50 protein-coding genes (1 of these 50 running past the window's edge) are annotated in these 57,671 nt (G+C 73.2%); 34 read left to right on the top strand and 16 right to left on the bottom strand.

Features of this window, described 5'->3' with window-relative positions; all coding sequences use genetic code 11:
• Positions 1–143: the 5' portion of a 5'-3' exonuclease gene (locus tag AB0H12_RS26020; RefSeq protein ID WP_499626106.1), read on the bottom strand. Its footprint begins 799 nt before the window's first position; the window shows 143 of its 942 coding nt (coding positions 1–143); it begins with the start codon at positions 141–143; the stop codon falls past the left edge of the window.
• A 442-nt stretch (positions 144–585) separates the two neighbouring features.
• Here AB0H12_RS26020 and AB0H12_RS26015 point away from each other — a divergent pair, with 442 nt between their 5' ends.
• Together AB0H12_RS26015 and AB0H12_RS26010 are read left to right on the top strand one after the other, a co-directional pair.
• A complete protein-coding gene (locus AB0H12_RS26015; protein WP_499626105.1) occupies positions 586–1,713 on the top strand; it encodes a M24 family metallopeptidase in 1,128 nt (375 codons plus the stop codon).
• On the top strand, positions 1,710–2,159 hold the full coding sequence (locus tag AB0H12_RS26010; RefSeq protein ID WP_197289421.1) for an Lrp/AsnC family transcriptional regulator: 450 nt from the start codon (positions 1,710–1,712) through the stop codon (positions 2,157–2,159). Before AB0H12_RS26015 ends, AB0H12_RS26010 begins: the two co-directional genes overlap by 4 nt.
• Here AB0H12_RS26010 and AB0H12_RS26005 read toward each other — a convergent pair whose 3' ends face one another.
• Both AB0H12_RS26005 and AB0H12_RS26000 read right to left on the bottom strand, forming a co-directional pair.
• Positions 2,160–3,044: a hypothetical protein gene (locus AB0H12_RS26005; protein ID WP_499626103.1), complete on the bottom strand. Its 885-nt coding sequence runs from the start codon at positions 3,042–3,044 to the stop codon at positions 2,160–2,162. It lies immediately after the preceding gene.
• Positions 3,045–3,088: 44 nt separating this feature from the next.
• Complete coding sequence (locus AB0H12_RS26000; RefSeq protein ID WP_499626101.1) at positions 3,089–3,841, bottom strand: aminotransferase class IV; 753 nt, start codon at positions 3,839–3,841, stop codon at positions 3,089–3,091.
• 69 nt (positions 3,842–3,910) lie between these two features.
• Here AB0H12_RS26000 and AB0H12_RS25995 point away from each other — a divergent pair, with 69 nt between their 5' ends.
• Together AB0H12_RS25995 and AB0H12_RS25990 are read left to right on the top strand one after the other, a co-directional pair.
• Entirely contained in the window at positions 3,911–4,984 is a 1,074-nt protein-coding gene (locus AB0H12_RS25995; RefSeq protein WP_499626099.1) for a GlxA family transcriptional regulator, read from the top strand.
• 16 nt (positions 4,985–5,000) lie between these two features.
• The gene (locus AB0H12_RS25990) at positions 5,001–5,627 is read left to right on the top strand and encodes a DJ-1/PfpI family protein (RefSeq protein WP_499626096.1); all 627 of its coding nucleotides are present in this window, start codon (positions 5,001–5,003) and stop codon (positions 5,625–5,627) included.
• Positions 5,628–5,703: 76 nt separating this feature from the next.
• Here the strand turns inward: AB0H12_RS25990 and AB0H12_RS25985 are convergent, their stop codons facing one another.
• A complete protein-coding gene (locus tag AB0H12_RS25985; protein WP_499626094.1) occupies positions 5,704–6,648 on the bottom strand; it encodes an RNA polymerase subunit sigma-70 in 945 nt (314 codons plus the stop codon).
• A gap of 99 nt (positions 6,649–6,747) precedes the next feature.
• Between AB0H12_RS25985 and AB0H12_RS25980 the strand changes: the two genes are divergently transcribed.
• The 4 genes from AB0H12_RS25980 (at position 6,748) to AB0H12_RS25965 (ending at position 14,168) form a co-directional block, all read left to right on the top strand.
• The gene (locus AB0H12_RS25980) at positions 6,748–7,944 is read left to right on the top strand and encodes an MFS transporter (protein ID WP_499626092.1); all 1,197 of its coding nucleotides are present in this window, start codon (positions 6,748–6,750) and stop codon (positions 7,942–7,944) included.
• Positions 7,911–9,101, top strand: coding sequence for an MFS transporter (locus AB0H12_RS25975; protein WP_499626090.1), 1,191 nt, complete (start codon positions 7,911–7,913; stop codon positions 9,099–9,101). The genes AB0H12_RS25980 and AB0H12_RS25975 overlap by 34 nt, the downstream gene beginning before the upstream one ends.
• Positions 9,102–9,546: 445 nt before the next feature.
• The gene (locus AB0H12_RS25970) at positions 9,547–10,794 is read left to right on the top strand and encodes a GGDEF domain-containing protein (RefSeq protein WP_499626088.1); all 1,248 of its coding nucleotides are present in this window, start codon (positions 9,547–9,549) and stop codon (positions 10,792–10,794) included.
• 110 nt (positions 10,795–10,904) lie between these two features.
• The gene (locus AB0H12_RS25965) at positions 10,905–14,168 is read left to right on the top strand and encodes a tetratricopeptide repeat protein (RefSeq protein ID WP_499626086.1); all 3,264 of its coding nucleotides are present in this window, start codon (positions 10,905–10,907) and stop codon (positions 14,166–14,168) included.
• Here AB0H12_RS25965 and AB0H12_RS25960 read toward each other — a convergent pair.
• The 3 genes from AB0H12_RS25960 to AB0H12_RS25950 all read right to left on the bottom strand — a co-directional run bounded on the left by AB0H12_RS25960 (position 14,146) and on the right by AB0H12_RS25950 (position 17,426).
• Complete coding sequence (locus tag AB0H12_RS25960; RefSeq protein WP_499626084.1) at positions 14,146–14,715, bottom strand: DUF4865 family protein; 570 nt, start codon at positions 14,713–14,715, stop codon at positions 14,146–14,148. The genes AB0H12_RS25965 and AB0H12_RS25960 overlap by 23 nt on opposite strands.
• Positions 14,716–14,726: 11 nt before the next feature.
• Positions 14,727–15,671, bottom strand: coding sequence for a P1 family peptidase (locus tag AB0H12_RS25955; protein WP_499626082.1), 945 nt, complete (start codon positions 15,669–15,671; stop codon positions 14,727–14,729).
• 324 nt (positions 15,672–15,995) lie between these two features.
• Positions 15,996–17,426: a pyridoxal phosphate-dependent decarboxylase family protein gene (locus AB0H12_RS25950; RefSeq protein ID WP_499626080.1), complete on the bottom strand. Its 1,431-nt coding sequence runs from the start codon at positions 17,424–17,426 to the stop codon at positions 15,996–15,998.
• Between the two features lie 175 nt (positions 17,427–17,601).
• Between AB0H12_RS25950 and AB0H12_RS25945 the strand changes: the two genes are divergently transcribed.
• Positions 17,602–18,882 (top strand): carboxylesterase family protein, encoded by a 1,281-nt coding sequence (locus tag AB0H12_RS25945; RefSeq protein ID WP_499626078.1) that lies wholly within the window; start codon positions 17,602–17,604, stop codon positions 18,880–18,882.
• Here AB0H12_RS25945 and AB0H12_RS25940 read toward each other — a convergent pair.
• The gene (locus AB0H12_RS25940) at positions 18,875–19,774 is read right to left on the bottom strand and encodes an LLM class flavin-dependent oxidoreductase (RefSeq protein WP_499626076.1); all 900 of its coding nucleotides are present in this window, start codon (positions 19,772–19,774) and stop codon (positions 18,875–18,877) included. The two genes, AB0H12_RS25945 and AB0H12_RS25940, sit on opposite strands and share 8 nt — an antisense overlap.
• 56 nt (positions 19,775–19,830) lie before the next feature.
• Between AB0H12_RS25940 and AB0H12_RS25935 the strand changes: the two genes are divergently transcribed.
• A complete protein-coding gene (locus AB0H12_RS25935; RefSeq protein ID WP_499626075.1) occupies positions 19,831–20,298 on the top strand; it encodes a MarR family winged helix-turn-helix transcriptional regulator in 468 nt (155 codons plus the stop codon).
• Here AB0H12_RS25935 and AB0H12_RS25930 read toward each other — a convergent pair.
• Together AB0H12_RS25930 and AB0H12_RS25925 are read right to left on the bottom strand one after the other, a co-directional pair.
• Positions 20,289–21,374, bottom strand: coding sequence for an NAD(P)/FAD-dependent oxidoreductase (locus AB0H12_RS25930; protein WP_499626074.1), 1,086 nt, complete (start codon positions 21,372–21,374; stop codon positions 20,289–20,291). The two genes, AB0H12_RS25935 and AB0H12_RS25930, sit on opposite strands and share 10 nt — an antisense overlap.
• Positions 21,375–21,472: 98 nt before the next feature.
• The gene (locus tag AB0H12_RS25925) at positions 21,473–23,161 is read right to left on the bottom strand and encodes a DEAD/DEAH box helicase (RefSeq protein ID WP_499626072.1); all 1,689 of its coding nucleotides are present in this window, start codon (positions 23,159–23,161) and stop codon (positions 21,473–21,475) included.
• A 509-nt stretch (positions 23,162–23,670) separates the two neighbouring features.
• Here AB0H12_RS25925 and AB0H12_RS25920 point away from each other — a divergent pair.
• The 12 genes from AB0H12_RS25920 to AB0H12_RS25865 all read left to right on the top strand — a co-directional run bounded on the left by AB0H12_RS25920 (position 23,671) and on the right by AB0H12_RS25865 (position 32,332).
• Positions 23,671–24,078: a histone-like nucleoid-structuring protein Lsr2 gene (locus AB0H12_RS25920; protein WP_499626069.1), complete on the top strand. Its 408-nt coding sequence runs from the start codon at positions 23,671–23,673 to the stop codon at positions 24,076–24,078.
• 280 nt (positions 24,079–24,358) lie between these two features.
• Positions 24,359–25,066 (top strand): AfsR/SARP family transcriptional regulator, encoded by a 708-nt coding sequence (locus AB0H12_RS25915; protein ID WP_499626068.1) that lies wholly within the window; start codon positions 24,359–24,361, stop codon positions 25,064–25,066.
• Positions 25,067–25,074: 8 nt separating this feature from the next.
• Positions 25,075–25,839, top strand: a complete 765-nt coding sequence (locus tag AB0H12_RS25910) for an AfsR/SARP family transcriptional regulator (RefSeq protein ID WP_499626066.1) — start codon at positions 25,075–25,077, stop codon at positions 25,837–25,839.
• 100 nt (positions 25,840–25,939) lie between these two features.
• Positions 25,940–26,203, top strand: a complete 264-nt coding sequence (locus tag AB0H12_RS25905; protein ID WP_499626065.1) for an acyl carrier protein — start codon at positions 25,940–25,942, stop codon at positions 26,201–26,203.
• Positions 26,204–26,248: 45 nt separating this feature from the next.
• On the top strand, positions 26,249–27,481 hold the full coding sequence (locus tag AB0H12_RS25900; RefSeq protein ID WP_499626063.1) for a beta-ketoacyl-[acyl-carrier-protein] synthase family protein: 1,233 nt from the start codon (positions 26,249–26,251) through the stop codon (positions 27,479–27,481).
• Positions 27,481–28,173 (top strand): alpha/beta fold hydrolase, encoded by a 693-nt coding sequence (locus tag AB0H12_RS25895; protein ID WP_499626061.1) that lies wholly within the window; start codon positions 27,481–27,483, stop codon positions 28,171–28,173. The genes AB0H12_RS25900 and AB0H12_RS25895 overlap by 1 nt, the downstream gene beginning before the upstream one ends.
• 1 nt (position 28,174) lies before the next feature.
• The gene (locus AB0H12_RS25890; protein ID WP_499626059.1) at positions 28,175–29,137 is read left to right on the top strand and encodes an acyl-CoA thioesterase family protein; all 963 of its coding nucleotides are present in this window, start codon (positions 28,175–28,177) and stop codon (positions 29,135–29,137) included.
• Positions 29,134–30,168: a beta-ketoacyl synthase N-terminal-like domain-containing protein gene (locus AB0H12_RS25885; protein ID WP_499626057.1), complete on the top strand. Its 1,035-nt coding sequence runs from the start codon at positions 29,134–29,136 to the stop codon at positions 30,166–30,168. The genes AB0H12_RS25890 and AB0H12_RS25885 overlap by 4 nt, the downstream gene beginning before the upstream one ends.
• Positions 30,165–30,452: a 3-hydroxyacyl-ACP dehydratase FabZ family protein gene (locus AB0H12_RS25880; protein WP_499626055.1), complete on the top strand. Its 288-nt coding sequence runs from the start codon at positions 30,165–30,167 to the stop codon at positions 30,450–30,452. Before AB0H12_RS25885 ends, AB0H12_RS25880 begins: the two co-directional genes overlap by 4 nt.
• On the top strand, positions 30,449–30,901 hold the full coding sequence (locus AB0H12_RS25875; RefSeq protein WP_499626053.1) for a 3-hydroxyacyl-ACP dehydratase FabZ family protein: 453 nt from the start codon (positions 30,449–30,451) through the stop codon (positions 30,899–30,901). The genes AB0H12_RS25880 and AB0H12_RS25875 overlap by 4 nt, the downstream gene beginning before the upstream one ends.
• Complete coding sequence (fabG, locus tag AB0H12_RS25870; RefSeq protein ID WP_499626050.1) at positions 30,898–31,632, top strand: 3-oxoacyl-ACP reductase FabG; 735 nt, start codon at positions 30,898–30,900, stop codon at positions 31,630–31,632. Before AB0H12_RS25875 ends, fabG begins: the two co-directional genes overlap by 4 nt.
• A gap of 1 nt (position 31,633) precedes the next feature.
• Positions 31,634–32,332, top strand: coding sequence for a 2-hydroxychromene-2-carboxylate isomerase (locus AB0H12_RS25865; RefSeq protein WP_499626048.1), 699 nt, complete (start codon positions 31,634–31,636; stop codon positions 32,330–32,332).
• A gap of 6 nt (positions 32,333–32,338) precedes the next feature.
• On the opposite strand, the gene AB0H12_RS25860 is transcribed toward AB0H12_RS25865, so the two are convergent.
• Positions 32,339–35,089 carry a hypothetical protein gene (locus tag AB0H12_RS25860; RefSeq protein ID WP_499626046.1) on the bottom strand — a complete coding sequence of 917 codons (2,751 nt, stop codon included), beginning with the start codon at positions 35,087–35,089 and terminating at the stop codon, positions 32,339–32,341.
• A 146-nt stretch (positions 35,090–35,235) separates the two neighbouring features.
• On the opposite strand from AB0H12_RS25860, the gene AB0H12_RS25855 reads away from it, so the two are divergent.
• A complete protein-coding gene (locus tag AB0H12_RS25855; RefSeq protein ID WP_499626044.1) occupies positions 35,236–36,222 on the top strand; it encodes a Gfo/Idh/MocA family protein in 987 nt (328 codons plus the stop codon).
• A gap of 4 nt (positions 36,223–36,226) precedes the next feature.
• On the opposite strand, the gene AB0H12_RS25850 is transcribed toward AB0H12_RS25855, so the two are convergent.
• Both AB0H12_RS25850 and AB0H12_RS25845 read right to left on the bottom strand, forming a co-directional pair.
• Positions 36,227–38,665, bottom strand: a complete 2,439-nt coding sequence (locus AB0H12_RS25850) for an FtsX-like permease family protein (RefSeq protein ID WP_499626042.1) — start codon at positions 38,663–38,665, stop codon at positions 36,227–36,229.
• The gene (locus tag AB0H12_RS25845) at positions 38,665–39,471 is read right to left on the bottom strand and encodes an ABC transporter ATP-binding protein (RefSeq protein WP_499626040.1); all 807 of its coding nucleotides are present in this window, start codon (positions 39,469–39,471) and stop codon (positions 38,665–38,667) included. The genes AB0H12_RS25850 and AB0H12_RS25845 overlap by 1 nt, the downstream gene beginning before the upstream one ends.
• 357 nt (positions 39,472–39,828) lie before the next feature.
• Here AB0H12_RS25845 and AB0H12_RS25840 point away from each other — a divergent pair, with 357 nt between their 5' ends.
• The 8 genes from AB0H12_RS25840 (at position 39,829) to AB0H12_RS25805 (ending at position 48,091) form a co-directional block, all read left to right on the top strand.
• On the top strand, positions 39,829–40,863 hold the full coding sequence (locus tag AB0H12_RS25840; protein ID WP_499626039.1) for a LysR family transcriptional regulator: 1,035 nt from the start codon (positions 39,829–39,831) through the stop codon (positions 40,861–40,863).
• Between the two features lie 275 nt (positions 40,864–41,138).
• On the top strand, positions 41,139–42,065 hold the full coding sequence (locus tag AB0H12_RS25835) for a 3-oxoacyl-[acyl-carrier-protein] synthase III C-terminal domain-containing protein (RefSeq protein ID WP_499626037.1): 927 nt from the start codon (positions 41,139–41,141) through the stop codon (positions 42,063–42,065).
• Position 42,066: 1 nt separating this feature from the next.
• Entirely contained in the window at positions 42,067–43,443 is a 1,377-nt protein-coding gene (locus AB0H12_RS25830) for a preATP grasp domain-containing protein (protein ID WP_499626036.1), read from the top strand.
• A complete protein-coding gene (locus AB0H12_RS25825; protein ID WP_499626033.1) occupies positions 43,440–44,741 on the top strand; it encodes a type III PLP-dependent enzyme in 1,302 nt (433 codons plus the stop codon). The genes AB0H12_RS25830 and AB0H12_RS25825 overlap by 4 nt, the downstream gene beginning before the upstream one ends.
• Positions 44,738–45,010 carry an acyl carrier protein gene (locus AB0H12_RS25820; RefSeq protein ID WP_499626032.1) on the top strand — a complete coding sequence of 91 codons (273 nt, stop codon included), beginning with the start codon at positions 44,738–44,740 and terminating at the stop codon, positions 45,008–45,010. Before AB0H12_RS25825 ends, AB0H12_RS25820 begins: the two co-directional genes overlap by 4 nt.
• Positions 45,011–45,012: 2 nt before the next feature.
• A complete protein-coding gene (locus tag AB0H12_RS25815) occupies positions 45,013–45,846 on the top strand; it encodes a hypothetical protein (protein WP_499626030.1) in 834 nt (277 codons plus the stop codon).
• A complete protein-coding gene (locus AB0H12_RS25810; protein WP_499626028.1) occupies positions 45,843–46,907 on the top strand; it encodes a hypothetical protein in 1,065 nt (354 codons plus the stop codon). The genes AB0H12_RS25815 and AB0H12_RS25810 overlap by 4 nt, the downstream gene beginning before the upstream one ends.
• Complete coding sequence (locus tag AB0H12_RS25805) at positions 46,904–48,091, top strand: acyl-CoA dehydrogenase family protein (RefSeq protein ID WP_499626026.1); 1,188 nt, start codon at positions 46,904–46,906, stop codon at positions 48,089–48,091. Before AB0H12_RS25810 ends, AB0H12_RS25805 begins: the two co-directional genes overlap by 4 nt.
• On the opposite strand, the gene AB0H12_RS25800 is transcribed toward AB0H12_RS25805, so the two are convergent.
• The 3 genes from AB0H12_RS25800 to AB0H12_RS25790 form a co-directional block, all read right to left on the bottom strand.
• Complete coding sequence (locus AB0H12_RS25800; RefSeq protein ID WP_499626024.1) at positions 48,033–48,605, bottom strand: P-loop NTPase family protein; 573 nt, start codon at positions 48,603–48,605, stop codon at positions 48,033–48,035. The genes AB0H12_RS25805 and AB0H12_RS25800 overlap by 59 nt on opposite strands.
• 49 nt (positions 48,606–48,654) lie before the next feature.
• On the bottom strand, positions 48,655–50,937 hold the full coding sequence (locus AB0H12_RS25795) for an RCC1 domain-containing protein (RefSeq protein ID WP_499626022.1): 2,283 nt from the start codon (positions 50,935–50,937) through the stop codon (positions 48,655–48,657).
• 184 nt (positions 50,938–51,121) lie between these two features.
• Positions 51,122–52,714, bottom strand: coding sequence for a tryptophan halogenase family protein (locus AB0H12_RS25790; RefSeq protein ID WP_499626020.1), 1,593 nt, complete (start codon positions 52,712–52,714; stop codon positions 51,122–51,124).
• Positions 52,715–52,975: 261 nt separating this feature from the next.
• On the opposite strand from AB0H12_RS25790, the gene sbnB reads away from it, so the two are divergent.
• The 3 genes from sbnB to AB0H12_RS25775 all read left to right on the top strand — a co-directional run.
• A complete protein-coding gene (gene sbnB, locus AB0H12_RS25785; protein ID WP_499626018.1) occupies positions 52,976–53,998 on the top strand; it encodes a 2,3-diaminopropionate biosynthesis protein SbnB in 1,023 nt (340 codons plus the stop codon).
• A gap of 36 nt (positions 53,999–54,034) precedes the next feature.
• Complete coding sequence (gene sbnA / locus AB0H12_RS25780; RefSeq protein WP_499626016.1) at positions 54,035–55,018, top strand: 2,3-diaminopropionate biosynthesis protein SbnA; 984 nt, start codon at positions 54,035–54,037, stop codon at positions 55,016–55,018.
• The coding region (locus AB0H12_RS25775) for an amino acid adenylation domain-containing protein (protein WP_499626014.1) at positions 55,015–57,671 on the top strand (2,657 nt) is incomplete at its 3' end. The genes sbnA and AB0H12_RS25775, both read left to right, overlap by 4 nt.

Below are 57,671 nucleotides of genomic sequence, written 5' to 3'. Positions count from 1 at the left end.
GTGATGACCTTCGCGATCGTGTCGACGAACCCGCGCACCGCGTTCACCGGTGTGCCGTCCGGTGCGGTCATCGACTCGGGCAGCGCGTAGAACGCCCGGAAGTACAGGCTGGCGGCGTCCATCAGGACCAGCGGGTTGCTCACCCGGGACAGCTTGCCAGAGACCACCGACATCGTGGACGGCTCGGGCCCGTCCCTGTGGATAACCCAGCTGCCAGGTGCATGACTCGGGCCTCGGGCCTCCTCTGCGTGGGCTGGGTGGGTGCGGGTGAGTGAGGGCGGGTGCGGGGTGCGGGTCGAGGGCTGGGTGCGGGGCGGGGGTTGTGTGGGCAGGCACGGTGCGGGGCGGGGGGTGAGGTTTGGGCATGGCATGGGGGTGGTTGCGGCGGGCCTCGTTGTTCCAACCGACGTTTCAGTGGGGTGGAAACGGCGTTATTGTTCATCGGATTGTCAATGATCACCCGGTCGTGGATTAGGGCGCCGGGAAATGGCAGGTAGGCGGGCGTGCTGCCCCGATCGAGGGATAGGGACCCTGGCGCGGTGGCTTGTGGCGTAGGACGGGCTCCGCACCACTAGGCTTCCCTGCATGTCGACCCATGTTGGGCCCGTCGACGTGGACGCCCTGCGCGCGCGCCTCGACCGGGCTGCCGCGGCCGCCGCCATCGCGGGCGTTGACGCGTTGCTCATCGCGCCCGGTTCGGATCTGCGCTACCTCATCGGCGCGGGCGGCACGTCGTTCGAGCGGTTGACCTGTCTGGTGGTGCCGGTCGGTGGTGTGCCGGTGTTGGTGGTGCCCAAGTTGGAGCACCCGGGCTATGCCGACGTCCCCACCGACGCGCTCGGCGTGGACGTGGCCACGTGGGTCGACGGCGAGGACCCGTACGCCTTGGTCAAGCGGGCGTTGAAGGGGAACCGGACGGCCGTCTCCGACATGATGCCGGCGCTGCACGCGTTGCGGTTGCGGGACGCCGTCAGCGCCGACCAGGTGCTGGCCGGGCCCGTGTTGCGCGAGTTGAGGATGCGCAAGGACGACACCGAGGTGGCCGCGTTGCGCAAGGCGGGCGCGGCGATCGACCGGGTCCACGCGCGAATGGCCGAGTGGCTGCGCCCCGGCCGCACGGAGGCCGAGGTGGGCGCGGACATCGCCGCCGCGATCGTCGCCGAGGGTCACGTGGCGGCCGAGTTCGTCATCGTCGCCTCCGGCCCGAACGGCGCGTCGCCGCACCACGACCTGTCCGACCGCGTGATCGAGGCGGGCGACGTGGTGGTGGTCGACATCGGCGGGCCCGTGGCGGAGGGCTACAACTCCGACTCCACCCGCAACTACGTGCTCGGCGAGCCCCGTGACGCCGACGTGTGGCAGACCTACGCGGTCCTGCAGGCCGCGCAGAAGGCCGCCGTCGACGCGGTGCGGCCCGGCGTCACGTGCGAAGCGGTGGACGCCGCGGCACGCGACATCATCTCCGACGCGGGTTTCGGCGAGTACTTCGTCCACCGCACGGGCCACGGCATCGGGCTGGACGTGCACGAGGACCCCTACATCGTCGGCGGCAACGACCTGCCGCTCGAGCCGGGCATGGCGTTCAGCGTCGAACCCGGCATCTACCTGCCCGGACGGTGGGGCGCGCGGATCGAGGACATCGTGATCGCCACCGCCGACGGCGTGGAGAGCGTCAACAACCGACCGCACGAGCTGGTGGTGCTGCCCACGTGACGAACCTGGAGCCGATCGACCGGGCGATCCTGCGCGAACTGGCGGCCGACGGCCGGTGCAGCTTCACCGACCTCGCCGAACGGGTCGGGCTGAGCGTGTCCGCCGTGCACCAGCGGGTGCGGCGGCTGGAGCAGCGCGGCGTGGTCCGCGGCTACGCGGCGCGGCTGGACGGCGACGAGGTCGGCCTGCCGCTGACCGCGTTCATCTCCCTGACCCCGATCGACCCGGCGGCTCCGGACGACTACCCGAAGCGGCTCGAGCACCTGCCGCAGATCGAGGCGTGCTACTCCGTCGCCGGCGACGCCTCCTACGTGCTGCGCGTGCGCGTGGCGTCGCCGCACGCGTTGGAGGAGCTGCTCAGGCAGATCCGCGAGGTGGCGAACGTGTCCACCCGCACCACGGTCGTGCTGTCCACGCCGTACGAGGACCGGCCGCCCGCGGTGTGATCAGAACAGCCGCGCCCACGTGTTCGTGAAGCGGCGGAGCACGTCGCGGTCACGCCGGTCGGGCGCCACCGGCAGGAGGCGCTCGACCTCGTCGTCGGTCGCGGGCCGCACGGACAGCACGAACTCGCGCACGGCCTCGACGTCGGCGCGCTTCGTCACCACGGCGACCGCCTCCACCTCACCGATCCGCCGCACGAACACGTGGTCCACCGGGTCCTGCCGGTACTCCGGCTCCGTCGTCCCCGCAGTGGCGGGTCGCACCACGAGCCGCGGGAACGCGTGCAGCTCGCCGCCGTCGCCGGACCGGCTGTAGTCCAGGGTGGCCAGGCCGTCGGAGACTGTCAGCCGGGGGAACTGGTACCCCTCCGGCGTGGCGATCAGCAGCACGCCGCCGGGCAGGTCGGCGTGCGCGATGCGGGACGCCGCGTCGTCGCCGGGCATCGTGGTGGGCAGCCAGACGCCGAAGGCCACGGCGGCGACGGTCACCACGCCTGCGACGAACCGGACCACGAGGCCGTGCGCCAGCATCGCCGCGACCAGCGCGAACGGCACGCCGAGCGCGGGCAGCGCGAGCCACGACGGCGGCTCGGCGGGTTCGCTCGACTCCAGCACCGCGTTGTAGAACACGGCGCCGACCAGCCCGAACACGGTCACCAGAGCCGCCCAGCCGAGCCGGGGCAGCGGCGTGGCCGTCAGCGGGCTGCCGCGGGAGGTGAACGTGCCGATCAGGTACGCCACCGCGAACGGGCCGGCCAGGCCGATCAGGACCAGCACGGCGCTCTGGACGAAGAACCCGAACAGCACCAGCCAGCCGACGAACGCCGCGGACAGCCCCATGACGAGCCACACCACGGCGATCTGCACGGGAACCCGGTAGTCGAGCACGCGCACACGCTCTCGTGACCCGGGCGTGGCGGGCATCGGTGGATCTACTCAAACGGGTCGGCGGTGATCGCGTCGTAAGCGGCCTGGACGCGGGCGAGCGCCTCGGCGTCCACGGTGAGCTCGACGTCGTCGATGCCCGACACGGCGACCACGCCGATCGAGTTGGTCAGGAACGCGCCCCGGTAGCGGCCCACGTCGGCCAGCCGCACCACCTCGCGCCGCGACGGCAGCTCCCGTTCCAGCAGCTGCATGGTGATGCCGTGCAGCCAGTCCGCCCGCGGCCACACCACACCGTCACCGTCGTCGAAGAACGCGATGTTGGCGATCGCGCCCTCCACCACGACGCCGTCGGCGGTGAGCAGCGCGTCGTCGTAGCCGGCCCGGACGGCGCGGCGCCCGTGGTGGAGCTGGCCGAAGCCGCCGAGGTGCTTCACGTGCGGCAACGGGCGCGTGTAGTCGACCGACATCAGGCGCTGGGGCGTCGGCGGGGGAGTGGCCGGCGGGCGCACCACGACCATGACCGACGGCGCGTCCACGCCGAACACGACGACCCGGACGGCCGCGTCGCGGACGTCGTCGGCCAGCGCGTGCGAGATCAGGGCGCGGACGCGGTCGCCGTCCAACGGGGTGCCGTAGAGCTCCCGGTTGGCCTGGTCGAGGCGGCGCAGGTGCAGGTCGAGGCCCTTCGCCCGGCGGTCGCGGACCTGCATGGCGGTGAAGTGCCCGTAGTTGGCCAGCAGGCCGGGCGCGAAGTGGTCGACGGTCGGCGGCTCGCCCTCGATCTCGATCCTCAGCACGGGGGTGAACGTAGCGTGGCGGGAATCGAGGGTCGGCGGTCGTTGCCGCCGTCCCGTGAGGTGGGGAGGGTGGGCGTTGTGGAACGCGAGGTCCTGGTGGTCGGGTACGACGGTGCGGCGCTGACCGACATCGCGGGCCCGGCGGACGTGTTCGCCGGCGCGAACCAGGCGCTGGCCGCCGACTGGGCGCTGGTCGCCGATCAGACGCCGGCCGTCGACCGGGCGCGCGGGAGCGACCGGGCGCGTGCCCGCGACCTGCGGCAAGGGGCCGGTCGAGCGCGTGGCGGCTACCGGGTGCGGCTGGCGGGGATCGGTGGCGGGTTCGAGGTGACCGGCGGGTTGCGGATGGAGGCCGAGGACCTGCGGGACGTGTCCGGCGGGGTGGACACGGTCCTCGTGGTCGGCGGCTTCACGTTCGCCGACGCCGCCCGTGACGACGAACTGCTGCACCACCTGCGGCGGGTCGCGGGTGGCGCGCGGCGGGTGGGCAGCGTGTGCACGGGCGCGTTCGTGCTGGGGGCGACCGGGCTGCTCGACGGCGCCCGGGCCACGACGCACTGGGCGTTCTGCGACCGGCTCGCGGCCGTCCACCCGTCGGTGGACGTGGTGCCGGACGCGATCTACGTGCAGGACGGGCGGCTGGTCACGTCCGCCGGCGTCACCGCGGGCATCGACCTCGCGCTGGCGCTGGTGGAACGCGACCACGACGCCGCGCTGGCCCGGCTGGTCGCCCGCTGGATGGTGGTGTTCCTGCAACGCCCCGGCGGCCAGTCGCAGTTCAGCGTCCGCTCACGGGTGCCGCCGGTGCGGGAACCGGGGCTGCGGTCCGTGCTCGACGCGATCGCCGACGACCCGGCGGCCGGCTGGACGGTCGACGGCATGGCCCGCCGCGCCGCGATGAGCCCGCGGCACTTCGCCCGCGTGTTCCCGCGCCGGGTCGGCGTGTCACCAGCCCGCTACGTCGAACGGGTCCGGGTCGAGGCGGCGGCCGGGCTGCTGGAGTCCGGCGACGAAGGGCTGGACGTCGTCGCCAAGCGCACGGGTTTCGGCTCGGCGGAGACGCTGCGCCGGGCTTTCCTGCGGGTGCTCGGCGTGACGCCGGGCGGCTACCGCGACAGGTTCCGCACCACCGGTGCGGCATGACGACAGGGGGAACGACGTGGACGTGGCTTTCGTGCTCTACCCGAAGATGACCGCGCTGGACCTGGTGGGACCGTACGAGGTGCTGGGCCACCAGCCGGAGGTGACCGCGCACTTCGTCGCCGCCTCGCTCGACCCGGTGATCACCGACGCCGGGCTGACGATCGTGCCGACGACGACGTTCGCCGAGCTGGACCGCGTCGACGTGATCGTGGTGCCCGGCGGCGGTGGCTGGGCGGAGGTGCTGGCGGAGGGCGTGGTCGCGGAGTGGCTGCGCGTGGCGCACCCGACCGCGACCTGGACCACGTCGGTGTGCAGCGGGTCGACGTTGCTGGCGCAGGCGGGCATCCTCGACGGCCGTCCGGCGACCACGCACTGGGCGTTGCGCGACGAACTGGCCGCCCGGGGCGCGGTGGTCAGCACCGACCGGGTCGTCATCGACGGGTCCGTCGTCACCGGGGCCGGTGTGTCCGCCGGCATCGACATGGCGCTCACCCTCGTCGGCCGGATCTGGGGCGACGAGCGGGCCCGGTTCACCCAGCTGTTCATCGAGTACGACCCCCAGCCGCCCTACCAGGCCGGTTCCCCCGAGACGGCGCCCGCCGAGCTCGTCGCCTTCGCCCGCGGCGTGTTCGCGGGGAGTTGACCGGGTCACCGCGGCGGGCGCGGCGGGCTGCTGCCTGCCGCGCCCGCGCCGGACCCGCCCGGCCGGACGTCGGGGCTCACAGCGTCGCGGGCAGGCCGAAGAGCGGGAACCGGTCCGACGGGAACGTGGTGATCTCCACGATCTCGTCCTCCTCGATCCGCAGCACGTCCAGCGCCACCGGCTTGAAGAGCTCCTCGCCGGGCTTGCGGGCGTAGTTGGCGAGCGCGGGCTGCCGGTTCGCCCACGTCTGCACCACCTTCCACTCGCCGAACGCCTCCGGGCCCACCATCACCGACGCGCAGATGTCCATCACGGCGTCGCGGCCGGAGTGCCGCTCGGGCTGCGGCGGCATCGTCCACGTGACGTCCTCGCGCAACGCCGAGGCCATCAACTCCATGTCGCAGCGCTCGGTGGCCTCGACGAGCCTGCGGACCACCGCCTTCTCCCTCGGGTTCGGCTCGCCCGACCAGTCGGCACGCCGTTGCGGCAGGTGCTTGCGCATCGTGACGCGGGCGCGTTGCAGCGCGCTGTTCACCGCGGGCACCGTGTCCTCCAGCAACGCCGCCGTCTCGCTCGCCGGCCAGCCCAGCACGTCCCGCAGCACCAGCGCCGCCCGCTGCCGGGCAGGCAGGTGCTGCACGGCGGCCAGGAACGCCAGCTCGATCGTCTCCCGCGCGACCACCTCCGCGTCCGGCTCGGCGTCCAGCAGGGCGTCCGGGAACGGCTGCAGCCACGGCACGTCGGCCGTCGGCACCCCGTCGGCGACGGCGAGCGCGGGACGGCGGTCGATCACGTCGAAGCACGCGTTCGTGGCGATCCGGTACAACCAGGCGCGGAACGACGACCGGCCCTCGAACGTGTCCCTGGCGCGCCACGCCTTGAGGAACGTCTCCTGCACGAGGTCCTCCGCCTCGTCGAACGAGCCGAGCAGCCGGTAGCAGTGCACCCGCAGCTCGTGCCGGCACCGCTCGGCCTCCCGCGTGAAGTCGACGGTCATCTGCGCAACCTCGCTCATGGTCATCCTCCGGGCTTGTACGGTGACGTGCCGGTCGCACGCCGCACAAGTTGTGACGGGGCCGGCCCGGGAAACTCATCGGTCGCGGCCGGATCGGGGGAGCGGGTGGTCGGGGGCACGGGGTTCCGCGCGGTGTTCGCGGTGCCGGAGTTCCGGGTGTTGTGGTCGGCCGCGGTGCTCTCGACCGTCGGGGACCAGCTGGCCAGGGTGGCGTTGTCGGTGCTGGTGTTCCAGCGCACCGGGTCCGCGGCGTGGACGGCGCTGACCTACGCGTTGACGATGTTGCCCGCGCTGGTGTCCGGGGTGCTGCTGACGGGGCTGGCGGACCGGTACCCGCGGCGGACCGTGATGGTGGTCGCCGACGCGGTGCGCGCCGTGCTGCTGGCCGTGATGGCGGTGCCGGGCGTGCCGCTGCCGGTGGTGGCGGTGTTGCTGGTGCTGGCGCAGCTGGCCGAGCCGCCGTTCGCCGCCGCGCAGGGCGCCCTGCTGCCGTGCGTGCTGGGCGGGAAGTACGAGGCCGGGCAGTCCGTGCACCTGATCACCCACCAGGCGGGGCTGCTGCTGGGGTTCGTCGGCGGCGGGCTGGTGGTGGCGTGGCTGGGCACGTCCGGCGCGCTGCTCGCCGACGGGGTGACGTTCGCGGTGTCGGCGTTGCTGCTGCGGTTCGGCCTGCGCCACCGGCCCGCCCCGGCGTCCGTGCCCGCGGCGCGCGTGCGGATCCGGGCCGGCGCCGCGCTGGTGTGGCGGGACCGGCGGCTGCGGCTGCTGGTCGGCCTGGGGTGGCTGGCGCTGTTCACCGTGGTGCCGGAAGGGCTGGCCGCGCCGTTCTCGGCGGAGGTCGGGGCGGGTGCGGCGGGGGTCGGCCTGCTGCTGGCCGCCGACCCGGCCGGGATGGTCCTCGGCACCGTGCTGCTGCGCTTCCTGCCCGCGTCGGTGCGGGTGCGGTTGCTCGGGCTGCTCGCGGTCGCCACCGCGTTGCCGCTGGTCGGGTACCTGCTCGCGCCGAACCTCGTCGGCGCGGTGGCGTTGCTCGCGGTGAGCGGTGTGTTCAGCGCCTACCAGGTGACGGCGGGCGCGACGTTCGTGCGCCTGGTGCCGGACGAGCAGCGCGGCCAGGCGTTGGGCTTCGCCCGCAGCGGCCTGGTCGCCGCGCAGGGCATCGGCGTGGCGGCGGGCGGCCTGCTGGCGTCCGCGACGGGCTCGGCGACCACCGCGATCGCCGTGGCGGGCATCGCGGGCACCGTCCTGGCCCTCACCGCCACCACCGCGTGGTCCCGCGTGGCGCCCGCGGCGGTCGCCTGACCGTGTTGTGGCGCAACCGGTCGTTCCTGCTGTTGTGGGCCGGGCAGTCCGTGTCCCTCGTCGGGTCGCAGGTGACGGTGGTCGCGGTGCCGTTGGTGGCGGCCCTGACGTTGGGCGCGGGGCCTTGGGCGATCGGGGTGGTGACCGCGTGCGGGAGGTTGCCGTACCTCGTGTTCGGGTTGCCGGCCGGGGTGTGGGTCGACCGGCTGCCGAGGCGGGTGGTGGCCGGGGTGTGCGCCGTCGGGCAGGCGGTGAGCCTGGCGGTCGTGCCGGTGGCGGCGGGGCTCGGGGTGTTGTCGGTGGCGTTGTTGGCCGTGGCGGCGGCGGTGGCGGGGACGTTCGCCGTGTTCGGTGACATCGCCGGGTTGGCGTTGGTGCCGATGGTGGTGCCCGCCGGGCAGTTGACGCGCGCCCAGGGTGTGGTGGAGGTGGGGCAGGCGACGGCGCAGGTGGCCGGGCCCGCGGTGGGCGGGTGGCTGGTCGGGGCGGTCACGGCGGCGGGCGCGGTGGTGGCCGACGCGGTCAGCTTCCTGGTCGCGGCGGTGACGTTGGTGTGGGTCCGGGTGGTCGAACGGCCGCAGGCCGGTGCGGGCATGTGGGCCGGGGTGCGGGCGGTGTTCGGCCACCAGGGGCTGCGGCGGGTCACGCTGTGCACCGCGACGCAGGTCTTCTGGTTCAACGCCTTCACCGTCGTGGTGCTGCTGCACCTGGTGTCGGCGTTGGGCCTGTCGGCGGCGCAGGCGGGGCTGACGCTGTCCGCGGGCGCCGTCGGCGGGCTGTTCGGCGCGCTCGTCGCGGCCCGGTTGGGCGGGTGGTGGGGTCGGCGGCGGACGATGGTCGCCGCGATCCTGGTCACCGGCGCGGGGCAGGCGTCGGTCGCGGCGGACCAGCTGGTGATCGGCGCGGTGGCGGTGATGTGGTTCGCGCTGCAGGTCTACAACGTGCACCAGGTGCCGGTGCGGTACGAGGCGACGCCCGCCGCCCTGCACGGGCGCGTCAACGCGACCATCCGCACGGCGGTCTGGGGCACCGCGCCCGCCGGCGCGCTGGTGGGCGGCCTGCTCGGCGACGCCGTCGGCCCGCGGGCGACGCTCGTGCTCAGCGGCCTCGGCGTCGCGACGGCGTGCCTGTGGCTGGTCCGGGCACGCGTCGGGTGAGCGCGCCGGCCGCGGGAGCCGGAGCGCTCGCCGCGGCCCGCGCGTGGCCTCGGTAGGTGTCGTTCACCTTCGGGGGAACCCGTCTTCACCAGATCTTGTCGCGCATGGCGGCGCACCTCCCCTCGACGTGGCGGGCAGCGGGAACAGCGGCACCAGGGGGATCACCAGATCTTGTCGCGCACGACCACACCTCGCCTCCGTCTCGACACGCCTACGACCGGCGGTGTCACCAGATCTTGTCGCGCACCGCGATCACCTCCAGTGGTCCTGGTCACCCCGGTAGCGGCTGACATCGACACAGGTCACCATTACTGTGACCCTCCGTCCGGACGCCATGACGGTCCGGGGCAGACAGTCGTGAGGAACCATGGGCAGAGCGGGTTCGACGTCGTCGGGCGATCGACGCTGGTCACTATGGTCCCTGCCCGGGCGGGCCCTGGTGTACGTGCTGTCGGTGGATCTGCTCGCCGTTCTCGCGCTCGCCGCCACGGTCGAGTGGCCGGTGCCCGCCGACTCGTGGACCGCGTTCGCCGTCCTGGCCGGCTGCGCCGCGCTGCACCTGCACTGCTCGCGCTGGATCGAGCGCATCCGCCGCGACCACAGCCACCTGCCGCACGTCGACCTGTGCAGCATCTGGATCCTGGCCGGCGCCCTCGTGCTGCCGCCCTCGCTCGCCGTCGCGCTCGTCGTGCTGATGTACGCGCACCGCTGGTGGGTCGTCGGTCGCTGGGACGCCTCACGCCCACCGCACCGCACCGTGTTCACCACGTCGATGATGGTGCTGGCCACGCTCGCCGCGAGCACCGTGGCGGGCGTCACCGGCCTGCGCGAGCACCTGCGCGCCGGGCAGCCCGACGGCGCGCTCGACCTCGTCGGCCTGGTCGGCGCGGGCGCGGCGCAGTGGCTGGTCAACACCGCCCTGGTGGCCGCGGTGATCCTGCTGACCGTCCGGCCCCGCTCGGTGAAGGACGCCCTCGGCACTGGCGCGGACAACCTGCTGGAAGCGGGGCAGCTCGCGCTGGGCGGCTTCGTCGCCCTCGCCGTGGCGTGGTGGCCCGGGTTCGCGCTGCCGATGGTCGTCGCGGCCGTCGCCCTGCACCGCACCGTGCTCATCCACCAGCTGGAGCTGGCCGCCCGCACCGACACCAAGACCGGCCTGCTCAACGCCGAGGCCTGGCACCTGCGGGCCACGCTGGAGCTGCAGCGCACCCGGCAGCAGCCGCCCGGCGCGCGGGTCGGCCTGTTCATGATCGACGTCGACCACTTCAAGGACATCAACGACACGCACGGCCACCAGACCGGCGACCTCGTGCTGCGGCGCATCGCGGCGGCGCTGGAGAGCGCGGTCCGGCGGGGTGACGCGGTGGGCCGCTTCGGCGGCGAGGAGTTCGCCGTGCTGCTGCCCGGCGTGGACCACGAGGAAGCGACGGCGATCGCCGAGCGGGTGCGCGCGGAGGTCCACCGGGTCCTCGTGGACGTCGGCGACGGCGGCGTGGTGGCGGGCCTCACGGTCAGCATCGGCATCGCGGTGTGGCCGGAGGTCGACGAGGACACCGTGTCGGGGCTGCTCGCGGCGGCGGATTCGGCGCTGTACGAGGCGAAGCGGCTCGGCCGCGACCAGGTGCAGGCGGCGGGCAGGCGTCGCCGCGCCCGGTGGACGCCGGCGGCACGGTCCGAACGCCCCGGGGTGTAACGACCGCGACTACCCGGCGGATCTGCTACAGGTCGGGCCTTCGGTGGCGTAGTTTCCTGCCCGCCACCTCCGACACGGTGGACCTCCTCGCTTGCAAGGGTCGTGAGCCAGTGGACCTCGGTGCCCCGCACGGCATCCGCTTCCGCTTCGAAGCGGGGCTGCTGCGTGCCGTCCTGCTCGACGCGCACCGCAAACCGCCCGTCGACGTCGGTGAGGAGCTGACCGCCGAGGCGGGCGCGCGCGACCTGCTGGTCGAACAGACCCGGGACGGGCACGTGGGCGCGGTGCTGCGGCAGCGGTTCGACCTGCCCGCGCCCGCGCGGTGGCGGCTCGCGGTGGACGCGCCCGCCACCGAGACCGCCGACGGGGTGTCGTTCGCCCTGCCGGACTCCGTGACGCTGCTGGTGTCCGGCTCGCAGCCGTGCGAGGTCGTCGACGGCGGCGTGTGCGTGCGGCTGCCCGCCGGCGAGTCCGACCTGGACGTCACGGTGATCAGCGAGCCGGTGTTCGAGGTCGGTGACACGGTCGTGGTGTGCCGCCCGGACCAGCTGCGCGAGGCCGCGGTCGTGGTGTCGTGCCTGCCCGCGGACCGCGTCACGCCCGTCGTCGCGCTGAGACCCGGGGACCCCTCGTCGCACCGGCACGACCGGCTGGTGGCCCACCTGCTCGACGCCACGGGCGTGCGCCGCGCGGTGTTCCTCGCCGAACCGGACGAGGAGCTGTTCGGCGAGCTGCCCGAACGCCTGCACCTGCCGTGCGAGGACCCCGTCGGGCTGACCGCCAAGGCCTGGGAGCTGCTGCGCGGCGGCGAGCCCGAACGCACGCTCGACGTGGCCCCGGACGCCGATTTCGTCGCCGCCCTGTTCACCGCCCTGCGCACGGGCTCGGCGCTGCGCGTGGACGAGGACGCGCCGCCCGTGCCGTTCGCCGAGCACAACCCGGACGACGCCGAGGAGGCCGTGCTGGTCGACCGCGCCGGCGAGGCCGACGTCCTGATGGCCGCCGTCTACGCGCACCACCGCAGCGCCCGGCTGGTGATCGCCCCCGAGCCGGACCTCGCCGTGGTGGGCGCGGTGGTGGCGGAAGAGCAGGAGCGGGTCACCGCGGCGGCGGGCGCGATCGGCGACGCGGTCAAGGGCATCGGGTTCGTCGAGGCGCTGTGGCGCTACCTGTCCAGCGGCGGGCACGACCCGTACGCGGCGGTCGAGGCCGCGGTCACCGCGCAGGTGCCCGCCGAGGCGGTCGCGGAGGTGGGCGACCGGGCGCTGACCGCGTTCACCGCCGGGCTGCCCTACTCGTTCGTGCACACCGAGGACGTGAACTGGGCGCGCAAGCCGATCGGGCACGTGGTGGCCGACCCGGCGCTGGTCGTGCTCACCGAGCTGCACCGCGCGGGCGTGGCGCGCGAGCCCGGCGCGTTCAGCGTGGTGGTCGACTCCGGGGCGTTTCGGGAACAGCCGGGCACGACCGCGCCGTCGGGCCACCACACGCACCCGATCGTGCTGTCCGAGCAGGACGCCTCGCCGGACGTGCTGCGGGACCTGGTCGTGGACCTGCCGGTCGAGCTGGTGTTCTTCAACTGCCACGACGCCGACGACGCGATCGCGCTGGGCGGGCACGTCCTGCCGGACGACGACATCCCCGTGACGCTGCGGCACCGGCCGATCGTGTTCAACAACTCGTGCCGGTCGTGGACGCGGCTGGGCCGGGAGTTCGTCCGCGCCGGCGCCCGCGGCTACATCGGGACCCTGTGGACCATCCCGCCGAACCTCGCCGCCGGGTTCGCCCGCACCGTCGTGCGGCGGCTCACCGCCGAGGAGACGCCCGCCGCGCGGGCCATCGTCAACACCGGCACGCCGGGCGGCATCGAGCGGTCCTACCTGTACGTCGGCACGGTCAACGGCCGGCTGGACGAGTGGCGCGACCGGTCCACCACCGACACCGAGGCCGCGGTGACGGGGTGCGAGCTGCTGGCCGCCGCCGCGCGCGACCGCGTGGGCCCGCTGTCACCCGTGCTGCGCCGGGAGCTCTCGGCGCTGCGCGAGATCGCCGACGCGGGCGACGCGACCGACACCCCGGCCTACGCCGACGTGCTGCTGGCCGAGCTGGGGCTGGAGGACGACGACGAGCGTGCCGCCGTCCTCGTCGACCGGGTCGACGCGCTGCTGACCGGGCTCGACCTGCCCGAGGACGAGCTCGAAGCCCTCTGGGCGACCAGGTTCGAGCTCACCGGCGCCCGGTTCGAGCGGCGCGGGGAATACGGGGCCGCGCTCGCGGACTTCGAACGGTGTGTGGGCTTGGGCGACGCGTGCCGCGACCGAGCGGACGTCCTGCTGCGAATGGCGAGGCTGCTGATGCGCGAAGGCAGAACCGACGAGGCCGGACAGGCGGCGCGGCTGGCGTACGAGGAGCACCGCGCGCGGGAGGACAGACCCGGCCAGCTGGAGTCGATCACCGTGCTCGACGGCCTCGGCGACGCCGATCCCGAGACGGCACTGCGGTACGCCGTGGAGGGCCACGACCTGGCCGTGGAGCTGGGCGACCGGGTCCGGCAGGCCGAGTTCACGCTCGCCGAGTGCGACCGCCGCCGTGACCGGGGCGACCTCGCCGAGGCGATCGAGGCCGGGTCGCGCGCCGTGGAGCTGTTCCGGGACCTCGGTGACGACCGGCAGGAGCTGGCCGCGTTGCGCCGGCTCGGCGCGTGCCACCGCGACCGGGGCGACCTGGAGACCGCGCAGCACTACGCCGCCGTCGGCCTGGCCCGGGCCGAGCAGGTGGGCGCGGCGGCCGAGGTCGCGTCGTTCCACGACGACCTGGGCGGCGTGCTGAGCGCGCGCGGCGAGCACGCCAAGGCGTTGGAGCACTACCGGCACGCGGTGGAGAAGCTCGTCGCGACCGGCGCGTGGGAGCGCGGCGCGGAACTGCTGCCGCACCTGGCCGTCGGCGCGGTCCGGGCGGGCGACCCGGAGGCGCTGTGGACCGCGGCCCTGAGCGGCGGCCTGATCTGCGAGGTCGCGCCGCGCGAGGTGTGGGCGTCGGTCGTGCCGCTGGTGGTCGACTCGATGAAGCGGGCGATCGAGACCGGTCCGCTGGAGCTGACCGAACGCGGCATGACCGACTTCGCCAGCGCGGTGACCGCGGGCCGGCGGGAGGACATGCCGTTCCAGGTCGGTCTGCTCGCGGACGTCGTGGTCGTGCTGCTGGCGTGGCTGATGGACCGCGCCGACCCCGACATCCTCGCCTTCGCCCGCGAGCTGGACCGCACCAGCGGCGGTGTGCTCGACCTCGTCGGCTACGTGGCCGTGCCCTACGGCGACCGCGCCCGCGACCCGGGTGCCGGCCGGTCGCGGCCTACCAGTGGCGGCCCGCGCTGAGGTCGTCCAGCTCGGGCCGCGACAGGTGCAGCACCCGGAAGCGCACCTCGCCGTCGGTCTCGGGGGCCGCGCGCCAGAGGCTGAAGTGCACCAGCTCCCAGTTCCGGGTGTCGATCGCCAACGCGGTGCTGTGCAGGTCGGGGTGGTCCTTGAGCTCGTCGAGCCGGGCGAGCGCCCGGTCGACGGCCTCGGCCGCGTCGGCGTCGGCGGGCAGCCGCCACGTGCGCTTGGTGGCCGCTGCCGGGGTCTCGGCGGCGCCGCGTTCGAAGGCGAGGCCCGCCCAGTGCTGCACGACCGGGCGGCCGAAGTCGGCGCTCAGGCCCCCGAAACCCGGTCCCCACAGGAAGCTGTTCATGCCCTCGGCGGTGCGCCACAGGTAGAACGGCGCGTACTGGTTGACCGGCGAGCCGTCGACCCCGCGTTCCCTCACGCAGTAGGCCTTGAGCCCCAGGCCGGGGAAGGCGTCCAGCGCCGAGCCCTTGGTGGCGACGCGGGTGCGGATGACGTCCATGTCGTAGTCGGCGGGCAGGGTGATCTCGTAGTGCATCGCGTGCATGGTCAGTTCCCCCGGTAGGCGGCTGCGGTGCGCGGGTACAGCTCGCGGTAGGCCGCGAGGTGGCCCCAGGACGTGGTGGCGGACTCGGCTCGGAGCAGGCCGTGGACCAGCGCGCGGGCGAACACCCGCCGTGCGGCGGCGAGCACCTCGTCGGGGTCGGCCGCGTCGTGGGTCCCGGTCGTGGCGGCGAAGACCGTGTCGCCGTCGGTGAGGCCGTGCGCCGGGCGGACGGCGGTGGCGAGCCCGTCCTGCGCGGCGTTCGCCAGGGCGAACAGCCGCGGCAGGCGGGCGTTCGTGGCGATCACGCCGATGACGGTGTTGAACGGCTGGGCGTGCCCGGTGATCCGGGCCGCGTCGAGGTCGTCGCCCTGGTAGGCGGGGAACTCGCCGGGCAGGCCGAGGTGCGCGGCGAACGGCAGGCCGGTGTCGGGGTCGACCGACGGGCCGACCGCGTTGAGGACGGCTACCGCGCCCACCACCACGCCGCCGGGCAGCGCGGCGCTCGCCGTGCCGAGGCCGCCTCTCATCGTGGCGTTGAGCGCGCCCGTGCCCGCGCCGACGTTGCCCTGGGCGAACTCCACGCCCGCGGCGCGCACGGCCTCCGCGCCGTCCTCCGGCCCCGGACGGGCGTGGAAGTCGCCGCCGCGGCCCAGGTCGAACAGCGCGGCGGCGGGCACGAACGACCCCAGCTCGCGCGCCGCGCCGTCGGCCGCCGCGAGCCCGTACGCGCTCCCGCCGGTCAACACGACGCCAGGCACCTCCCGGCCGCCGTGACGGGGGTCGAGCGCGGCGGTGTCCCGGGTCGCCGGCGCTCCCCCTCGGACGTCCGCAGTGGACAGCGTGCCGGGTGGGAACAGCACGGCCGTGGCGCCGGTCAACGCGCCGTCACCGATCCGCGTGGCGTGCCCGACCAGCACGCCGGCCACCTCGGTGATCGAGTTCCGCACGCCCCGGATGGTACGGCGCGGCTCGGCGTCGAGGCATCGGCGGTGACGTGGGGGCTCGCCTCGGACGTGCCTGCCGGCGGGACGCGTGAGGACCGGTAGCGAGCCCGATGCGCTGCCGCGCGCGTTCTCCGCAGGCAGGAGCCGCACGATCCGATGAGGGGAAGGGGTTCTCCAGGAGTCCGATCTGCGCCGGCGCCGGCGGATCGTGGTGGCGTTCGAGCCGACGGCCAGAGCTTGGCGTTCGGACGGCAGCGAGATCTACATCGGTCCCGAGTCGGGCCGGACTCGCGTCGGTCCGCGTGGCGCGGCCGGTGGACTGCGGCTTCAGCTCGCCCGGTGCAGGCGGGCGCCGATCTCGCGGACCACGGAGGCCAGCAGGTCGACGTCCTCGTCGGTGGTGCGCCAGTTCACGATCGCCGGCCGCAGCGCGACCCTGCCCCGGTACACGGTGGTGCCCGCGTACACCCGGCCGTCCTCGAGCAGTTCCTCGCCCAGCCTGCGGTTGAGGGCGTCGAGGTCCTCTTCGGCCACACCCGGCGGGCGGTAGCGGAAGCAGACGACGAACACGGTGATCGGGGCCAGCAGCTCGAGGTCCGGGGCTTCCTCGATGCGGCGGCCGAGGCGCAGCGCCAGGTCCTGGTGCCGTTCGACCATCGCCCGGTGGCCGTCGCGGCCGTAGGCGCGCAGGGTCGCCCAGATCGGGAACGCGCGGGCGCGGCGGGAGGATTCCGGGCCCAGGTTGTTGTAGTTGACGAACTCGTCGTCCGGCTCCGGCAGGTACGGCGCGTTCCAGCCGCCGAACGCGCGCCCCAACAACGACCGGTCCCGCACGAACGCGACACCGCTCTCGTACGGCACGTTGAGCCACTTGTGGCCGTCCGCCGCCACCGAGTCGGCCCGCTCCACGCCGCGCACCAGCCCCGCCGTGCGCGGCGACACGGCGGCGAACAGCCCGAACGCCCCGTCCACGTGCAGCCACGCCCCGTGCCGCTCGGCCAGGTCGGCCATCTCGTCCAACGGGTCGAAGTCGCCGCCGTTGACCTCGCCCGCGTTGCCGATCAGCACCGCCGGTGGTGACGACGCCAGCTCGCGGTCCAGCGCCGCCACGTCGAGCCGGCCCGCGTCGTCACGGGTCAGCTGCCGCACCACGTCCCGGCCCAACCCCAGCAGCTGCAGCGCCTTCCGGCTGCTCGGGTGCACGTACCCGCTGGAGAACACCGGCATCCGCGGCAGCCCGACCAGTCCGTCCGCGGCGACGTCCACCCCGTGCCGCCGCGCCCACCAGTGCCGCGCGCACGCCAACCCGGTCAGGTTCGCGAACGTCGCGCTGGGCGTGAGCACGCCGCCGTGCGACGGGGGCAGCCCGAACAGCTCCTTCAACCACCGCAGCACCACCGTCTCGGCGTGCGCGGCCAGCGGCGAGGCCACCCACAGCCCGCCGGCCTGGTCCAGCAGCGACGTCACCCAGTCCGCCGCCTGCGCCGCGGGCGTCGCGCCACCGACCACGAGGTGGAAGAACCGGGGCCCGGACGAGTGCGTGGCGGCCCGCGTGCCGATCCGCAGCAGGTCCGCGATCGCGGCGATGGTGCCGTCACCGGCTTCCGGCAACGGCCCGTCGAGGTCCTTGATCAGGTGGGCGTGCGTGGCGTCGCGCACCGGCAGGTGCGGCAGCGCGTCGAGGTAGGTCCCGGCGGCCCGCGCCACCATCCCCAACGCCTCGGCGGCGTCCTCTCGAGCGTTCAGCGGATCACCCATCCGTGAACGGTAGTGGAAAGGCAGCGCAGGGACCACAGACGTGATCCGGGTGCGGTTGCGGGCGACGCCGGCCCGGTCGCCGGGGTGGCCGAGGGCGCCGCTCTCGGTGCCGGGCCGGTGGCGTGGCAGGCCCTCGGATTGATCTACGGGAGCCGTCGGGGCAAGGTTTGCGCCGATGACACGACGTGGGCGGTTTCAAGGGCGGGCGGTCGACGCCGGAGTGGACGCGTTCCTCGGCATCCGGTACGCCGAGCCGCCGTTCGGGGCACGTCGGTTCGCCGCGCCCGTGCCCGCCGACTTCGCGGGCGACTGCCTGGAGTTCGGGCCGATCGCGCCGCAGTCCGCGCGGTTGCCCGGCGCGCCGGTGTGGCGGCCGGGTGACGAGGACGTGTTGACCCTGAACGTCTGGGCGCCGTCCACACCGGACGGGCCGTGGCCGGTGCTGTTCTACGTGCACGGCGGGGCCTACACGTTCGGCTCGTCGGCCCAGCCCGACTACGACGGCGCCGCGCTGGCCCGCGCCGGGCTGGTCGTGGTGACGTGCAACTACCGGCTCGGGTTCGAGGGGTTCGGGCACGTGGCCGGGCAGCCGGACAACCGGGGGCTGCTCGACCAGCGGGCCGCGTTGCGGTGGGTGCGCGACCACATCGCGGTGTTCGGCGGCGACCCGGGCGACATCACCGTCGGCGGGCAGTCCGCGGGCGCCGGGTCGGCGTTGTTCCTGGCGGCGTGGGAGCCGGTGCGGCGGGTCATCGCGCACAGCGTGCCGAACCGGGTCTACACACCGGGGTTCGCGCGACGGGTCGCGCAGTGGATCGACACCGGCACTCCGGAGTCGACGGTCGCGTCGGCCGACGCCCTGGCCGCCGCGCAGCGCACCGGGCCGTTGAGCTACGACCCGGTCCTGTTCGGACCCGTCGCCGACGCGCTGCCCGCGCTGCCCGAGGCGACCGACGCCCTGCTGTGCCACACGGACGTCGAGTACGCGCTGTTCGACGCGGTGGGCACGTTCCGGCCGCCGGCGGACCTGCGGGCGTTCGGCCGCGCCTGGGGCATCCCCGACCACGTGGTGGCCGCGTACGAGCACTACGAGGACGCGCACGTGCGGCTCGCCGGCGATTTCGTGTTCGCCGAACCCACCACCAGGCTGGCCGAGGCGCACAGCCGGGCGTTCCTCGCGCGGTTGACCCGGCCACCCGCCTGGCACACCGCGGACGTGCCGTTCTCGTTCGGCAACCTCGGCGGGGCCGATTTCCTCATCGGTGGCCGCGCGGGTGACGACGAGCGCGCGCTGTCCCGGCGGATGCTCCGGGCGTGGGTCGACTTCTGCACCACCGGCGACCCCGGCTGGACCGGCGTGCGGCACTGGGGCGACGACGTCGAGGCCCGGCGCGAACCGTGGCGGGGCGTGGACCTCGGCGCGCCCGTCGACCACCCGGTGCAGCCGGTCACCTGACGGCCTCGCGCACGGCGGGCGCGATCTCGTTGGCCCACGCCCCGAGCGCCACGTCGGTCAGCGGTTCGCGGACCGGGAAGTACACGAACCCGGCCGCGTCGTGCTCCACCACCGCGCCGGTCAGCTCCTCGACCCACTGCCCGACCGAGCCGCCGACCCACCGGCCGTCCGCGTCACGGGTCGTGGCGAGCGGCGTCGACGTGATCGCGCCCGGCAGGTTGTAGACCGTGGCGACGTCGCGCGGATCCCGGCCCGCGGCCCTCGCCGCCTCGTCGATCACCGGCCGGGACGTCCGGTACCGCTCGCTGAGCCAGTCCGCCGCGTGCCCCGGGAGCCAACCGTCGGCGAGCTTGCCGGTGACCGCCAACGACTTCGGCCCGACCGAGCCCGTCCACACCGGCGCGGCGGGCGCCGGCGCCGGTCGCAGCGCGGTGACCTGGTAGAACTCGCCGTCGAACGTCACCGGCTCGCCACCGCCGGACAACGCCCGGACCAGCGTGATCGCCTCCTCGAAGGCGCGGATGGCCGCGCCGGGCGTCAGCCGCCCGACACCCATCCTGGCGATGTCGTCCCACAGCCCTCCCGCGCCCATGCCGAGCACGATGCGGCCACCCGACAACGCGGACAGCGACGTCACCGCGCGGGCGAGCATCGGCGCCGGTCGGGTCGGCAGGTTGGTCACGCTCACCAACCCGGTGATGCCCGCGGTCCGGCCGAGCACCACGCCCATGAGGGCGTAGGCGTCCAGCCGGTCGCCGAAGTACGGGTGGTCGGACGCGGTGACCAGGTCCAGGCCCGCGCGGTCGGCCTCGACCGCGTGCCGGAGGCTCTCCGCGGCCCGGTCGACGGCGGTGCTGATCCCGAGTCCGAACAACGGCTCGCGTGTCGGCATCGAGGTGATGTCCTTCCCGGTAGTTGGTTCGCGGTACGAACGAGTATCGTGGCCCCATGGCCAAGGCCGATGGTGAGCAGATGGGCATCGTCACCGCGCTGGTGCGCGCCACCTTCCTGGTGGACGCGGTGTACGCCGACTCGGCCCGGGAGTACGGCCTGACCCAGCAGCAGGGGCAGCTGCTCTGCGTGCTGATGCCCCGGTCCTACGGCATGGGCGAGCTGGGCGAGGTGCTGGGCCTCGCGAAGTCGAGCCTGAGCGGTCTGGTCGACCGGACCGCGCGGCGCGGCCTGGTCCGCCGCGAGACCGACGCGCGGGACAACCGCGCGGTCCGGGTCGAGCTGACGCCCGAGGGCAGCCGGCTCGCCGACGAGTTCTACGCCGAGACGTGCCGCCGGATCGAGCGGCTGCCCTCGGGCCTGGCCGACGCCGAGCGCGAGACCCTCGCGGACCTGCTCTCCCACCTGGTGCGGGACAACGAGGTGCCGCCGGTGTTCATGGTGTTGAACGAGGATCAGGGCTGACGGTCCACACCGAACAGCTCCACGAACTTCCCGGTGAACAGGTCGGCCCCCTTGTACTGGGAGACCGCCTCCGGCGGCAGGAGCGTCGTGCCGTCCGGGGTCGGGAACTGGCCCACACCGCCCTCGGGGCCCAGCGGCAGCAGGATCGACGGCACGGGGGACGGGCGGTAGGTGGCCGCGGGCTGCTCGCCGCGCACCTGGGCGGCGATGTTCTTCGCCACCACCTCGGCGTGCTGCATCGCGTACCCGGCCATCTTCGCCTCGGCCAGGTCGGTGATGTCGCCCACCGCGTAGACCCGCTCGTGGCCCTCGACGTTCAGGCTCTCGGTCACCCTGACCCGGCCCTGCGGCGTGAGCGCGTCGTCCAGGAAACCGCCGTTGACCCGCACGCCGTGGCAGCGGAACCAGATGTCGGCGGTGATCTCGCCGTCGGTCGTGCCGACGGTGAACGTCCCGGCCCGCGCCGGTTCCGTCGGCGGCGCCGCGGTCAGCGCCGTGCCCAGTCGCAGCTCCACGCCGATCGCGTCGAGCTGCCGGTGCAGCTCCTCGCGCAGCTCGGGCTCGAACCCGGGCACCAGCCGCTCGGCCGGGTCGAGGACGGTCACCCGCTTGTCCGGCCACACCGCCTTGATCTCGCCGGACAGCTCCAGGCCGACCGGACCCGCGCCGACGATCAGCACGCGCGGCGCGTCGGCGAGCTCCTTGTGGGTGGCCCGCAGCCGGTCCAACGCCTCGGTGGACGAATCGGTGTCCGTCTTCGCCGGGTACGGGTAGCCGGAACCGGTGGCCAGCACGACGTAGTCGGCGGCGATCCGCTCGCCGGACGCCAACGTGACGCCGACCGGGTCGACCGACGCGGCCCGGTCGCGGACGACCCGGCCCCGCGCGAGCAGGCGGTCGTACGGGAAGAAGATGTTGTGCGCCCAGTCCGGCTCCACCAGCGCCCGCAGCGAACCGGCGGCGTGGACGAACGCGTCCTTCGGCTCCACCAGGACCACGTCGGCGTCCTCGTCCAACGCCTTGGCGACCGCGGCGCCCCCGTACCCGCCGCCGACGACCACGACGACACGACCCATCTCGGCACACTCCCCAGCGATCAGTAGTTCGTCCTACGAACCATACTAGTTCGTAGGACGAACTGACAAATCACTGCCGGATCGTCCTGGGCGGTGGGTCAGCGCGGGTCGTCGCGCTCCCGCCGCACGGTGACCTTGCGGCCCTTGATGGTCGCCCCCCGCAACGAGGCGATGACCTGCTGCGCGGCCGAGTCCGGCACCTCCACCAGCGAGAACCGGTCGGCGATCTCGATCGCGCCGATGTCGCGGCCGTTGAGGCGCGCCTCACCCGCGATCGCGCCCACCAGGTCCTGCGGCCGGATGCCCGAGCTGCGGCCCGCGCCGACGAACAGCCTGGTCATGCCCGCGGACGGGCGGCGTGGCCGGCGCGGCTCACGGCGTTCGCCACCGCCCTCGCGCCCCCGGCGGTCACCGGACGGCCCGGACCTCGGCACGTACTCCGGGATCTCCTCCTCGTCCGCCGCCGCGCCGGTGGCCTCGTGCGCGAGCTTGACCGCCGCCAGCGCCACCTCCATGACGTCGAACTGGTCGGTCAGCGTCTCCACCACGACCCGGAAGCTGTCCAGGTCGTCCTCCAGCAGGCTCTCGTGCAGCGCGGCGCGGGTCAGCTCCAGCCTGCGCGCCCGCAGGTCCGCGATCGTCGGGACCTTCTCCATGTGGATGCGCTGCTTGGTGACGCGCTCGATGGTCTTGAGCATGCCGTGCTCGCGCGGCTCGGCCAGGGTGATCGCCACGCCCTCGCGGCCGGCCCGGCCGATCCGGCCGATGCGGTGCACGTAGGACTCCGGCGCGGACGGCACGTTGTAGTTCACGACGTGCGTCAGCTGCTCGATGTCCAGCCCGCGCGCCGCCACGTCGGTGGCCACCAGCAGGTCGGCCGTGCCGTTGCGCAGCCGCGTCATCACGCGGTCGCGCTGCTCCTGGCTGATGCCGCCGTGCAACGACTCCGCCCGGTAGCCGCGCCCGTTGAGCGTCTCGGTGAGCTGGTCGACCTCGTCGCGCGTGCGGCAGAACACGATCGCCGCGGTCGGCGCCTCGACGTCCAGCACCCGACCCAGCGCGGCGGGCTTGTGCGCGCGCGGCACGACGTACGCGCTCTGGCGCACCTTCGGCGCCTCGCCGGGCTCCGCCTGCTCGCGGCCGATGGTGATGCGCACCGGGTCGGACAGGTGCGTGCGGGCCAGGCGGTCGATGCGGCCGGGCATGGTCGCGGAGAACAGCACGGTCTGCCGTTCCGACGGCGTCTCGGTCAGGATCGTGTCCAGGTCCTCGGCGAAGCCCATGTCGAGCATCTCGTCGGCCTCGTCGAGCACGACGACTTCCAGGTGCTCCAGCTTCAGCGTGCCCCGGTTGAGGTGGTCCACCGCGCGGCCCGGCGTGGCCACGACGACGTCGACGCCCTGCTCCAGCACCCGCAGCTGCCGCCCGATGGGCTGGCCGCCGTAGATGGGCAGCACCCGCGCGCCCAGCTCCCGGCCGTACCGGTGCACCGCTTCGGAGACCTGCACCGCCAGTTCCCGCGTCGGCACCAGCACGAGCGCGAACGGCGCCCGTCGGTCGCGCTCGCCGCCCGCCATGCGCTCCAGCACGGGCAACGCGAACGCGGCCGTCTTGCCGGTGCCGGTGGCGGCCTGTCCGAGCAGGTCGCGCCCGGCGGTCAACGGCGGGATGGCCTCACGTTGGATGGGGGTGGGCTCCTCGTAGCCGAGGCCGGACAGCGCCCGGAGCAGTTCGGGGCGCAACCCGAGGTCGGCGAAGCTGGTCCGGTCGTCGGGCTCGTCGTTCATGCCCTCAAGTCTCGCTGATCGCCCCTGAACCGCTCGGTGAGGGGGGTCGCGCGACGCGGTCGGTCCGGGATTCCGCAGTCACCGCGAATCGTGTCGCGCTCGTCCGGGTCGGTTCCCGGGCGCGTGCTCGGCACGTGGCCCGATGGTGGTGGAGTCGGCGCGGAAGTCGCGCCGTCAAGGGTCGAACGCACCACACGCCCGTATCGGCAGACGACTCCGAAGATTTCCCGCAATTGACGGTTGACGGCAGGTTGTCGAGCGCCGGCCGAAGGGGTGGGAATGCCGGAATCGCGTCGCGCGCGGACGTGAAAGGGTTTTCGGGAAGCGGGGTCGGATGACGTGCGGCCACCGCTCGGGGTAACGCCGGTGCGGCCGATCGTCGCGGTCGGAACCGGGGATTCACCCGGAGGCAACACTGAGGCCGTCCGCTATACCTCTCCTATACTCGACGATGGGCTTCCCCTTCATGGTCAACTCACCGGTAGCGTGCCGCGAGATCGATACCGAGCGTGAGTTCCGACCCATGGGAAGTGGTGCGCGTGGCGGTGGACGACTTGGACGGGCACACCGGGCACGACGTCCGGCCGGTCTCGTTCGGCCTCGACGGCGTGTGGTTCGAGATCCGCCTCGGCGCCGCGAACGCGGCCAGGCTGCGTGCCGTCCTCGACCGGTTCGTGCGTGCCGCGCGGCGGGTGCCCGGCGCCGCGCCGGCGCCGGTACGCAGCGTCGATGCCCACCTGGCGCAGGCCGTGCGGCAGTGGGCGCGCGAGCACGGCTACCGGATCTCCGACCGCGGCAGGCTCCCGGAGATCGTGCTGGAGGCCTACGAGCGGGCGCACGCCGGCCGACGGCACGCGGACGGGACGCGCCGAATCGCCGATCACCCGAAGCGGCTAGGCGGTCGTGACGCGCGGTGACCGTGACCGCCGTCGGGCCCAAGTTCGGCGGGCCCGGCGGCAGCAGCCGGAGTCCGGCGCTGGACCGATCGGCGGCATACCGCCACGGCACGGTCGGAGTGGTTCAAATGATATTTCCCCCATCGTGACGGGCTCGGCAACATGTCAAAAGCTTTAGTCGGCCGATTTTCGAGGTTGAGTGGCCGGCAACCGCGCGCTCTGCGCCGTCTAGAGACTGGGGGTCGTGACCATGCGGGTGCAGATTCTCGGTGCTGTCGCCCTCGCACGTGAGGATCGTCGGATGGGTGTGGCCGCTCGTCAGGTGCGCACCCTGCTCGCGTTGCTGGCGCTTTCACCGGGCGCCCCCGTTCCGTTCGACCAGCTGGTCGAGGAATTGTGGGCCGGTAAACAGATGGGAAACGCCCGCAACGCGCTCCAGGCGAATGTGGTGCGGCTGCGCAAACTGCTGGAGCAGTTCGCCGACGTGCCGGGCGACTGCCTGGTCCGCACGGTGAGCAGCGGCTACGTGCTCGACCTGCCGGGCGCGTCGGTCGACGCGCACCTGTTCCGCGACCTGGCCGACCGCGGTTCGGCCCTCGTGCCCGAACGGCCCGACGAGGCGATCGACCTGCTGGAACGCGCGCTGCGGCTGTGGCACGGACCGGCGCTGTTCGACGTGAGCGACGGCCTGCGGTTCCGCATCGAGGCCGCCCGGCTCGACGAGCGCAGGCTCAGCGCCCGCGAGGACCTCATCGCCGCCAAGCTCGCCAACGGCGAGGACCGCGGCGTCGTGTCCGAGCTCAAGCAGCTCGCCGCCGAGTACCCGGAGCGGGAGCGGTTCAGCGAGCAGCTGATGGTCGCGCTGTACCGCAACGGCAGGCAGACGGAGGCGCTGGACGTCTTCCACCACACGCGCAGGCGTCTGGCGAGCGAGCTCGGGTTGGAGCCCGGCCGCGCGATGCGACGGCTCTACCAGGCGATCCTCGTCCACGACCAGGTACTGCTGTAGGAGGCGAAGTGCTGGAGTTCCGGGTCTTGGGGCCGGTCGAGGTGCACCACGACGGGCAGGAGGTGCCGCTGGACGGTTCGAAACCGCGCACCGTCCTCACGGCGTTGCTGCTCGCCGACAACGGCGCTGTCTCCGACACCCAGATGAGCGATTTCCTGTGGGGCGACCACCCGCCCGCCACGTTCAACGCGCAGATCTACACCTACGTCTCGCGATTGCGCAAGACGCTGCGGCGGGAGGTCGGCATCACCCGCCGTTCCCGCGGCTACGAAGTGCGGCTCACCGAGTGCGCGTTCGACCTGAGGGACTTCGAGGAGCAGGCGGCGCGGGGCCAGTCCGCGCTCGCCGCGGGCCACTACGAGGAGGCGGCCCGGCTGCTGCGCGCCGCGCTGCGGCTGTGGCGCGGTCCCGCGTTGACAGGGGTGTCGGAGCACCTGGCGGACGCCGAGGCGCCGCGGCTGGAGGAGGCGCGGATCGCCGCGCTGGCGAGCCGCATCGAGGCCGACCTCGCGCTGGGCCGGCACGCCCAGCTGCTGCCCGAGCTGACCAGGCTCGTGCACCAGCACCCGTTGCAGGAGCGGTTCCGCGCCCAGCTCATGACCACGTTCTACCGCTGCGACCGGCAGGCCGACGCGCTCGTGCTGTACGAGGAGGGCCGCCGCATGCTCGCCGACGAGCTGGGCATCGACCCCGGCTCGCTGCTGCGCGAGGTGCACCTGGCGATCCTCACCGCGGACCCCGTGCTGGCGTCGCCGCGCCGGGTGGCGGTGTAGCGCGGGCGGGAGCCGTATAGCCCGCCGCATAGGTCGGATATAGCCCCGAAAACCATGGTGGGAACCGGTAGGCAGAAACCCGTGTTCCCGGAGGTGCCCAGTGACCAGTTCGGTGCGGATCGACGCGGACGGCAAGGCGAAGATCAAGGAGATCGTGTCGGAGATCCTCGAGATCGACGCCGAGGACATGACCGACACGAGCCTCTTCAAGGAAGACCACGACGCCGACTCGCTCGGCGCCATCGAGATCCTGTCCGCGTTGGAGCGCACGTTCGGCGTGGAGATCGACCAGGCCGAGCTGACCCGGATGGTCAACCTCGACGGGGTCATCGCGGTCGTCGCCGACGCGCGAGCCGCCAAGTAGCCACCTCACCCGTCGAGCGGTCCGGCACCGGACTTGGAGGGCACGATGCACGACGGAGGGCGGCAGCCGCGCCGGGTGGTGATCACGGGTCTCGGCGTGGTCACCAGCATCGGCATCGGCGTCACCGAGTTCCTGGCCGGCCTGCGCGAGGGTCGCAGCGGGATCACGCCCATCACCTCGTTCGACACCACCGGTTTCAGCCACGCCAACGGCGCCGAGGTCACCGACTTCGACCCGGCCGAGTGGCTGGAGCGGGTGGACCCCGACGAGCTCGGCCGGGCCGGGCAGTTCTCCGCCGCCGCGGCGCGGATGGCCGTCGGCGACGCGGGCCTCACGGTCGAGGAGCTGCGCGGCAAGCGGGCCCTGGTGTCCGTCGGCACGACCGACGCCGAGTCCCGCGACCTGGACAACCTCGTGGCGCAGCAGCTCGAGCACGGCCCCGAGTCCTGGAACCCGGTAGTCGCGCGCCGCTCCACGGCCGGTCGCCTGTCGTCCAGCATCGTGCGCGAGCTGGCGTTGACCGACGTGGAGGCGGTGACCATCCCGACCGCGTGCGCGGCGGGCAACTACGCCATCGGCAACGGCTTCGACGCCATCCGCGAGGGCGCGGTGGACGTCGCGCTGGTCGGCGGCGCGGACGCGGTGTGCCGCAAGACGTTCACCGGCTTCTACCGGCTCGGCACGATCGCGCCGGAGGTGTGCGCGCCGTTCGACAAGGACCGCAAGGGCATCCTCACCGGCGAGGGCGGCGGCATCCTCGTGCTGGAGTCGCTGGAGTCCGCGCTGGCCCGCGGCGCCCGGATCTACGCCGAGGTGCTCGGCTACGGCCTCAACTGCGACGCCAACCACCCCGTCGCGCCGGACCGGGACAGCCTGGCCCGGTGCATCGAGCTCGCGCACCGCAACGCGGGCGTCAAGCCGGAGGACGTCGACTTCATCTCCGCGCACGGCACCGGCACCAAAGCCAACGACGTCACCGAGTCCGGCGCGATCCGGCAGGTGTTCGACGAGCCGCCGCCCACCGTGTCGATCAAGTCGATGCTCGGCCACTCGATGGGCGCGGCGTCGGCGCTGGCGTCGGCGGCCTGCGCGCTGGCGATCACCGAGGGCTTCATCCCGCCCACCATCAACCACCGCGAGACCGACCCCGAGGTGGGGCTGGACTGCGTGCCGAACCAGGCGCGGCCGGCCGCGCTGGACGTGGTGCAGAACAACGCGCTGGCGTTCGCGGGCAACAACTCGGTGCTGATCCTGGGCCGGTACCGGGACGCGGTGTGATGGCGGAGGTCCTGTTCCTGCACGGTCTGGCGGGCAAGGCGGCGGTGTGGGACGCGCTCGACCTGCCGGTCACCGCCGTCAAGCCGGAACTGCCGTGGCACGGGATGGCCGACCCGGCGTGGAGCCACGAGCCCGACCCCGGCCGGATCGTGGTCGACGCGGTGTCGGCAACGCACGACGTCGTGGTGGCGCACTCGTTCGGCGCGAACCTGCTGCTGGAGTGCATCGCCGACGGCCGCGTGCCGCCGCGACCCGCGGTGCTGGTGTGCCCGTTCTACCGGCCCGACCCGGCCGACTTCGACTGGCCGACGATCTCCTACTACCTCAACGACTTCCACCGCACGTTCACCGAGGCGCTGCGCGTCGGCGAGACCGCCCGCTTCCCCGAGGCCAAGCGCGAGTGGCTGGCCAGGGCGTTGCGCGACCAGGTCGGCCCGTACGGGTGGACGCGGTGGTTCCAGACCTACCTGCGCACCCCGTTCCTGGACCTGTCCCGGGTCGGCGCGCCGGTGCTCGTGGTGAGCGGCGTGGACGACATCGCCGCGCGCCCCGACGACGGCCGCGCCCTGGCCAAGGCCCTGCCCCGCGGCCGGTTCGAGCTGCTGGACGGGTGCGGCCACTTCCCGATGATCGAACAGCCCGACCGCCTCGCGGCCCTGGTCCGCGACTTCGTCGACGAACACTGGAGCTGACGTGACCACCACGACCGTCTCGCTGCGGCCCCGCTACGAGGGCTCGAACATCTGCACCTGGATCGGGTTCAAGCACGTCAACTACATGGTCGAGGAAGCGGTGCTGGACCACCTGCGGCAGAGCGGGTTCCCGGCCGGCGCGCTGTACGAGCGGTTCGGGCTGTGCACGGACATCACCGACCTCGACACCAAGATCCTCACCGCGTTCCACATCGACGACCTCGCGCGGGCCGCGGTGAAGCGGGTCGACGGCGACGGGCCGTTGCGGCTGGTCGTGGAACTCACCGTGGAGCGGGACGGCAAGACCGTGAAGGCGGTCAAGTCGAAGGTGTCGGTGTCGTTCCGGCTCGACCCGCACGGCTTCGACGCCGAGCCGGTGCCCGAAGGGCTGCGGCCGCACGTGGTCGAGCGGATCGGCCCGCCCGGGGCCGCCGCGCTGGACAAGGTCGGCGCGGTGGAGCCGGTCGAGGTCGGGGACGCGGACCCGCTAGACCTGCTCACGGCGGGCCGGAACGCGTTCGCGTGGGCGTGGCGGGTCCCCTACTTCTACTGCCACTTCACCGAACGGGTGCAGATGTCGGGCTACCTCCGCCAGATGGAGGAGGTCCTGGACCTGTTCGTGGCGGACCGCGGCGCGTCGATCAAGACGCTGCTGGACGAGCAGAACTGGATCCCGGTCGTGCCGCACTCGCGGATCACGTTCCTCGGCGAGGCGAACATGGAGGAGACCCTGTACACGGTGTTCACCGTGGAGGAGGTCTTCAAGAAGTTCACCTTCACCGCCCGGATGGACTGCTACGTGCTGCGCGACGGCGTGCTGACGCCGACCGCGACCGGCCGCATCACGCACGGCTGGGCCGTGATCGAGAACCGCAAGGACTGGAGCCTGGTCGACTTCGACGACCGCCTCATCGGCGCCATCACCGGCAAGGCCGGCTCGCTCAGCGGGCGCGGTGTGTCGTGACGGCCTCCCTGGTGGACGGTCTGGTCATCTCGGCGTGGTCGGCCGTGTCGCCGTTCGGGATGGGCTCGGAGGCGTTCGCGGGCGGTGTGCGGGCGGGCGTCCCGGCGCTCGCCCCCGCGCCCGGCGGCCCGTTCGAGCGGGCGGCGCTGGTGCCGGACTTCAGCGCGGCGGGCGCGTTGGGCAAGAAGGGCACCCGCACCATGGACCGGGTCACCGCGCTGGCCGTCAGCACGGTCGGCCGGCTGCTGGAGGAGTGCGGCCCGGCGTTGCTGGAGCAGCCCGAACGCGTGGGTGTCGTGCTGGGGACCGGGTCCGGCAGCGTCCAGTCCATCATGGACTTCACGCGGGACGGCCTCACCGGCGACAAGCCCTACCACGTCGACCCGGCGTTGTTCCCCAACACGGTGATGAACCGCGCGGCCGGGCAGAGCGCCATCTGGCACAAGATCAAGGGACCCAACACGACCATCGCGGGCGGCGCGCTGACCGGGCTGCTGGCGTTGAGCTACGCGGCACGGCTGCTGCGCGGCGGGCACGCCGACCGGGTGCTGGTCGGCGCGGCCGAGGAGTACTCCGAGCAGCGGGCGTGGCTGGAGTGGCGCGGCAGCGAGGGCACGGCCGGTCCGCTCGGCGAGGGCGGCGCGGTGTTCCTGCTGGAACGCGAGTCGACCACGGCCGGACGGCCGGTGCTGGCCCGCGTCGTGACCACCCGGTTCCGGGGGTTCTTCGAGCCCGGCGGTGCGACGGAGGCGTTGCGCGAGTGCGTGCGCACGGCGTTGGCGGAGGCCGCGGTGGACCCGGCGGACGTGGTGTTCGTCTCCACCGACGGCGCCGAGGAGCCCGCCGTGGTGCAGGCGTTGGGCCGCACGCCCGAGTGGCTGCGGTGCGTGCCGCTGCTGGGCGACACGTCGGCGGCGGTGGCGAGCTTCCAGCTCGCGGCGGTGGTCGCGGCCGGCAGGTCGGGCGCCGCTCTGGTGACCGGCGTCGAACGGGACGGCACGGTCGGCTGCGTCGTGCTGGACCTGCCATGAGTTCCGTGCACGTGGACCCGGCGGACCCCGTGTTCGCCGGGCACTACCCGGGCTTCCCGATCATGCCGGGGCTGTTCGTGCTCGACCACGTGCGGGCCGCGCTGCCCGGCCACCGGGTGGTCGCGCTGGACCGGGCGAAGTTCGTGCGGCCGGTGTTCCCCGGCGACACGCTGACCGTCTCGACGGAGCTGACCGCGGAGGAGGACCACGTGCGGTGCGCGGCGAAGGTGTCCACCGGCGCGGGCACGGTGGCGGAGTTCACGTTGCGGCTGGTGACGTCGTGACGGGCCTGGCCGGCATCCGGCGGATCATCCCGCACCGGTTCCCCGTGCTGCTGGTGGACCGGGTGTCCGAAGTGGACCCCGGCCGCGGCATCGTGACGCTGAAGGCGGTCAGCGGGCGTGAGCCCTGTTATGCCGGCTCCGACGTCGAGGACGCGTACCCGTTGGGGCTGCTGTTGGAGTCCTGGGCCCAGTCGGCGGTGCTGCTGACCCGGTGGGACGACCCGAACCCGGACGTGCGGGCGGGCAAGGTCGAGCTGATCAGCGGCATCCGCGACGTCGTCGTGCACGGCGACGTCGCGCCCGGCGACGTGGTGGAGCACCACGTCCGGCTGGTCCGTGAGGTGGCCGACGCGGCGATCCTCGACGGCCACAGCCTCGTCGCCGGGCGCAAGGTGCTGGAGATCGGCTCGTTCACGATGGCACGGCGCAGGGCGGAGGAACTGGCATGAGGCGCGTGGCGCTGGTGACCGGCGGGTCGCGGGGCATCGGGCACCAGGTCGTGGCCCGGCTCGCGCGGGACGGGTTCGACGTGGCGTTCTGCTACCAGTCGAACCGCGACGCCGCCGAGGTGGTGGAGAAGGAGGCCGCCGCCGCGGGCGCGACCGTGTTCACCGCGCAGGTGGACGTGGCCGAGAAGCGCGAGGTGGACGGGTTCGTCAAGGACGCCGAGCGTGCGTTGGGGCCGTTGCACGCGGTGGTGTCGTGCGCGGGGATCGTGCGCGACAACCCGCTGGTGCTGCTGAAGGAGGACGACTGGCAGCGGGTGCTGCGGGTCAACCTCGACGGCACCTACCACCTGGCCAAGGCCGCGGTGTTCGCGATGATGAAGCGCAAGGCGGGCTCGGTGGTGACGCTGTCGTCGGTGGCCGGCGTGCACGGCAACGCGACGCAGACGAACTACTCGGCGTCCAAGGCCGGGATCATCGGGTTCAGCAAGGCGTTGGCCAAGGAGGTCGGCAGGTACGGCATCCGGGTCAACGCGGTGGCGCCGGGGTTCATCGAGACCGACATGGTGGCCGGCCTGGGCGCGGACTTCGCGGCGACGATGGCGGCGCGGATCCCGCTGGGGCGGTTCGGCCGGCCGGAGGAGGTGGCCGACCTGGTGTCGTTCCTGGTGTCGGACCAGGCGTCCTACGTCACGGGCCAGGTGTTCGGCGTCGACGGCGGGCTGGTGATCTGACGTGGCACGCGGTCCGCGGTTCTACTTCTCGCTGCGCAGCCCGTACTCGTGGCTGGCCTACCACGACCTGCTGCGCGAGTACCGGGACGTGGCGGACGTGGTCGAGTGGCGGCCGTTCTGGGAGCCCGACGAGCGCAACGAGCGCGCGTTGGCCGACCGCGGCGAGCACTTCCCGTACGCGGCGATGTCCCGCGCGAAGCACTTCTACATCCTCCAGGACGTGGCCAGGCTGGCGGCGGCGCGCGGGCTGGAGCTGACGTGGCCGGTGGACCTCGAGCCCGTGTGGGAGATCCCGCACCTGGGCTACCTGGTGGCGTTGCGCGAAGGGCTGGGGCCGCAGTACATCGCGGCGGCGTACCGGGCGCGGTGGGAGCAGGGGCGTGACATCTGCTCGCGGGACACGGTCGCCTCGATCGCCGTGGAGCTGGGGTTGGACCCCGCGGAGGTGTCGGGCGCGAGCGAGGACCCGGAACTGCGGGCGCGGGGTGTCGAGCTGCTGGTGGACATGTGCCGGGACGGCGCGTTCGGCGTGCCGTTCTTCGTGGACCGGTTCACCCGGTTCTGGGGCGTCGACCGGTTGCCCGACTTCGTCGCGCACGTGCGGTCGAAGCTCGCGCCGGCCACGGCTCTGCCCGCGCCCTCCAGCGCGGTCGGCCTGGGGCGCTCGTCCGACGAGGGCCACGCGGGAGGCTGCGGCTGACCGCCGTCAGCGCAGGCAGGCGAGCGAGTCCGGCGGCTGGGTGCCCACGTAGCGCCGCCACTCGTCGGCGCTCAGGTCGCGCCCGGCCGAGGCGCACGCGGCGCGCACCCACTCCTGCTCGGCGAGGTGCCAGCGGGTCAGCTCGCCGTCGGGTTCGGCGGTGAGCAGGTGACTCGCGTCGGTGCCCGGCGCCACGGCCGTCAACCGCGACACCCCTTGGGAGGGGTGGGGGAGCGGGATCGTGCCCAAGGGCTCGCCCGAGCCCAGGTCGGTGAGCACCAGCACGTGGTCGGCGCGGACGCGAGCGGCCACGCGACCGTCCTGGGTGGCGGCCAGGCCGGGGACCCACCGCCCGGTGGACGGGACCGAGCGGGTCACCGTCGCGCCGTCGCGGTCCCACACCTCGACCGCGGTCGCCCGCTCCACCAGCAGCCGCGCCTCGGTGTGGTGGACCGAGTCAGCGGGACCGCCGGGCAGCTCCCGCGTCGTGCCCGCCGCGACGTCGACCAGCACCACACCGGCCGCCCCCGACACCGCCACCTGCCCGCCGTCGGCGCTGACCGAGGCGCGGTCGGCCTGCACGGGTCGGTTGAGCAGGGAGGTGTCGACGCCGGTCTCGATCACGTCCAGCACCTCTCCCGTGGAGCTGTCGAGCACGTGCACCCGACCGTCCTGGTCGACCAGCACCAGCCGGGCGCCGTCGGCCGAGGCACGGCCGGCCATGAGGTCCTCCAGACCGGGGACGGCGGGCCACTGGTCGAGCATCTCGGCGCCGTCGCGGTCGTAGACGTCCACGGTCCCGCTCGGCGTCGACAGCACCAGCAGGCGGGCGCCGTCGGCGCTCCACACCGGCGCCGCGTCGTAGTCGTCCACCCTCCCGGCCTCGAACCCGGCGAAGACGCCGTCGTCGGCCCCCACCAGGACGTGCCGCTGCGCGACCAGGGCGATCCGGTCCGGTGCCGTCACCAGCCGCGGCGCGCGACAGGCCCGGCAGGTGGTGGGGACGTCGCCGTGCAAGGGCTCGCCGACGCGGGTGTTGCGGGTCAGGTCCCACAGGACGAGGGCGTCGTCGGTGCCGGACACCAGGTGGTCGGAGTCGCCCACGAACGCGAGCGCGTCGGCCCGGCTGTCGTTGCCCGGCAGCCGCCACCGCCTGCCCTGGTCCTGGCCGGAGGTGTCCAGCACGTGAAGGACACCGGTGTGGCCGACCGCGATCCGGTCGCCGTCCGGGCTGATGGCGAGCGACTCGGGGTCGGGCTCGCCGATCGGCAACCGGACGTCCGCCGTGCCGTAGTCCGCCGTCGCGACCCCCTCGGTGCGCCACTGCCAGGTCTCGCCGTCGCGCGACCAGGCGAAGTGGCCGCCGTCGGGGGAGTACCCCACGGCGTGCCCGCCGTCGGCGGGCAGCACGGACACCGGGACGGACCGGCGCACGGCCAGGTCGTCCACCGAGCGGAGCTGCCACTCGGTGGAGGCGAGCACCGCGAGTTCGTCCTCGGACCGCAGCGCCACCTTCTCCGGCCAGTTCGACGTCGTGGACTCGGCGGACCGCCCGGTGCGCCGGTCGTGCACGACCAGCCGGCCCTCGTCGTCGCGGGCGTCACCCGGTTCGAGGCGGTGGGAGAGGAAGGCGACGACCTCGCCGGACGGGGAGATCGCCGCGCTGCCGCGGTTGTGGTCCGCCGGCACCCCGACCTCGGTGACGGCGTCGCGGCCGTCCCAGCGCACCGCGCGCCCCTCGACGAGCACGGCCACCGCGTCGCCGTCGGCGTCGACCGAGAGGTCGACCACCGGGCGGTCGAGCCCGATCTCGGTCCTGGCGCCGTCGACGAGGTCCCACCGCACGACCCGACCGGCGGCGGTGCCCGCCACGGCGACGCGGCCGTCACGCGACGCCGCGACCGAGGTGACCCGGGAGCCCACGTGCAAGTAGCGCTCCAGGTGCGGGCTCGCGGTCAGCACCTGGAACAGCACCGACCTGGTAACCGGCTGCGGATCGGTCCGGTAGGCCTCCACCGCGAGCAGGTGCGCCAGGTCGAGCCGGGTGTCGACGTTGGCCAGGGCGGCGGACGCCAGGCCTCGCGCGGTCGCGATCCGCGCCTCGGCGCGCGCGTTGTCCCGCTGCACGACCGCCAGCACGGCGCCGACCACGGCCAGCACGGCGAGCAGCGCCAACGCCACCACGGCTCCGCGCGCCAATCGCAGGGTCGTGCGGTGACGCCGGATGTCCTCGCCGACCAGGTCGTCCTTCGGAACTCCCCGCACGGTCGCGGCGATGTCGGCGACGCAGTCGCGGAAGCGGGCATCGGTCTGGTCGACGTGCTCCGTGTCGCGCAGCCACCGCAGGTCCACCCAGCGCGGCTCGGTGGCCATCGCGGTCCGCAGCGGGGGCGGCAGCGCCGTGGACTCGTGGTCGGGATCCAGTTCGCCGTCGGTCAGCACCAGCAGGATGCGGTCGGCGGACCGGTTGGCCAGCCACCACTCGACCTCGCGGGCCACCCACACCGACCGCGCGGCCCGCACCGAGGCCATCAGCACCAGCCACCGCGAGGACGCCAGCGCCCGCTCGATCGACCCCCACAGGTCCGGGTCGGCCGACAGGCTCGCGTTGTCCAGGAACACCCGCATCGCGCGCAGCCGGTACCACGGCTTCGCCAGGCGTTGGAGCCCGGTGCGCAGCGCGGGGCCCGACCGCCCGTCACGCGCGTGGCTGTAGCTGATGAACGCGTCGTACTCCGCCCGGTCCGTCACTTCCACCCCCGCGGGTCGTCCACGTCCGATGGTCGGCTCACTGAACAGGAGCAGCTACGCAACAGTGCGGATACAGCCGGGAGCGGACGTGCTCGCACGGCGTGGCGGACCGACCGCCTCTCGGCCGGGTGAAGCGATTAAGCTCTGGCGGTGTGAAGCCGCTGCGCTGGGGTGTCCTCGGGGCCACCGCCCACATCGCCGGCCGGGTGCTGCCCGCGATCCACCGGACGGCGGGCAACGCCGTGGTGGCGGTGGCCGGCCGGGCGGGGCGGCGGGCGGCGGCGCTGGAGGTGGCGCGGCCGTTCGGGGCACGCGTGCACGACGGGTACGACGCGCTGCTGGCCGACCCGGACGTCGACGCCGTGTACATCGCGCTGCCCAACGCACTGCACGTGCCGTGGACGTTGCGCTCGCTCGACGCCGGCAAGCACGTGCTGGTGGAGAAGCCGATGGCGCTGTCCGAAGAGGACTGCGTGCGCGTCGAGCGCGCCGCCGCCGACCTCGTGGTCATGGAGGCGTACATGTACCGCTTCCACCCGCAGCAGCGGCGTGCGGCCGAACTGCTGGCCTCGGGCGAGATCGGCGAGCTGCGGGTGGTGCGGTCGGCGTTCGCGTACCCGACCGCGGTCGAGGGCAACATCCGGTTCGACCCGGCGCTGGGCGGCGGCGCGACGTGGGACGTCGGCTGCTACGCGTTCGACGTGCCGCTGTGGGCGTTCGACGCCGAGCCCCGCGCGGTGCGGGCCCGGTTCCACTCGCGGGAGGTCGACCTGAGCGCGGTGGCCACGCTCGACTTCGGCGACGGCCGCTGGGCCGTGCTGGACTACAGCCTCGAGTACGGTCCGCGCGCGACCTACGAGTTCCAGGGCACGCGCGGCTCGATCTCCGTGCGCAACGCGTGGACCCGGCCCGACGAGGAAGGGCTGATCACGGTCGTCACGCTGGACGGCGTGCGCGACGAGGTCGTGCCCGCGTCCGACGCCTACTCCCACCAGGCCGCCGCGTTCGCCGAGGCGGTCCGGGAGCAGGTCACGCCGCTGGTGTCGCCCGCGCACTCGGCGCGCACCGCCCGGGTGGGCCAGGCGCTCGCGCGGTCGGCCGCGACCGGCGCCGAGGTGGACCTCCGGCGCCGGCCGTGACCCCTCAGTCCAGCGACGCCGCGGCTGCCACCGGCGGGGTCCGCAGCACGTACGCCGTGGACAGCAGGGTCGACAGGAGCGTCAGACCCGTCACCCCGCCCACCACGACCAGGTAGATCGCGATCGGACCCGCCGGCCAGAACGTGCCGTTCAACGCGATGGCGAACGGGACGAGCGTCACCAGGGACACGATCCCGCCCAGGATGATGCCGCCCAGCGCGATCACCACCGACTCGACGCCGACCATCCGCAGGATCTGCCCGTGCGTGGCGCCGATGAGCCGGTGCAGCGCGAACTCGCGCCGTCGTTCACCGGTCGCGATCACCAGGGTGTTCACCAGCGAGATCACCGTGTACGCCAGGATCATGCCGACCAGCAGGTAGTTCACCCACGCGCCGGTCTGCTCGCCGCCGCCGCCCGCGGCCAGCGCCTCTTCGCGGCCGGCGACCCGCAGGTCCGGGTCTCGCTCGATCAGCGGCGCCAGCGCCGACTCGGGCCCCTTGACCAGGATCTGCGACGCCCGGCCGCCGGTGGTGTGCGCGACGACCAGCTCCGCGGGCAGCAGCGCCGCGTCGAACGAGCCCGTGTGCACGGCCGCGACCTCCAGGTCGACCACCGCGCCGTCACCGAGCTTCATCCGGACCGGGTCGCCGACGGCGGCCTCCAGGTCCTCCGCCCAGCCGGTCGGCAGCGCGACCGAGTCGCCGCGCAGGTCGTCCAACGACCCGGCCGTGACGTCCACGTCCATGGTCCGCGTGACACCGCTCGGGGTCACGCCCAGCACGGTGATCTCGTCGTCGCCGTCCTCGTGGTCGGGGAAGTACGCCTCGGTGTCGACCACGGCCGACGCCGCCTCGACGCCCGGCAGCGCGCGCACCTCGTCCACCACCTCCAACGGCACGCCGCCGGTCGAGCTGGTCACCACGGCGTCCGCGCGCAGGCTCGCCGCGAACGCGTCCGTCGCCGCGCCCGCCTGGGTGGTCTGGAGGTAGAGCAACGCGGTGGCCAGGCCCGTGGCGAGCATGACCGGCGTGATGGCGCCGGCCACGCGCACCCGTCGTGCGCCGGTGTTGAGCACCGCGAGGTACCCGGACATGCCCGACAAGGCCCGCACCGGCCAGTGCAGGATCGCGATCAGCACCTTCGCGGCGGCGGGGGAGAGCAGCGCGATGCCCGACGCCCACAGCATCGCCGTGGGACCGGCCGTGCTCGCCGCCACCGGTCCGGACATGACCACCGCGGTGATGATGCTCAACGCCGTGCCGCCGCCCAGGCACAGCAGCGCGAACACCAGCCGCGGCACGCTGAACCAGCGCGTCTGCAGGCCGGCCGCCGTCAACGCCTCGGTCGGCCGGGCCACCGCAGCGGCACGTCCCGCGATGAACGCCGCGATCGTGGCGCTGAGCAACGAGATGCCGACGCCGGCCACCACCGGCACCCAGCCCTGGCGGAACGCCATCGCCCGGGGCGCGACGCCCGCGCCGGACAGCTGCGTCAACAGCCACTCGCCGAGGTAGCCGCTCACCGGCCAGCCCAGCGCGGTCGCGAGCACCGCCACGAACGCCGTCTCGCCGAGCACCAGCCTGCGCAGCTGGCCCGGCGTGGTCCCGATCGCCCGCAGCAGCGCCATCTCGCGGTGCCGCTGCTGCACGGACAGGCCGAGCGTGCCCGCCACCACGAACATCGCCACCATGATCGCCAGACCGCCGAAGACCGCGGACACCGTGATGACCGTCTCGCCGCCGCCCCTGGCGTCGGAGAACTCCGCGAGCCCGCGTTCGTCGCCCGCGAGCACGGCCACGTCCCGACCGGCGACCGCGGCCGTCAGGCCCTCGCGCACGCCGTCGGCCGTCGCGCCCGGTTCCAGCAGCACGCCGAGCAGCTCGACCTCGCCGGGTTTCGCGTACCGGCGCCGTGCCTCGTCGTCGGCGAAGAACACGGCCCTGGCCTCGACCGCCGCCTTGGCGACGCCGACCACCCGGTAGTCGACGTCCGCCGAGCCGATCCGCAACGCGACCGTGCCGCCGACGCCGACGCCGGAGTTCGCGTCCACCACGACCTCGTCGGGTCCTCGCGGGGCGCGGCCCTGGTCCAGCGCGTACGGCGCGAGGCGTGCGCCGGACCAGGTGTGGCCGGTCGCCTCCGCGCCGCCGGGCAGGACCACCGGGAACGCCACGTCGGCCACGACCTCGGCGACACCGTCCACGGCCGAGGCCTTCGCGGCCAGTTCGGCGTCGATCGGGGAACGCTCCAGGTACGACGGATCGCCGGTGACGACCAGCGGCGCCGCCGCGAGCCGTTGCGTCGGGACGTCGTTGCGGATGCCGGTCTCCATCAGCCCGCCGCACGCCATCACGATCGCGGCGCCCAGGAACAGCGCGATGAACGAGGCGGTGAACCCGCCGATCCGGTGGCGCAGGGTGCGCAACGCGAGGCGCAGCATCAGCGCACCCCGCCGGTCGGGTCGCCGGCGGGTTCGTCGGCCCACGCGCCCAGCCGGGTCATGCGCGTGCTGACGGCGTGCGCGGTCGGTGACGTGAGCTCGTCCGCGATCCGGCCGTCGGCGAGGAAGACGACGCGGTCGGCGTGCGCGGCGGCCACCGGGTCGTGCGTCACGATCACCACGGTCTGGCCGCCGTCGCGCACGGCTTGGCGCAGCAGGGCGAGGACTTCGAGCGCGGTGCGGGTGTCGAGCGCGCCGGTCGGCTCGTCGCCGAAGATCACCGCGGGATCGGTGATGAGCGCGCGGGCGAGGGCCACCCGCTGCTGCTGGCCGCCGGACAACTCGCCGGGGCGGTGCGTGCGGCGGTCGGCGAGCCCGACGCGGGCGATGACGTCGTCCACTTGGGAGCGCTTCGGGCGGCGGCCCGCCAGGCGCAGCGGCAGCGCGACGTTCTCCACCACGGTCAGCGCGGGCAGCAGGTTGAACGACTGGAAGACGAAGCCGACGCGCTCGCGGCGTAACCGGGTCAGCTCGCGTTCGCCCAGGCCGGCGATCTCCCGGCCGTCGAGCAGCACGGAGCCCGAGGTCGGCCGGTCGAGGCCGGCGGCGCAGTGCAGCGCGGTGCTCTTGCCGGAGCCGGAGGGACCCATCACCGCGGTGAAGGTGCCCCTCGCGATGCCGAGGGTGACTCCGTCAAGGGCCACTACGCCGTTCCGCTCATTGCCGTATACCTTGCGGACGGAATGCAGTCGGACGACGTCATCCACGCCTTGAATCGGAGGTTGATTCACGTTCTTGCTCCCCATGTGGGACCTATCGGTGTGTGCACGCGTCGCAGACCATACGGACGTGATCACGCGGGCGGCACTGGTGCTGTCCCCCGCACCGCCGGTCGGGCCGGCCGGCGCAACCCGTCCCCGCATCGGTGCGGAGAGCAGGCGTGACCGACTTTTGAGCGGGCACGTGCCGGGACCGTAGCCACCCTTTCCATAATTTCTGTTGAGGACTCAACGAATAGTTGGCCGTCCAGTGAACTACTCCTCTCGCGATGACCCGTGGGGTAGGTTGGGACGGCCGCCCGGCACGAACGAGGTGGGTTCGGGAAATCCCCGAACCCGCCGGAGTTGGTGGACCCCGTGTAACGACACGAAGGGGTTGGATGCATGCACCTGGAGATACGTCATGCCAGGGTGGTCACCACCCTTGCCGAGGCCGGCAGCATCTCGAAGGCCGCGGCGAAGCTGTCCCTGCCCCAACCGAGCCTCACCGCCCAATTGAGACGGATCGAGAAGGCGGTTGGCGGCGACCTGTTCGTGCGTTCGGCCTTCGGGATTACTCCCACGCCGTTGGGGGAGCGATTAATCCCGATGCTGGCGGATCTCGCCACCCGGGCCGACGCGGTGGTCGCGGAGGCGTCCTCGCTGTCCTCCGGAATTCTCCGCATCGGCAACGCCGAATGGACGCCGGTGACGCTGCGGCGGGCGCTGCAGTCGTCGCTGCCCTCCGTGGAGGTGCAGACGGTGACGCTGGACCCGGACCTCGGGGTGGACGCGGTCAGCCGGGGCGAGCTCACCGCGGCGCTCGTGCCCAGCCCGGAGGCGGTGGACGGGGTGCGGGAGCTGGATCCCGCGCTGGCCAAGGAGATCATCGTGCGCGAGCCGATCTGGCTGGCGCTGCCGCGCGACCACGCGCTCGCGCGCAGGACTACGGTGAGCCGAAGGCACATGCTGTCGTTGAGCTGGGTGCACCACGTGCCGGGGCACTGGTTCCACGTCGTCGAGGAGCACCTGTTCCGCAGGCTCGACCACCCCACGCCGGAGGTCATGCACTACGCGGGCGGGCACGCCGAGGCGATGAGCTGGGTGCGTGACGCGGGGGCGGCGGCGTTGGCCACGCCGACCGGGTCCACCTCGGACGTGAGCCTGGTGGCGATGACCGAGCCGTTGCGCAGCAGGATGCTGCTCGTGTGGCGGCCCGGCTCGATCCACCCGAACACGCTGCGGCAGCTGATCGACGCGTTGCGCCGGTACTACTGCGACTACGCCCGCACGATCCCGCGCTACTGGAACTGGATGACCGAGCGCCCGACCGACTTCCCGGAACTGGCCGCGTTCCTGCCCCGGCCGACCCGCTGGTGGCCGCGCGACTCGGCCGGCGACCACCAACCGTCCCAACCCTCCCGCACCGCCGCCACCTGACCACCCCGCGTGTCGAACCCCCAGCCCGCGTGAGTCCTACGTTCAGGCCTCGAGAGTCCTACGTTCACGACCCGTGAGTTCAACGCTCAGACGCCCGCGCGGCGACCTGAGCGTTGAATTCAGGGTGTCTGAACGTAGGACTCTCGCGACGCGAACGTAGGACTCTCGCGGTCTGGGGGTAGGACTCGCGGCGGTCAGCGGAGTGTCAGCACGGTGTCAGCGGGCCTTGCGAACCTTGATCCGGCAACGGGCCAGGGCTAGCGAGGAGGACGCACATGACGGCGTTGGTGGCGGTCTCGAGTCACCTGCCGGAGACGGTGGCCGTCGCGGACCTCAAGGAGCCGCTCGGCCTCGACGACCAGCAGGTGCGCCGGTTCACCCGGCTCTACGGCCTCGACCGGATCTGCAAGTCCGACCTGTCCGAGGCGCAGCTGCTGATCGCGGCGGCCGAGAAGCTCGACGGGCTGCGCGGCCAGGAGGACCGGGTCCGCTACCTCATCCGCGCCAAGGGCATGCGCACCTCCGCGCCCTACCCGCTCAGCCCCGTGCACGAGGTACGCGAGGCGCTGAACCTGCGGCACGCGAAGACCCTCTCGGTCGCCGACCACGGCTGCGCCACCGGCCTGCTCGCCCTGGACGTGGCCGGCACGCTGCTGGCCGCCGACGGCGACCCCGACGCGCTGGCGCTGATCCTGGCCGGCGACAAGACGTTCACGCCGTTCACCCAGTGGGTCCGCGACACGTCGATCATGGGCGAGGGCATGGCCGCGATCCTGGTGGCCGCCGACGGCGACCGCGACCACGTGCGCGGCTACGCCAGCCGCATCCACGGCCGCGACGACGGCGTGATCGACCTGACCCCGGAGATCGCCAAGGACGCCCGCCGCATCTACCAGGACGCGCTGGCCGACGTCGTCGGCGCGGCCACCGAGGAGGCGGGCATCGGCGTCGCCGACCTCGACCTCGTGCTGCCCCACAACGTCAACCGCGTGTCGTGGACGGTCGCGGCGAAGAACCTCGGCCTGCCCAACGACCGGTTCTTCCTGGACAACCTCGGCGCCACCGGCCACTGCTTCTGCGCCGACCCGTTCATCAACTACCAGACGGTGACGGAGCTCGGCCTGCTCAAGCCCGGCGACAAGTACCTGATGACGGCCGCCGGCCTCGGTCAGACGTTCGCCGCGATGGTCCTGGAGCACTGACATGGCCCGGAGCACTGACATGGACGAACCGGACTTCACCCGCCGGCTCAAGACGGCGCTGCTCGGCACGCCGGACGCCTCGCTCGCGTTCCTCGGCAACTTCGAGGTCGAGGAGCGGTGGGCGCTCGGCGAGCACACCCTGCCCCGGCTGTCGGCCGAGAGCGGCGCGGCCGTGGTCAACCACATGGACGAGTTCGCGCTCCTGCTGGCCGGCGGCGACGACCACGTCGTGCTCAAGGCCGCCCCCGACCCCGTCTACCTGGCCTACCTCACCGAGCTGGGCATCGACCTGCCCACCGTGCACGTGGTGGCCGACTCCGACCCCCGCCGCACGGTCACCGCCGACGCCCTCGCCGACACCGCGACGGTGAAGGCGCTGGCCGGGCTCGCCGAACGGGGCGTGCGGCTGACCGCGCACGGCGTGTCCGACCTCGAAGTCGAGCTGGCCGAGCGCACCGGCATGGCGTTGGCCGCGCCGGACGCCGTGACGTGCAAAGCGGTCAACAGCAAGGTCTACAGCCGACGCGCGGCCGACGAGCTGGGTCTGCGGCAGCCCGCCGGGTGGGCCTGCGAGACCGTGGACGAGCTGCGCGAGGCGTTCGAGCGGGCACGCGGGCTGATCGCGGACGGCCGCAAGGTCGTGGTGAAGGAGGCGTTGGGCGTCTCCGGCAAGGGCATCGCGGTGCTGGGGAGCGAACGCCGGATGGACCGGCTGCTCGGCCTGGTCGCCAAGCAGGTGGAGAAGTCCGGCCGACCGCGGCTCGCGTTCGTGGTCGAGGAGTGGGTCGCCAAGCGCGCCGACCTCAACTACCAGTTCACCGTGGCCCGCGGCGGCGACGTGCGGTTCGACTTCGTCAAGGAGCTGCACACCGAAGGTGGCGTCCACAAAGGGCACCGGATGCCCGCGCGGCTGGCCGCGGGCCAGGTCGCCGAGCTCACCGAGACCGCGCACCGGCTGGGCAAGAAGCTCGCCGCGGACGGCTACTTCGGCGTGGTCGGCGTGGACGCGATGGTCGACCCCGACGACGGCCTCTACCCCGTCGTCGAGATCAACGCCCGCAACAACATGTCCACCTACCAGGCACGCGTGCAGGAGCGGTTCGTCGGCGCGGGGCAGATCGCGCTGGCCCGGCACTACCCCGTGCGGCTGCGCCGAGGGCTGCCGTTCGCCGAGGTCCGCGAGCTGCTGCGCGGCCTGCTGCTCGACCGGGCCGGCGGCACCGGCCTGCTGGTCAACAACTTCGCCACGGTCAACGCGGGCCACCGCGCCGACTCGGCGTTCGACGGGCGGCTCTACGGCCTGCTCGTCGCGTCGTCGGACGAGGAGCTGCGCAGCGTGGACGACGACATCACCTCCCGATTGGAGGCGCGACCGTGAGCGCTGAGTTCGAGGTGCAGGGCATCGGGATCACCGAGATCGCCGAACGGCACGGCACACCCCTGTACCTGTACGACGGCGAGGAGCTGGAGTCCCGGGTGGACGGGCTCAAGGAGCTGCTGCACCCGCGGCTGGAGTTCTTCTTCTCCCTCAAGTCGAACCCCAACATCGGCGTGCTGTCCGTGCTGCACGCCCGGGGCGCGCGGGCCGAGGTGTCGTCGATGGCCGAGCTGGTCACCGCGCGCCGCGCCGGCGTCGACCCGGCCGACATCATCTTCCTCGGACCGGGCAAGAGCGCCGACGAGCTGGCCGCCTGCCTGGACGAGGGCGTCTACGCGATCGTGTGCGAGTCGTTCGGCGAGCTGGCGCTGATCGAGGAGTTCGCCGCGCTGCGCGGGGTGCGCGCGCCGGTCGCGCTGCGGGTCAACCCCAGCTTCGCGGTCAAGGGCTCCGGCCTGACCATGGGCGGCAAGCCGCGCCAGTTCGGCATCGACGAGTCGCAGCTGTTCGCGTCCGACGACCTCGTGGCACGGCACCCGAACGTCCGGTTCATGGGCGTGCAGGTCTACATGGGCACCCGCATCCTGTCCGAGGAGGCGGTCGCCGAGAACACCGAGCGGATCTTCGAGCTGGCCGACCGGCTGGCCGGGCACCTCGGCATCCCGCTGGAGCTGGTCGACATCGGCGGCGGCCTCGGCGTGGCCTACTTCGACGGCGAACGCGACCTCGACCTCGACCTGCTCGCCGCCCGCGTCAACCCGATCATCGGCGGCTTCGCCGACCGGCACCCCGACACGCGGCTGGTGATGGAACTCGGCCGGTACCTCACCGCCACGTCCGGCACGTACGTCGTGCGCGTCCGGTACGTGAAGGAGTCGATGGGGGAGAAGTTCGCGGTCGCCGACGGCGGCACGAACCACCACATGGCGGCGGTGGGCATCGGGTCGTTCGTCAAGCGGAACTTCCCCATGCGGGTGCTCAACCGGATCGACGAGCCCGCCACCGAGAGCTGGCACGTCACCGGACCGCTGTGCACGCCCAACGACACCCTCGGCAAGAAGGTCGAGCTGCCGCCCGTCCGGCCGGGCGACCTCGTCGGTGTGCTGCGCTCCGGCGCCTACGGCCCGACCGCCTCGCCGGTGCTGTTCCTCAGCCACGGCTACCCGGCGGAAGTGCTCGTCCACGGCGGGCGCGCGCACCTGGTGCGCACCCGTGACGAGACCGAGGACCTGCTGCGCCACCAACACCTCCCCGACCTCGCCGCCGCCACGGCTCTCACCGAAGGAACCGCATCATGAGCGAATCCACCACCGACGCCACCCACGAGCGGATCGTCGGCGCCATCACCGCCGTCCTGGCCCAGGTGCTGGACTACGAGCTGCCGGAGCTGACCGAGCAGTCCCGGCTGTTCGACGAGCTCGGCCTCGACTCGACCGGCGTCTTCGAGCTGCTGATGCAGCTGGAGGAGGCGCTGGAGGTCGAGTTCGACACCGACAACCTGGAGATGGCGCACTTCGAGACGGTCCGCTCGCTGGCCGACTTCGTCGCCGCGGAAATGGACCGCTAGCCGTGTACCGGACTTCCGCGCCGACGTCGACCCCGTTCTCGCGCCCGGCGGGAGCGTTGGGGCTGGCACGGGTCGTGCGGACCCGCGTCGCACCCGACCGCGCGCTGGACGACGAGTTCTCGTTGCGCCACTTCACCGACCTCACGTCTCTCTACGGGGTCGCCGTGCGGCCGGACGTGCTCGCCTCGCCGGGCACGACGTTCACCGCGCTGACCCGGTCGCTGCACGCCGGGTTGGCGCCGTTGGGGCCGGTGGAGCTGGCGATCGTCGCCCACGCCACGCCGGACCTCGACTGCCGGCTGGCCGCGGCGACGTACCTGGCCGAGGCGGTGCCCGGCGCGCCGTTGTCGTTCTCGGTGTCCGACGTCGGCCGGTGCGCGCCGTTCGCGGCGTTGCGGATCGCGTCGGACTACGCGGCGCGGCACGGTTTCTCGCGGGCGCTGGTGGTGATCGCCGACCAGGCGACGTTGCCTTACGAGCTGGGCGGGCACGACCGGCCCGCGGGTGACGCCGGGGTGGCGTTGTTGCTGGAGCCCGGCGGCGCGCCGTTGTCGGTGGTGCACACGCCGGGGGTCGCGGTGGTCGACCTGCCGGACGCCCTCGCCGCCGGGTTGGCGTCGTCGGTGGGTCCGGACGAGCGGGTGGCCGTGGTCGCGGGCGCCGGGATCAACCCGGAGCTGGTGCGGCACGGTGGGACGGTGCGGTCCGCGGCGGCCGGGTACCCGTGCACGTCGCTGTGGGAGGGGTTGGCCGATTCGCTCGGACGGGTGGTTCTCGTCGAGCACGACCCGGTGACCGGCGACCTCGGTCTGGCCGTGGTGGGGGAGGCCCGGTGACGACGTCGGTGCGGTTGGGCGCCGCGGCGCTGTCGCGCTGCCACGCGGCGGCGCGGGAGGAGGGGTTGGCGCCCGCGTTGACGCTGCTGGGTTCGCTCGTGGCGACGGGTCTGCTGCCGTGCGGTCCGGGTGGGCACGCGGTCGTGCCGCAGGAGGTCGCGGCGTCGGCGGACCGGGTGTGGGTGGACGGCGCCGTGGTGGACCGGTCTGGACTGGACGAGTCCACTGTGGATACGATCGACCTGCCCGGTGGGGCGGTGGTGCTGCTGCGGGTGCTGGATACACGATCGGGTGGAGATGGCCCGAAGACGTACGGAAACAGTGTTCTCGTACCTCGGTTGAGAGCAGCGGACCCCGAGACCGACCCCGGCACGTCCGACCAGCGAGCCGCCTGGGCGTTGGGCCTGGTGTGGCTGAGGCTGGGGCTGTCGGAGGCGCTGCGCGAGACGTGCATGCGCTACCTGAACGGGAGGCGCACCGGCAACACCACCCTGCTCCAGCAGCAGATGGTGAAGTCGACCGTCGCCGACGGGCTGATCGAGCACCTGGAGGTGCGGGCGGTCCTGACGGGCGTGGACGCGGGCGAGCTGCCCGGGGTGATCCTGGCCCACCTGCACGCCAGGATCACGGCGGCGGACCGGTGGCTGGTGAACCTGCTCGGCGCGAGCGGGTACCTGGTCGGCGGCCCGGGGCAGGTGGCACACCTGTCGGAGCTGCTGGCGGAGGCCTACGTGCCCGCCCCGACCTCCCACGCGGGATCGGACGCGCACGACGACGCGCCTGGCCCGCCCACGGCACTCGCCGCCCCCGCCGCGCATGCCGTGGACGGCCTGACAGGTGCGGGAAACGCAGTCGCGGTTGGTGTGGTTGGTGCGGGACCCGCGGTGCGGGCCACGGACCGCCCGACCGGTGCGGTCCACGGTGTCGCGGCCGGTTCGGCCGGTGGCGGAACGGCGGATGTCGCGGGTGGCACGCCGGCGGGCCCGCCCGGGGCGGCCGGTGCCGCCGGCGCGGGTGCCGTCGGCGCCGGTGGCGTGCGGTCCGCGGGCGTCGAGTCGTGAGCGCGTTGGACGCGCGGCTCGTCGCGTTGCGCGACCAGGTGCGCGAGTGGGGCGCGGATTTCCGCCGCCTCGGGCTCGCGCTGGACCGCGACCCGGAGCTCATCCGCGCCCACTTCGACCTCCCGGCGGTCCGCTACCTGTCGACCATGGGCATCCCGCCGGAGTACGGGAACGTCCCCATCCCCATCGCGGGCAACCGGTTCTACGGCACGCTCGCCCTCGAACGGGCGATCATCATGGAGGAGTTGGCCTGCGCGGACGTCGGCATGCTCGTCGCCTCGCCCGGCCCGCTGCTCGCCGGCGTGCTGGTCGACCTGCTCGCCGACGCCGAGCAGAAGGAGTGGTTCTACGGGCGGATGCTCGCCGAGCCGCTGTGGACGTTCTTCGCGCTCACCGAGCCGGACCGCGGGTCCGACGCGGGCGGCCTCACGTCGACGTTGACCCCGGTCGACGGCGGCGGCGTGCTCGCCGGCGAGAAGCGGTACGTCGGCAACGCCTGCCGCGCGCAGCTCGGGGTCGTGTTCGCGCGCGTCGGCTCCGGCCCGCTCGGCATCAACGCGGTCCTGGTGGAGACGCCCGCTCCCGGCTTCTCGGCGACCGCGCTGGAGACCATCGGCCTGCGCGGCGCCCGGATCAGCGCGATCACGCTGGACGACGTGCACGTCCCCGCCTCCCGCTTCGTCGGACGGCACCTCTCGCCGTCACGGCGCGGCATGTGGGCGTTCGTGCAGACGTTCAACCTGCTCCGGCCGGGGGTGGCGGCGATCGCGCTCGGCATCGCGCGGGCGGCGCACGAGTACGTCGTCGAGCACCGCACGACGTTGCGCCGCGACGAGCGCGACCGGCTCGACGAGCTGGGTCGTCGGATCACGGCGGCCCGCGCGCTCGTGCACCTGGCCGCCCGCGCGGTCGACGCCCGGACGTCCGACGGCTACCTGGCGTCGGCGGCCAAGGCCCGCGCGTCGCAGCTCGCGCTCGACGCCACCCGCGCGGCCTGCGAGTTCTTCGGCGTCGGCGCGCGCTTCGACCACCCGCAGCTGGACAAGCTGGTCCGCGACGCGCGCGGCCTGGAGTTCATCGAGGGCACGTCGAACATGCAGAAGCTGAACCTGTTCCAGGGCCTGTTCACCGGGAAGCTGGACCGGGACGACCCGTTCCGGGTGGGCGTCGGCTCACCGCGCTGAACCCCGCGAGCCACCGCGACACCCCGGCCGCGGACCGCAACCGGACCCAGGGCACCCCGGTCCGCGCCAACCGGCCGGGGTACTCGGCGTGGTGCCTGCGGTGGGCCCGCACCGCCCAGGGGATCAGCGAGTCACGCCCGAACAGCGCGTCGAGCCCTTCCCGGTTGCCGTTCCACAGCACGGTCCGGCGCACGATCCGGGCCGTGCCGCGGCGCACGATCCGCGGCACGACCACCCACAGCGGCAGGTCGAGCCACACGATCAGGTCGGCCCGGCGCCACACCACGTCCGCGGCCAGGTCGATGTAGTTGCCGTCGACCACCCACGCCGGCCCGGCGGTGGCCGCGGCGACCCGCGCCCGGAACTCCTCGGCCGGCGGCGGAGTCCAGTCCGGGCCGTGCTGGATCGCGTCCAGCTCCACGTGCGGGCCGTCGACCACGGGGGCCAACTCGCGCGCCACCGTCGACTTGCCCACACCGCTCACACCGAGCACCACGATCCGCCGCGGGGTCATGCGCCAAGCCTCCCAGCAGAGGGCCGGAGGTCGCGAGGCCCGGCGACGCTCAGCCGGCCGGCACCAGGGCGAGCGCGCCGTACCCGTAGCCGGAGATCCGGGTCACCCCGATCCCGCTCACTCCCGCGACGCGCAGCGGCACGTTCGACGAGGCCGGCGTCCGGGTGCCCAACTGGTAGCTCCAGTTGTAGCCCCAAGCCCACACCGTGCCGTCCGAGGTGAGCGCGTACCCGTTGTGCGCCTCGCCCGACGCGATGGCGACCACGCCGGTCAGCCCGGACACGGGGGTGGGCGTGCGGACGTGCTCGGTGCTCGTCGAACCGTTGCCGATCTGCCCGTTCGCGTTGCTGCCCCACGCGACGACGGTCCCGTCGGCCTTGCGGGCGTAGCGGTTGGCGTTGCTGCCGTCGATCTCCACGACGTCGGTCAAGCCCGGCACCTGGATGGCGACCAGGCTCTCCTCCAGGTTGTCCGTCGAGCCGGTGCCCAGCAGACCGTACGCGTTGGAGCCCCACACCCACACCGTGCCGTCGGACTTGAGCGCGAAGCCCTCAGCGCTCACGGCGACCGCGTCCGTCATGCCGACGACCTGCACGGGCACGTTGGACGAACAGGTTTCCGGCACGGCTTGATCGCACGCCACGCCGTTGCCGAGCCTGGCGAGGAAGTTGTAGCCCCAAGCCCACACGGTGCCGTCGGACTTCACGGCGTAGCCGTTGTGCTGGCCCGCCGCGATGGCGACGACACCGGTCAGGCCCGCGACCCGCACGGGGGTGGTCTGGCGGTCCGCCTCGTAGTCGACCCCGTCGCCGATCTGGCCGAGGGCGGTGCTCCCCCAGGACCACACCGCGCCGTCGGACCCGAGCGCCAGGCCGTTGCTCGCACCGGCCGCGACGGCGGTGATCCCGGACAGGCCCGGCACGCGTGCGGGTCGCTCCGACAGGTAGCCCGGCACCGCGGCGCTGTAGCCCCACGCCCACACCGTGCCGTCGGCGCGCAGCGCCACGTTCTCCGCGGAACCGGCCGCGATGGCGACGACGTCGCCGAAACCGGGGATCGCACCCGGAGCGGCGCGGGAGCCGCTCGACCCGTCGCCGAGTTGGCCGTTCTGGCCCAGGCCCCACGCGAACACGCAACCGGCGTCGCCCGCGCACGTGCCGACGAAGTACCCGGTGACGTCGCCGAGCAGGTGCGCGGCGCCGGACGTGCCGAGGTTCCTCAGCTTGACCTCCCGGTCGAAGAGGGGCGCGAACACCTGGGTCGTCGCGGTCCGCGCGGCCTCGACGAAGAGGGTGCGCGCCGGGTAGTTGCCGGACCAGTCCTGGGCCATGCTGAAGCGCGCCGTCCCGGTGCCCCGGGCACCGGTCAGGTTGGCCACGACGCCGGTGATCGGCAGGGACGGCGCGCCGACCGTCGCGTCGAACGCCAGGTAGCCGCCCGCGGCGACCGGTCCCGAGGAGGCGCCCAGGCCGGTGGTGGTGTCGAGCACGCGGCGCGGCGCGGCCGGGACGAAGGCGCCGGTGGCGTCGGCGCCGTAGTAGCCGGCGAGCTGGCCGATCACGCGGACCGTGCCGGCCCCGTTGAACAGGTCGACCTCGCGGTCCGCGCCCAGCGCCACCACGGCGAGGTTCGACACCGTGCGCCGGGCCGGCACGGTCAGCACCGACGTGCCCGGCCGCGCGGAGCCCGTCCGCCACGCCGCGACCGACGTCGGCGCGGTGTTCTGCCCGCCGGTGAGGGTGACGGCCACGGCGGTCGCGCCCGCCGGCACGTGGGCCGAGAGGTCGACGGTCCTGGTGGCCGCCGCGCCGATCGTGATGTCGAACAGCTCCGCCGACGGTGTGGACCGGTACTTGGCGCCGCCGTCGGTGGCGTAGTACCCGCTCAGGTCGGCGACCAGGTCCACCGAGCCCGTGGCGTGGGTCAGGTCGACCTTGCGATCCGCTCCTACCCGGACGGTGACCGAGCCCGAGCGGCTCTCGCCGGCGTGCAGGCTTACGGCGGCGGTGTCCGGCCGCGCCGTGCCGGCCTGGTACGCGGTCACGGTGGTCGCCGCCGACGCGGCCAGCCCCGTCACGGTGAGCGCCACCGCGGTCGCCGTCGTCGGCAGCCGGTCCGACAGGTCCACCGTCACGGTCCCGCCCGCGGCGACCTTGCCGGCCGGCGCGCCGACCCCGGTGCGGGTGTCGAGCACCCGTGCCGGCGCGACGGCGGTGTAGCTCGACAACGCGGGCGCGGTGACCGGATCGGCCGCCGCGCCGGTGGGCAGCACGACCACGTGCGCGGCCGGCACCAGCAGGGCGGCGAGCAGCGCGAGACCCGGTCTGAGCACGAGATTTCCCCCCAAGAAGACCAAGACGGTCGGCGAAGAGTAGGAACCCGAGCCGATCTCGCACAAGTCCGATGACCGATGGTGAGGAGAGCCGGACGCTGAGTCCACCCCGGACGCCGCACGGCGACGAGCCCACCGGGTCGGGGGACCGGTGGGCTCGTCGTTTCCCGGGGGGTGGGAAGTCCTACTTGCCGTGCAGCTGCTTGAGGTACTCGTACGTGGTGGGCAGCGTGCTCATCAGTTCCTTCTGCGTCTGCTTGATCTGCGCGAACACCGCCTCGGCCGAGTCGAGCACGTCGGGCCGCGCGGCCAGCGCGGGCAGCGTGTGGTCGGGCAGGTACTCGAGCCCGGCGAAGATGCAGTAGTAGTTGGAGTTGTTCCAGAAGTTGCGGAACTCCGCCTCGAAGTTCGCGTAGTAGGTCGACTCGTCGGTGATCGGCATGTTGACCGCGAGACCGGCCTTGTACATGCGGACCTTCTCCTTGAAGTCGTCCGCCAGCTCCAGGTCCTTGCACGCCTGCCAGAACGGCGTGTCGTTGCGGGGCGCGAAGCTGAAGTGCCCCTGCACGAAGTCCCGCGAGTCGTCGAACATCGTCTCGATCTCCGCGTTGAAGCGGTCCTGCAGGATCGAGTCGAAGTCCTTGTCCGGGAAGTGCTTCGCCAGCTGGAACAGCGCCGCGTAGATGAAGTAGATGCCGGTCGACTCCAGCGGTTCCAGGAAGCACGACGCCAGGCCGATCGAGACCACGTTCTTGACCCACGCCCGGCGGTTGCGGCCGACGCGGAACTTGACCTGGTTCAGCGGGGTGTTCTCCGGGTCCAGGCCCCACATGGAGCAGAACTCCAGCGTCGCGTCGTCACGCGACTGGAACCGGCTGGAGAACACGTAGCCGCTGCCGAAGCGGCCGAGCATCGGGATCTTCCACGTCCAGCCGGACGACATCGCGATGGCGCCGGTGTACGGCTCGACGCCGTCGACCGCGTCGTCGTGCGGGATCTGGGCGGCGACCGCGCTGTCGTTGAGCAGGTGGTCGCTCATGTCCAGGAAAGGCTCCTTCATCGCCTGGTTGATGAGCAGGCCGCGGAAGCCGGAGCAGTCGATGAACAGGTCGCCCTCGAGGGTGCGCCCGCCCTCGGTCTTCAGCGCCGAGACGTGGCCGCGCTGGTCGATGACCGCCTCGACCATCTTGTCCTCGACGTGGATCGCGCCCTGCTTGGTGGTGGCGAAGCGGCGCAGGAAGTCGGCGACCAGGTTCGCGTCGAAGTGCCACGCGTAGTTGGTCCACTTGGTGCCGTCCAGGAACCTCGGCGAGAGGTTCTGGTCCATGATCGGCGGCTCGCGGTAGCAGGCGTAGTCGAACGGCTCGTCGGTCTGGCCGGCGAGCTTCTTGTGCGCCCAGTAGTGCGACAGCGGCTGGTTCTCGTGGTTCGGCAGCAGGCCGAACAGGTGGTAGTAGTGGTCGCTCGTGCCCTGGTACGGGCGACCGTTCGCCTCACCGACGCCCGGCGTGCGCCAGTTGGTGAACTTGATGCCCATCTTGAAGCTGGCGTTGCACTCGCGCATCCAGTCCTCCTCGGCGATGCCGAGGAAGTCGAAGAACGTCTTGTGCAGGTTCGGCACGGTGGCCTCGCCGACGCCGATCTTCGGGATGGCGGGCGCTTCGAGCACGGTGATGGTCACGGCCGGCCCGAGGGCCTTGCCGAGGTACGACGCGGCCATCCAGCCCGCGGTGCCGCCACCGAGCACCACGACCTTCTTGATCCTACGATCTGCCATCGGGGTCTGTCCTCCCGTCATGATCACGACAAAGGCCGCGGAACCGACGTTCGCCGCAGTGCTGCCGGTGTTCGAAGGGCGAGTGCCCGGAATATGCGTGTCTGGACCAACCTGAACCCAAATAGCTATGGATTTTCTATACGCGGTGCCGTCAGTGACGTGTCAGCGGGTTGTCAGCCGTGTTCGCGAGTATGTGGTCGTGGCCGCTGCCCGGCCGGGTCGGCGCAGCTCATCAGGCCTGCACGAGAAAGGGGCGGTAACGTGGCACCTGCCTTCGCGGTGATTTCCGGCGCTCAGGTGGACGAGGTATTGCGAGGGCGGGAGAAGCACGTCGTCGAACTCATCGAGGCCGCCTACCGGTGGCACGGTGAAGGCGACACCGTCAATCCGCCGTCCTATTTCCTGCGGTTCCCCGAAGACCCTTCGTCGCGGATCATCGCGCTGCCCGCGTCCATCGGCGGCGACATCGGCGTGCACGGCGTGAAGTGGATCTCCAGCTTCCCCGCGAACGTCGCCGCGGGCCTGCCGCGCGCGTCCGCGGTGCTGATCCTCAACGACCGCGAGACCGGCTACCCCATCGCCTGCCTGGAGAGCTCCATCGTCAGCGCGGTGCGCACCGCCGCGTCCGCCGCGCTGGCCGCGGACTGGCTCAGCCGGCACCGGAACCGGCCGACGCGGGTCGGGTTCGTCGGCACCGGCCTGATCGCCCGGTACATCCACACCTACCTGACCGCCACCGGGTGGAGCTTCGACGAGGTCGGCGTGCACGACCTGAGCGCCGACTCCGCGAACGGCTTCCGCGAGTACGCCGAGGGCGCGGGCGACGGCGCCGTGGTGGTCCACGACCGCGCGGAGAGCTTGATCCGGTCGAGCGACCTGGTCGTGTTCGCCACCGTCGCGGGCACGCCGCACGTCACCGACCCGACGTGGTTCGACCACAACCCGCTGGTGCTGCACGTGTCGCTGCGCGACCTGTCGCCGGAGGTGATCCTGGCGTCCACCAACGTGGTGGACGACGTGGAGCACTGCCTGAAGGCGAACACCTCGCCGCACCTGGCCGAGCAGCTCACCGGTGACCGCGACTTCCTGTCCGGCACGTTGCACGACGTCATGACCGGCGCGGTGACGCCACCGGCGGACCGGCCGCTGGTGTTCTCCCCGTTCGGGCTGGGCGTGCTGGACCTGGCGGTCGGCAAGCACGTCTACGACGAGGTGTCGCGGGCGGGCGGGCTGGCCGTGGTCCCGGACTTCTTCTTCGACCTCGACCGCTACGGCAAGCGCTGAGCCGCCTGACCGTGCACTTCGCCTAGGAGTCGGCGCATGCCAGTGATATCGACGCCCCAGGAGTTCAACGTGGACGACCTCTACGTGGACCTCCGGCGGCTCTCGGGCCACCCGCTGTACCTCAAGTGCGAGGGGTTCAACTTCGCCGGGTCCATCAAGCTCAAGGCCGCCAACGAGATGGTGTCCGCCGCCGTGCGCGCGGGGACCCTGCGCGAGGGCGTCACGCTGGTGGAGAGTTCGTCGGGCAACCTCGGGGTGGCGCTGGCGCTGGTGGCGGCGAGCCGCGGCTACCGCTTCCTGTGCGTCACCGACGCGCGCTGCAACCCCGCCACCAGACAGCTGATGGAGGCGCTGGGCGCGCGGGTGCACGTCATCACCGAGCCCGACCCGCAGGACGGCTACCTCGGCGCCCGCATCCGCTACGTCAAGCAGGTGTGCGAGGACGAGGGCCACGTGTGGCTCAACCAGTACGCCAACCCGGCGAACTGGATGGCGCACTACCAGAGCACCGGCCCGGAGATCCTGAAGAGCTTCCCCGAGGTCGACGTGGTGTTCATCGGCGCGGGCAGCACCGGCACGCTGATGGGCTGCGCCCGCTACTTCAAGGAGAACAAGCCGTCGGTGCGGGTCGTCGCGGTCGACTCGGTCGGCTCGGTCACCTTCGGCACGCCCGCGCAGCCGCGGGTGCTGCCCGGCCTGGGCACCAGCGTCCGCCCGCCGCTGCTGGACGAGTCCTTCGTGGACGAGGTGCTGCACGTGGCGGAACGGGACACGGTGCGCGCCTGCCGGACGTTGCTGCGGCACGGCTTCCTGTTCGGCGGCTCGACCGGCACGGTGCTGTCCGGCGCCGCCGACTGGCTCACGCGCAACCGGCCCGACGGCGACGTGACCGCGGTGGCGATCGCGCCGGACCTCGGCGACCGCTACCTGGACACCGTCTACCGGGACCAGTGGATCAGCGACATCTACGGCGCGGACCTGCTCGCCGAGGACGCGATGCTTGCGAGGAGACTGCCATGACCCACCGGCTGCCCCTGTCCGCCGGTCAGCTCGACATCTGGTTCGACGAGAAGCTCTCCGGCGGCACGTCGGCGTACAACACCGCGGGCTACCTGGACATCCGCGGACCGCTGGACGTCGAGGTGTTCCGCGCGGCCGTGGCGCGGCTGGTGGTCGAGTCGGAGTGCATGCGGGCGCGGTTCACCGAGGTCGACGGCGAGCCCGGCCAGGTGGTCGAGCCCCTGCCGGACCCCGGTCTGCGGGTGCTGGACCTGCGCGGCGAGGCCGACCCGGAACGGGCCGGCCGCGACTGGGTGCGGGCGGACCTGGACGTGCCGTTCGCCCTCGGCGACTTCCCGCTGTTCCGGCTGGCGCTGCTGCGCGTCGGCGACGAGCGGGCGTTCTTCTCCCTGTGCATCCACCACTTCCTGTGCGACGGTTACACGCAGGTGGTGTTCTGGCGCAGGCTCGGCGAGCTGTACGAGGCCCTGCTGGCGGGCAGGTCGGTCGACGACGGCCGGTTGCCGCCGCTGGCCGAGCTGATCGCGGCCGAGGCGGCCTACGGCGGGTCCGGGCAGGCCGAGCGGGACCGCAAGTTCTGGGACCGCCGGTTCACCGACGCGCCCGAGCTGGTCAGCCTGTCGCACCGGGACGGCCCGCGGGCGCAGGGTTTCGTGCGGCACAGCGCCGTGGTGCCCGAGTCGACCGCACGCCTGGTCCGCGCGATCGCCGTCGAGGCCAAGGTGACGTGGCCGACCGTGGTGACCGCCGCCATGGCGGCCTACACCCAGCGGATGACCGGCGTCCGCGACGTGCTGCTGACGTTGCCGGTGACCGCCAGGGTCGGCGCCCGGATGCGCGCCATCCCCGGCATGGTGGCCAACACCGTGCCGCTGCGGCTCGCCGTCGGCCCGGCGACGTCGCGCGCCGGGCTGCTGGCCGACACCTCGCGCGAGGTCACCAGGGTGCTGCGCCACCAACGGCACCGGGTCAGCCGCATCCGCGGCGCGATGGGCCTGCGCAGCGACGACCGCAGGCCGTTCGGCCCGCTGGTCAACATCCTGCCGCAGGAGACCGAGCTGAAGCTCGGACCGTGCGTGATGACGGTCAACAACCTGTCCACCGGACTGGTCGACGACTTCGAGGCCACGGTCGTGGACGCGCCGGGCGGCGGCCTCGAACTGCACATGAGCGGCAACGCGGGCCTGTACGAGGACGACGAGGTGGCCGGCCACGTCACCCGGTTCGCCGCGTACCTGGAGGAGTTCGTGCGGGTCGCGCCGGACGCCGCGCTGAGCCGGGTGGACTTCGCCGGGACCGACGCGGTCATCGGCCCGGTGCGCGAGGACGACCACACCGGTGTCGTGGAACGCGTGCGCGCCGTCGCGGCGGCCACGCCCGACGCGGTCGCGGTGGTGGACGGGTCCGGACCGGTGACCTACGGCGAGCTCGTCGCCCGCGCCAACGCCCTGTCGCACGAGCTGGACGCCGGGCTGACCGCCGTGCTCGCCGAGCCCGGCGCAGGGTTCGTCACGGCGGTGCTGGCCGCCCTCGGCGCGGGCGGCGCCTACGTGCCGCTGGACGTGCGCGCGCCGGTCGCCCGGATCGCGGGCCTGCTGGCCGACAGCGGCGCCACGCACCTGGTCGCGGACCCCGCGCACAGCGCGCTCGCGGCCGAACTCGCCGGCGCCGCGCGCGTGGTCGTGCTGGACGACGCCGAGGACCACGAGCTGTCGCCGGTGTCCGACGCGGCGGACGACCTGGCGTACGTGATCTTCACGTCGGGGTCGACGGGCCGGCCGAAGGGCGCGATGGTGCACCGGGGCGGTCTCGTCAACCACCTGCTCGCCAAGGTCGAGGACCTGGGGCTCACCGCGGCCGACACCGTCGTGCAGAACGCGCCGGTGACCTTCGACGTGTCCGTCTGGCAGATGCTCGCGCCGCTGGTCGTGGGCGGTCGGGTGCGCGTCGTGGGCGCGGCGGGAGCTGCCGACCCCGATACCCTGTTCGGCCTCGCCGCGGCCGAGGGCGTGACCGTGCTGGAGGTCGTGCCGTCGCTGCTGCGCGCCGCGCTCGACGCCTGGGACGCCGCCGGCGGCGCCGTGCCGCTGCCCGGACTGCGGCACCTGGTGGTCACGGGCGAGGTGCTGCCCGCCGACCTGTGCGCGCGCTGGTTCGACCGCTACCCGGGGCTGCCGCTGGTCAACGCCTACGGGCCGACCGAGTGCTCGGACGACGTGACGCACGCGCTGATCACCGGACCGGTCGCGGGTCCCCGCGCGCCGATCGGCCGCGCGGTGCGCAACACCAGGCTGCACGTGCTGGGCGACGACCTGCGACCGATGCCTCAGGGCGTGCCCGGCGAGCTGTACGTCGCGGGTGCCGGCGTCGGCCACGGCTACCTCGGCGATCCCGGGCGCACCGCGACGACGTTCCTGCCCGACCCGTTCGGCGGGCCCGGCGACCGCATGTACCGCACGGGCGACCGCGTGGTGCGGCACGCCGACGGGCAGTTGGAATTCCTGGAGCGGCGCGACTCCCAGGTCAAGATCCGCGGCCACCGCATCGAGCTCGGCGAGGTCGAGGCCGCGGTCCGCGCGGTGCCGGGCGTGGGGGGGGGGGGGGGGGGCGGGGGCGCCCCCCCCGCCGGGGCCCAACCGCAGGTCGGGGTCGT

The sequence above is a fragment of the Actinosynnema sp. NPDC023794 genome (genome assembly GCF_040639675.1).
Taxonomy (GTDB): Bacteria; Actinomycetota; Actinomycetes; order Mycobacteriales; family Pseudonocardiaceae; genus Actinosynnema; species Actinosynnema luteola.
The sequence above is the reverse complement of the archived record's forward strand: the minus strand, read 5'-3'. Positions and strand labels throughout refer to the sequence as shown.

Coding starts and splice junctions, on each gene's coding strand:
- AB0H12_RS25900 (WP_499626063.1), top strand. CDS start 26,249: ATGCACGACGGAGGGCGGCAGCCGCGCCGGGTGGTGATCACGGGTCTC.
- sbnA (WP_499626016.1), top strand. CDS start 54,035: ATGCCAGTGATATCGACGCCCCAGGAGTTCAACGTGGACGACCTCTAC.
- AB0H12_RS25840 (WP_499626039.1), top strand. CDS start 39,829: ATGCACCTGGAGATACGTCATGCCAGGGTGGTCACCACCCTTGCCGAG.
- AB0H12_RS25830 (WP_499626036.1), top strand. CDS start 42,067: ATGGCCCGGAGCACTGACATGGACGAACCGGACTTCACCCGCCGGCTC.
- AB0H12_RS25835 (WP_499626037.1), top strand. CDS start 41,139: ATGACGGCGTTGGTGGCGGTCTCGAGTCACCTGCCGGAGACGGTGGCC.
- AB0H12_RS25880 (WP_499626055.1), top strand. CDS start 30,165: ATGAGTTCCGTGCACGTGGACCCGGCGGACCCCGTGTTCGCCGGGCAC.
- AB0H12_RS25945 (WP_499626078.1), top strand. CDS start 17,602: ATGACACGACGTGGGCGGTTTCAAGGGCGGGCGGTCGACGCCGGAGTG.
- AB0H12_RS25960 (WP_499626084.1), bottom strand. CDS start 14,715: ATGCACTACGAGATCACCCTGCCCGCCGACTACGACATGGACGTCATC.
- AB0H12_RS25820 (WP_499626032.1), top strand. CDS start 44,738: ATGAGCGAATCCACCACCGACGCCACCCACGAGCGGATCGTCGGCGCC.
- AB0H12_RS25935 (WP_499626075.1), top strand. CDS start 19,831: ATGGCCAAGGCCGATGGTGAGCAGATGGGCATCGTCACCGCGCTGGTG.
- AB0H12_RS25790 (WP_499626020.1), bottom strand. CDS start 52,714: ATGGCAGATCGTAGGATCAAGAAGGTCGTGGTGCTCGGTGGCGGCACC.
- AB0H12_RS25940 (WP_499626076.1), bottom strand. CDS start 19,774: ATGCCGACACGCGAGCCGTTGTTCGGACTCGGGATCAGCACCGCCGTC.
- AB0H12_RS25930 (WP_499626074.1), bottom strand. CDS start 21,374: ATGGGTCGTGTCGTCGTGGTCGTCGGCGGCGGGTACGGGGGCGCCGCG.
- AB0H12_RS25915 (WP_499626068.1), top strand. CDS start 24,359: ATGGGTGTGGCCGCTCGTCAGGTGCGCACCCTGCTCGCGTTGCTGGCG.
- AB0H12_RS25850 (WP_499626042.1), bottom strand. CDS start 38,665: ATGCTGCGCCTCGCGTTGCGCACCCTGCGCCACCGGATCGGCGGGTTC.
- AB0H12_RS25895 (WP_499626061.1), top strand. CDS start 27,481: ATGGCGGAGGTCCTGTTCCTGCACGGTCTGGCGGGCAAGGCGGCGGTG.
- AB0H12_RS25925 (WP_499626072.1), bottom strand. CDS start 23,161: ATGAACGACGAGCCCGACGACCGGACCAGCTTCGCCGACCTCGGGTTG.
- AB0H12_RS25985 (WP_499626094.1), bottom strand. CDS start 6,648: ATGACCATGAGCGAGGTTGCGCAGATGACCGTCGACTTCACGCGGGAG.
- fabG (WP_499626050.1), top strand. CDS start 30,898: ATGAGGCGCGTGGCGCTGGTGACCGGCGGGTCGCGGGGCATCGGGCAC.
- AB0H12_RS25950 (WP_499626080.1), bottom strand. CDS start 17,426: ATGGGTGATCCGCTGAACGCTCGAGAGGACGCCGCCGAGGCGTTGGGG.
- AB0H12_RS25845 (WP_499626040.1), bottom strand. CDS start 39,471: ATGGGGAGCAAGAACGTGAATCAACCTCCGATTCAAGGCGTGGATGAC.
- AB0H12_RS25800 (WP_499626024.1), bottom strand. CDS start 48,605: ATGACCCCGCGGCGGATCGTGGTGCTCGGTGTGAGCGGTGTGGGCAAG.
- AB0H12_RS26015 (WP_499626105.1), top strand. CDS start 586: ATGTCGACCCATGTTGGGCCCGTCGACGTGGACGCCCTGCGCGCGCGC.